Raw genomic sequence first — 57,118 nt, 5'->3', positions numbered from 1 at the left:
CGCGCCTCCGGGTCGGCGTCCATGATCAGGCGCGTGGCCTCGATGCCGTTTAATTCCGGCATGGTGATGTCCATGGCCACCATGTCCGGCGCAACCGTGGGGTAGTCGGCGACCGCCTGCCGCCCCGTTGTGGCCACGGCGGCCACCTCGTGTCCGAGCTCCTCGAGGAGCTTGACCATTTTTTTCACGGTAAGGCCGGAGTCGTCCACTACCATGACGCGAAGACGTCTCATGGTCTACTCCTTCACATACTCTAACGAATCATTGAACAGTTCGCCCGGCCCGATCAGGTGGATGCTCATATGTCCCGCGTCGGCGCGCAGTTCGGCCGAGGCGAATTTCGCCCCCCGGTGGCGCATGACGGACTTGGCTTCGGTGAGGATGATGGGCGGCGACAGGGCGATGGTCGGCCCGTTTGCGGCAAGGTCGGCCAGAGCGTTGCCGACGATGATGTTGATGATGTCCCCGGCGGTTTCCTGGACGGCGTCCTCGCGTTCGTCCTCGGCGATGTCGAGGTCGGCCGTATAGGCGGCGAAGGCGGCGTCGATGAGCGGCGCGTCGAAGCTGTAGGCCAGATAGAGCTTGAGCGCGCCGGTGGCGCTCATGATGGCCGTTACGGACTTGAGGTCGAGCTTTTGCACGTCGTCGATCTGGGAGCCCCGTCCGGTGAAGACGATGCCGAGTTCATCGTTGAAAAACGCTTCGGTGCGCCGGGTCAGGGCCCCAAGGAATTCCTGGATGTCGAGTGGATCGGTCATAGGGAGTCCTCGCGCGAGGTTCGGCTTTCGCGAGGCAGGGTCACGACAAGACGCGTCCCCCGCCCCGGATGGTTGATGAGCGCGACCGTTCCGCCCAGGCGCTCGGCCTCGGCCCGCACGGCGGCAAGTCCCACGCCGCGACCGGACAGCTCCCCGGCCACCCGGCGCGAGGTGAAGCCATCCCGGAAAAGCAGCGTCAAAATGGCGGCGTCATCCATGGCGGCCAGTTCCTCGGCCCCGACAAGGCCGAGTTCATAGGCCCTGGCCCGTATAGCCGCGATGTCCACGCCGCAGCCATCGTCCTCGAACTCGATGCGGATGGCCGCGTCGTCGGCCGCGACCCGGCAGGACAGACGTCCCGTCGGAGCCTTGCCGGCGGCCTCGCGCACGGCCGGGGACTCGATACCGTGGTCCACGGCATTGCGGATGACGTGTATCAGACTCTTGGCCACGGGGGCAAAGCGTTTGGGATCGACCAGGACCGTGTCGCCCGTGACGGCGAAGGGCTCGATGGACTTGCCCCGGGACTCGGCCAGCCGGCCGGCCGTGCGGGGATAGGCGGACAAAAGCTCTTTGAGATCGATGTAGCGCAACGTCCGGGCGGCGCGCAGCACCTGTTCGGCCTCGGAATCGAGCTCCAGCGTGTCCAGGCGGTCCAGCAGGCGTCCGGCCAGGGTGGCCAGGGCATCGGCGAATTCGCTGCCGAGGCGGACTTCGCCACGCCGCTCGAAAAACTCCGCGCCGAGGGTTTCGCGCACCACGCTCAGATCCCGGGCCAATGCCTTGTCCACCGCATCGTCGGCGAGCAGGGCCTCCATGTCGGCGCGGCGCGGCGCTTCGGCCACGCGCAGATCGGACAGGCGCTCTTCCAGGTCGTCAAGCGCCTTGGCCACATGGGCGCATTCGAGTTGCAGGAAAAGCCCCTTGAAGGTGTGGACCTTGCGATAAAGGGCATCGAGGGCGCCGCGGTCGGACAGGCCCGCGCCCGAAAAACCGTCGCGGCGAAAGGCGGCGAAATCGTCGAGCACGGCGAAAAAGTCGCGCTGCTCGCGCACGGCCGCCACCACGCAGGCCAGCCTGTTGCGCTCCCTGGCCACGGCGTCCTTGAGCCGGACCTCGCCCGTGACGTCGGTGATGACGAACATGAGCCGCCCGTCGGCCATGGGCCGGTAGGCCAGGCGCAACGACGCGCCGTTTCGTTCGACGCGCCCCGGCATGAGCGACACGTAGAGGTCGCGCTTGTAGGCGTCGGTCTCGGCCACGACCCGGCGCACGTTGACGGCCATGTTGGCGCGCCCGGCCGGATCGTCCGGGAAAATGAGCTCCGCGACCGGCTTGCCCTCGATGTCGCCGCCGTCGCCGCCGAAGATATTGCGGCACTCGGCGCTGTACTGCGGCTCGACCAGCCCGTCCGCGCCCACGGACAAAAAGCCCTGGCCCGCGTTGTCGAGCAGGGCCGCCACGCGCCGCCCGGCCGCGTCGCGGGCCTCGTTGGCCTGGCGCAGGGCGCGGTTTAAGCGGGACAGCTTGCGGTTCCACCAAACCACCACGACCACAATGAAGGCGGCCCCGGCCGACACCTTCCAGACCAGGGAATAATCGAACCCCTGCTCGAAGGTGACGGCCAGCCATTTTTTCATGATGGCGTCGGTTTCTTCCTTGGTCAGCGTGTTGACCGCCTTTTGGAACAGCGAGGCCAGTTCGGGCTCGTCGTCGCGGCTGGCCACGGCCAGATCGAGGTGGGCGTCGAGGCGGCCGGCGATCTTGAGATCGGTGAAATGGCCCTTGGCTATGGCCTGGCTTATGGCCGGCACCGTGTCGATGCAGCCGTAGAGCCTGCCGTCGGCCACCAGCCGCAAGCCCTCGTTGAGGCTCGGCACTTCCATGAGGCGCAGGCCGGGATATTTGGCCCGCAGGATGTCGAGGCTGGCGTAGCCGTTGACCACGCCGAGGCTCTTGCCGGTAAGGCTCGCCGGGTCCTCGATGAAGGGCGCCTTGGCCTGGGTGACCACCACCATGGGAAAGCGCAGGTAGGGCGAGGTGAAGCGCAGGAAACGGCGTCGGTTGTTGGTGTCCCCGGCGGCCGGGAGAAAATCGCAACGCCGTTGCTTGACCGCGGCCAGGGACTGGCTCCAGGAGGCCGTGGGCACGAGCACCATGGGCACGCCCAGGCGCTTTTCCATGAGATGCAGGAAATCGGCCCCGATGCCGACATAGCGGCCGTTTTCATCGATGCGCTCCACCGGGGGCCAGTCGGGGTCCACGCAAAAGCGCAGCGCCTTTTTCCGTTCCAGATAGGCGCGCTCCTGGTCGGTCATGGCCACGGAGGCCTTGTCCCCGGGAGCCCCCGGAGCTTCGCTTCCGGATCCGGAACCGCCCGCGCCGGATTTGTACACGGGCAGCCATTTGGCAATGAGCGCCGCCTTTTCCTTTTCGGTAACCAGCCGCTGGGCCTTTTCCAAAATGGAGGCCAAAAGCGGCCAGTCCTTGCGCACCAGGGTGTAAATCTCGAAGTTGTAATCGAGCTTGCCCGATATCTTGACGTTGGAGAGTCCCGAAGCGCGGATGGCGTAGGCGGCCACGGCCAGGTTCTCCACGGCCGCGTCGGCCTTGCCCAGCGCCACCAGGGTGAGGGCTTCGGACTGGTCGTGGGCCGGGATGAGTTCGAGGTTCTTGCCGTGGGCCCGCAGGTACTCGTCGGCCGTGCCGCCCCGGCCGACGGCCACTTTCTTGCCGGCCAGACTCTCCAGGGAATAGGCGGTGGCGTCGTCGCGCGACATGACGGCCAGGGGAAAGCGCAAAAAAGGCCCCACAAAAAGGGCGTAGGAGGCACGATCCGGCGTCTTGCCCGTGCCGTCGATCATGTCGATGCGTTTTTCGCGCAACGCATCAAGGACCTGCTGGAAATCGCGGCCGTCGCCGATGGTCTCGAACTGGAAGGCCAACCCGGTCTTCTGGGATATCAGGCGGTAATAGTCGCGGAAAAGGCCCTCCTGGCGTCCGTCCTCGAAGATGGAAAGCGGCCGCCAATCGGTGTCGCTGTAGCGGATGACGGGATGGGCCTCGATGAAGGCCTTTTCCGCGTCGGTCAATTCCAGGGCGGACGTGGCGGCCCGGGCGGCGGACTGTCCCGAAAAAAGAATAAGCGCCCAGACCAGCAGCCACAGCGCCAACCTCCGGCCCCCAAGCCCCTCGTGTATCATGTGCATGCGCATGTCATCCGTCATCAAGGGATACAGTAGCCCAACCGGTCCCGATTCCCAACAAAAATCATACACCCGGCACAAGTCAGCACATTTCCAGACGGATGGCATGTCGCAGCCGGGCCTGGCCGGGATCTCCGCGATATGTCCCGAAAACCGGAGCCGCGTCTTCGGGATCGGGCGCGGCGGCCACGGCCACGTGCCGGTCGGCCACGGCCAGGCCCAGGGAAGGATCGAAGCCGCGCCAGCCGCCGCCCGGCAGCCAGATCTCGGCCCAGGCGTGCAGGTCGCGGTCCTCGCGCCCCGGATCGCCTTCGTGGTAGCCGCTGACGAACCGGGCCGGGATGCCGACATGGCGGCAGGCGGCCATGTAAAACACGGCCAGATCGCGGCAGGCGCCCTCCCCCCGCGCGTAAAGCGCGTCCGGGGACAGGATGCCCGGCTCTTCCCGGGTGACGACGGCCAGCCGGTCGGTCATCGCCCCGAGCAGCGCCAGGGCGAAGGCCTGGGGAGTGTCGGCGCCATCCCGGCGCAGGCGTTCGGCCATCCTCTCCGCCTCCTCCCCGGGCATGGGCAAGGGGGCAAGGCAGGACGCCGCCTCCCGGGCCTCGGCCGGGGTCAGCGGCAGGGGCAGGACGCCGCGCCGGGCGTCGATCAGGTAATCGAACGGGTTTGTGCGGCACAGTTCCACACGCGCCTCGACCGTCACGTCAAGGTGGCCGGTCAGGCCGGAAAACCAGACGGACAGCACGGTGTTGCCGCTGAGGTCGGTGATCAGGCCGCGGCCGTCCGGGACGGGATCGACGTCGATGCGCAAGGGCCCGAGCCGTTGCCCGGCGTCGCCGCGGGGCACGAGCCGTATGAGGTGTGGCTCAAGGAAAACGGGGCGGTCGAAGTCGTATCGGGTGTGGTGCGTATAGCGGCAATGCACGGGCTACTTGGCGCCGGGAGTCTGGCATTGAAGCTTGTGGCAGACCTTGGTCAGCTTGGAGGCCACGTTGTCGATCCATTCCGAGGGCAATTCGTGCACCAGGCCGCGCAGATGCTCTTGCCACCAGGCCGATATCTCGGCCAGGTCCTCCTCCTCGTAGCGGTGCTGGGCCATTTCCAGCCCGTCCTTGCGATAGAGGACCACGTCGATGGGAAAATCCACGTCCGAGGCGCTGATGCGGGTGGAATCGAAGGCCAGGCAGCCGACCTTGAGCGCCATGCGCAGGGTGTCGGAGTACTTGAGCGTGCGGTCGAGCACGGGCTTGCCGTAGCCGCCCTCGCCGATGATGTGGTACGGCGTGCCGTGGCTGATCTCCACCCAGTTGCCCTCGGGGTAGACCAGGTAGAGCTTGTGCACGGCGTCACCCGTCAGTTGGCCGCCGATGAGCGCATGCAGGTTGAAGTGCAGGCCGGAGGCGGTCAGATAGGCCTTGTCCTCCTCGGCCACCCTTCGCAGGGCCGCGGCAAAGGCGTTGACGGATTTGTACAGCTTGTCGAAGGGACTGGGGCAGGCTTCGAGGGCCTCGTCGAAATAGGTCAGGGCCTTGTCGCGCACCGAGCGCAGGCCCGAGGTCATGAGGAAAAAGGCCCCGTTGCCGTTCTGATAGGTGGTGACTTTCTGGGCGCTCGTCAGTTCGTTGCCCGATGTGATGCGCGTGTCGGCAATGCCGACCAAGCCCTCTTCGACCGCTATCCCCAGGCAAAAAGTCATGGCGTTCCCTACTCACTGTTGGCAGGGCACGTCAATAGCCGGAAACGCGGAGAAAAACGTGGCAAAGACGGCTTCGTCCACCCGGTTCATCCGGGTCTGCAAATCGTCCGTGAATTCGTGAAGCCCCTTGGCGAAAATCTCGTCCACGCCGCTGTAGGCCAGATCGCCGCACAGATGCCCCAGCCGCTTTTCCGCCGCATTGCAGAAGTAGCCCATGGGCGTGCCCGTGATGGCGTGCAGGCATTCCTGGGCCGCGACCAGGCTGCACAGCACCGATCGGGGGAAATGGTGGTCCAGGAGCAAGAACTCCACGATGCGGTCGGGCTGGATGCGGCCGTGGCGACGGCGGTAGGCCTCCAGGGCGCTTATGGCCTTAAGGAGCGCCGCCCACTGGACATAGTCGAGGTTGCTGCCGACGTCCGTCAGGTCCGGCAGCAGGATGAAATATTTGACGTCGAGCATGCGCGAAGTCTTGTCGGCCCGCTCGAGAAGCCGTCCCAGGCGGAAAAAATCCCAGGCCTCGTCGTGGGACATGGCGTCGCCGGCGATGCCGCTTATGGTCAGCTCGCGCAGCTTGACCTCGTCGCAGAAACGGTAGGGGTTGTGCAGGATGGCCTCGCCGTTTTTGGCCGCCTCGCGCGCCATGTGGTAGAAGGTGTTGGTCTGCTCCCACATTTCGGAGGGAATGATCTCGCGGATGGTGCGGGCGTTGTCCCGGGCCCGGGACAGACAGTTCACGATGGAGTTGGGATAGTCCGCGTCGAAGGCCAGAAAGCGGATGACGTCGCTGCGGCGCGGGAAAAAGCCCCGCCCCAGAAACAGGTCCCAGTCGCCCATGGCGCGCACGAGCGGCGTCCACTGTTCGGCCCGCACCCCCGGGGTGTCCAGGGTGAGGTGCCAGTTGACGTCCAGGAACCGGGCGATGTTGGCGGCCCGTTCCAGATAGCGGCTCATCCAATAGATGGCGTCGGCCACGCGGCTGAGCATGAAGGCTTCCCCCTTGTATCGCGTTCCCTAAACGAGGGCCTGTTGCGGCGTTACGCCCGTCCGAGCACCCAGGTGTCCTTGCTGCCGCCGCCCTGGGAGGAATTGACCACGAGCGAGCCCTTTTTGAGCGCCACCCGGGTGAGCCCGCCGGGAATGACCCGGATGTCCTCGCCGTAAAGGACGTAGGGGCGCAGATCCACATGGCGGCCCTCGAAATGGTCGTCCACGATGACCGGCGTGCGGGACAGCCCCACCGTCGGCTGGGCGATGTAGTTGCGGGGGTTGGCTTCGATCTTGGCCGCGAAGGCCTCCCGCTCCCCGGGCGTGGCCGCCGGGCCGACCAGCATGCCGTAGCCGCCGGACTCGGCCGCCGCCTTGACCACCATGGTGTCGAGATTGGCAAGCACGTGGCGGCGCTGCTTCTCCTCCCAGCACAAAAACGTCTCCACGTTGTGGAGGATCGGCTCCTCGCCGAGATAGTAGCGGATCATCTCCGGCACATAGGCGTAGACGACCTTGTCGTCGGCCACGCCCGTGCCCGGGGCGTTGGCCATGGCCACGCGCCCGGCCTTGTAGACCTCCATGATGCCGGGCACGCCCAGAAGCGAATCCGGCCGGAAGACCGTGGGGTCGAGAAAGTCCTCGCCCACCCGCCGGTAGAGCACGTCCACGCGCTTTAAGCCCCTGGTGGTGCGCATGTGCACGTAGCCGTCGGCCACGACCAGATCGCGCCCCTCGACCAGCTCGATGCCGGCCTGCTGGGCCAGGAAGGTGTGCTCGAAGTAGGCGGAGTTGAACACCCCGGGGGTCAAAAGCGCGGCCGTGGGCCGCGACGCGCCGGACGGGACGATGGAATGGAGCATGTCGAGCAGAAGCGGCGGGTAGTCGTCCACGGAGCGGATGTCGATGGTCTCGAAGAGCTGGGGAAAGGCGCGCTTGAGGATGCGCCGGTTGGCCAGAACGTAGGACACGCCCGAGGGGCAGCGCAGGTTGTCCTCAAGGACCAGGAATCGGCCCGAGGTGTCGCGCACAAGATCGGTGCCGGTGATGTGGCACCATACGCCGCGCGGCGGGGCGAGCCCCTGGCATTCCTTGAAATACCCCGACGAGGATTCGACCACGGACCGGGGAACGACCCCGTCGGCCATGATCCGGCCCTTGCCGTAGACGTCGCCGATAAACAGGTTCAGCGCCCGGATGCGCTGGGCCAGCCCGCGTTCCAGGGAGTCCCATTCGGCGGCCGCGATAATGCGCGGCACGATGTCGAAGGGAAAGATCTTCTCCGTGCCGTCCTCGTGGCCGTAGACGGTAAAGGTGATGCCCATGTCGTAGAGCGCCTGCTCGGCCGCCGCCTGCCGGGCCAGGATCTCCCGGGGCGGCAGGGAGATGATCTTTTCATACAGCATGCGGCAGCCGGGTCGCGGCAGGCCCGGGGCCTCGAACATCTCGTCGTAAAACGGACCTGGATCGTAGCCGGAAAAGTCCATGGTATGCGGCATGGCGCCCCCCACTGCCCTCCCGGAAGCGGCTTCCGGGCGGTTGCATCACGCGCCGAAAAGGTTCCCGTGAACGGAAATCCCCTGGCCTGATTGACTTTTTTGTTAATTCAGGCAGGCGAAAATTGTCAATCGAAATACCCTGACGCCAGCTGATCGGTGGACAGGCGGACATCCCCGGCATACCAAGGAGGCATGGAAGCCTCCCCCGAAAAGGCCCTGGCCGGGGCCATCGCCGGCCAGCTCGCCGCCGGCCTGTCCCAGGACGAGACGGTGGCGCATTTCATCCGCTCCACCTACGGCGCGCTGGACGCGGGCGAGCTTGCCGCCCTGGTCGCCGACCGGGACGATCCGCAGGCCGCAAGCCTCGTGGAGCTGCTGCTTTTCCCGGGAGAGGCCGTGGCCCGGGCCCTGGAACCCGGGCTTGCCGCCGCCGGGCTCGACACGGCCGGACAGGAGCGCCTGACCGAGGCGCTTTGCGCCTCCGTGAGCCGGGCCGTGGCCGTGTTGCCGGACGGAACGCGTCTGGCCCTGCCCCTCGAGGCCGACGACGTGGCCCGCTTCGTGGCCCGGCTGGCCCCGACCCGCACCCTGCCCCGGCAAGCGTCGGCCGTCATCAACGAACGCTTCGGCGCGGCGGCGGCTCTCGATCTGGCCGTGGCCGCCCGCCAGACCGGCCCGGACTGGACGCCCGGGAAAACATCCTTTCTGACGACCCTGGCCGGCCGGCTGCCGACGGAGACGCCGCAAAGCGTCGCCGCCCTGGCCTATGCCCTGCGCTTTCTGGCCGGGCTCGGCCCGCGCGCCCTGCCCGTACCGGCGCTGATCGCCCGCCACGGCCGGCTCGTCGCCCAGCTGCGCCGGGCCCGCCAGCAGGAACAAGCGCTTTCCGAGAGCAATTTCGAGACCCTGGCCATGACCGGAAACCGCCTGCCCTACCTGCATGCCCCGGACATCGCCCGGGAACTGGCCCTGGCCGAAGCCGTCATCGTGGCCGCCACGGGCCGGCCGGCCCCGGATACCGCCGCCAGTTGCCTGGATATGGGCGCGGTGGAAGATATGGACGAGCTTTTGGCCGCGTTCGGCGAACAGCCGGCCTAGGCCGCGCAGACGCCGGCCGCCAGCGGCAGACGCACGGTGATGCGGGTACCGGTCGCCGCATCGGATTCCCAATCGATATCGCCGCCGTGGAGCCTGGCCACGGCCATGGCATTGTAGGCGCCGAGGCCGGTGCCGTTGCGTTTGCCGCTGGTGGCGTATTTCTTGAAAAAACGCGGCCGGATATCTTCCGGCACCACGCCCTGGTTGTGGATCACGGTTTCGGCCCGCGCCGACACGGTCTTCAGCGTGAGGCGCACCGCGGTCCCGGGCGGGGCCGCTTCCAGGGCGTTGGTGACGAGATTGGAAAAAAGGATGGCGAGCAGGTCCGGCTCGCCCGCGACCGAGGGCCCCCTGCCGCCGTCGTCGAAACCTTCCCCGGCGAGGATCAGACGCACATGGCGCGCCTGGGCCAACGTGGCCACTTCCCGAGCCATGCCCGCCAAAAACGGCGCCATGGGCACGGGCTCGGGCCGCAACGTGTAGCTCCCTTGCTCGATTTTATGCAGGTCCAGGTTGCGCCCGACCAGCGTGTACAGACGCGTGGCCGTCTCGCGGATCACTTCGGCCATCTCCCGGTGTTCGGCGCTGAGCCCGCCCCCGACCAGATGGTTGGCCAGACCGGCGATGCCGGCCAACGGCGAGCGCAGGTCGTGGCGCAGCACCTGCTCCGCCCGCTCCCGGGCCTGCTCGGCCCGCACCCGGTTCGTGACGTCGTGAACGATGGAAAAAAGCAGCGTTTGTCCGGCATACTCCACAGGTCCCGAATAGACCTCCACCTCCCGCAGTTCGCCTCCGGCCAGCCGGTGGGTGAAATGGAAAATGCCCTGCCGCCCCTCCCGCGCCGCGCGCATGTGCTCGAGCGCCTCCTCGGGCCGGCAGGTGTTGATATCCCAGATGGACAACCGGCGCAGCACCTCGAGAGGATAGCCGTAAAAGGCGCTGGCCGCCTGGTTGGCGTCCTCGATGCGGCCCGAAACCGGATCGACCAGAAGCTTGACGGCAATGTTGGTGAAAAAGACGGCCCGGTAGAGCGCCTGGGCCTCGACCAGGGCCTGCTGCGTCTCCTGGCGGGCCAGCAGCACGGCCACGCCTTCGGCCAGCCGCTCCAGGGCGGCCACGGCCTCCGCGTCCAGGCAATCGGGCCGCCGGTCATTGACCTGGAGCAGCCCGAGCGTGCGGCCGCCGGCGCGAAGCGGGACAAGGACGACGGTTTCGTAACCGGCCGTGTTGCAGCGGTTGCGCGTTGTCGGCGGCAGGTCCTCGGCCTCGGCCTCGGCCAAAAGACGGCTGGTCGAACCGACGAAAAAGGAGCCATGGGAAGTGAAAAAGGGAAGGGAAGGATCGACGCGCCCTTCGATGACCGCGCCGCAGATGCATTCCAGCACGGCCCGGCCGGCCGGGGTGCGCGCCAGGCTGCCGTCGGCATTTTTGGCGCACAGCCGCGTCTCGGCCAGGACGAACGCCTCGGAAAAGCCCGAGGTGGTGTAATAGGGAAAGTCCTCGCCCCTGGCCAGCCGCACGCCCACGGCGTCGCACCCCGTCCAGCGGCGCAACAGCCCGAGCAGCACCCGCAACAACGCCTCCCGGTCGGACATGGCCCCAAGCAAGGCCACGGCCTCGTCCAGCCCCGTCATAAACGAGCGATCCGGCTCCGGTTCGGCGGTCATATTCCTCTGTTAGCATCATCCGCCGGCCGTGCACAAGCCGTTACCAGCCTGACGCGCTCATTTTCACGGGAAAACCCGGTCAGTTCTGCTCCGCCGCCGCTTCCGGAGCGGCGGTTTCCAGGGAAGCCGGATGCTCGGGGATGCGCACGCAAAAGCGCGTGCCCAGACCCGGCTCGGAGGTCAGGTCGATCACGCCGCCGTGCTTGGCCACCATGTCGTTGGCGATAAAAAGCCCAAGCCCCGTGCCCTTGAGCCCCTTGGACGAGAAAAAAAGCGTGAAGGCCTTCTCCCGCGTCTCCTGGTCCATGCCCATGCCGTTGTCCTCGATGTCGAAGACGAGCGTGGCCCCTTCGCGGCGCACCCGATAGCGGATATGGTGTTCGGGCTTGTCGGTGTCGGCCAGGCAGGCGTCCACGGCGTTTTCCAGGATATTGACCAGGGCGGCCTGCAAATTGGCGGCGTCCACGGCCATCACGCCGAGATTCTCGCCGATTTCGGACGTCAGCGTCACGCCTTCGCGGTCGGCCTTGGGCGCGACGGTCTGGGCGACGCCGGCCGCGAATTCGGCCACGTCCACGGTTTCCGGGTCCAGCTCCCGGGACTTGGCGTAGTAAAGGACGTTGAGCACGAGGTTTCGCACCCGGCCGACCAGGGTCTTGACCGCCTCGGCCGCGGCCTGGGTCTTTTCCGCCTCCCCGCGCCGCAAGCCCGATTCCACGCGGTAGACCGCGCCTTCAAGCGCCGTAAGCATGCCCTTGACCCCGTGGGAAATGGACCCGAGCATGAGCCCGAGCGAGGTGAGATGGCTTTGCAGCTGGCGGATGCTCGTGATGTCGGCCGACATCTCCATGACCTCGACCACCTTGCCGGCGGCGTTGCGGATGGCGGCCGTGGAAATGAGCACGTTGCGCTGGCGGCCGTCGCGGGTGGTGACCACCGACTCCTGGTAATGGGGCTCGCCGTCGGCGAAGGTGCCCATGGCCGGACAGTCCGGGCAGGACTCGGCCCGGTGCTTGAAGACGTCGTAGCAAGCCCGGCCCACGCCCTCGCCGAAGTCCTCCACGAAGCGGCGGTTGTTGGCCACCACCTTGCCCGACGGATCGCGCACCGCGATATAGCAGGGCGTGGCGTCGAAGAGGTCCATGTACTTCTGCTGGGTGACGCGCAGCTCTTCCTGCAGGCGCTTTATTTCGCTGACGTCCACGGCCATTTCCAAGACCAGCTCCACCTTGCCGTCGGTCGTTGCGATGGGCGAGGTGTGGACCATGACCGGCAGCTCGTTGCCGTTTTTGCACAGCATGGTTTCCCGCGAGCGCTGGCCCTTGCCCGTCTCGAAGGTCTTCCAGACCGGGCCGTCGAACCCCTTGAGCGCCTGGCCGACGTAGACCTCCCAGCTGTGGTGGCCGACCATGTCGCCGAGGCGTTCCTTGTAGAGCTGGTTGGTGACCACGACCTCGAGGGAGGCGTTGTGCACGGCCACGAAACACGGCATCTCGTTGAAATAGCCCGCGCCCTCGCCGAGATCGGCCGACAGCCCGGAGATGGCCTGGCACATGGTTTCGGCCATCTGGCCGGCGGCCAGCTGCCGCTCCAGCTCCACCACCCGGGACGACTTCTCGCGCACGAGCTTTTCGAGGTTCTGGGTGTACTGGCGCAGTTCGCGCCGCAACGCCAGCTTCTCGTCGATGCGCTTTAAGGCCGCGTCCAGGATGTCGTGGTTGATGGGCTTGGTGACGAAATCGGCGGCTTCGTACTGCAGGCAGCTGATGGCCAGGTCCATGTCGCCGTGCCCGGAGATCATGACGACCTCGGTGTCCGGGCTCATGGCCTTGATGCGCTTTAAAAGCTCAAGCCCGTCCATGACCGGCATCTTGATGTCGGTCAACACGATGGAGGGGGCCACTTCGTCGAACATGGCCAGCGCCTCTTCGCCGTTGGCGGCGGCGTGCACGGCGTATCCCAGATCCGACAGGAACAGGCCTAAAAACCTTCGGATGTCTTCCTCGTCGTCGACAAGGAGCAGGGTTTCGCTCATGAGGCTTCTCCGTCGCGGTGCAGGCGTCCGGCCCGGTTGCGGAGGCGGGGCCGTCTCTCGGCGGCCCCGCGCCCGATGTTATGCCCCTATGGCCTGGGCGACCACGCGCAGCACCTCGTCGGCGTCGAAAGGCTTGCCGATGAAGGCCGCCGCCTTGGGAATGATGTAGGTCAGTTCCGTATGCCCGGTGATGACGACAATGGGGATGGCGGCCAGGGACGGGTCCTTGCCGATGGCCCGGCTGACCCAGGGGCCGGTCTTGTCGGGCATCTCCACGTCCAGGGTGATAAGGTCCGGGCGGAGATCCTTCAGGAGCTCCATGGCCCGCTCACCGCTTTCGGCGGTGACGACCTCGTAGCCGTTGTCGCTGAAAAGCGCGTCCAGGTAGTCGCGGATATTGGGATCGTCGTCGACCGTCAGTATGGTTTTCTTGCTCATGGCTCCACTTCTCCTTGTGCTTGCAAGGTCGGGTCCCGTCACGCCTCGGACGCTTCCGGCAGCTTGTCCGGCCGGTTGACGCTGATGACGGGACAGGTGGCGCGCACCAGGACCTGCTCCAAGGTGCTGCCGAAGGGACGCTCGTCGGGCCCCTCGTCGGGATCGACGTTCCGGGTGTGGTGGGCCATGACGATGAGGTCGGCCTGCCGTTCCCGGGCGAACTTGACGATCTCCACATAGGGCGATCCTTCCCAGACCTCAATGCTGGCGCGCTTGGCCAGGTCGCCGAGTTTCGCGGCGTATTCGACCTGGATCCTGCGCCGGGCATCGGCCAGCCGGCCCTCGATGCCCTCCTGGGTCAGGGCGATGGGCGACTGGAGCCGGTCGAGGTCCAGGCAGTGGAACAGATGCAGTTCGCCGTCGACATCGCGGGTGATGCTCTGGGCGAGCTTGAAGGCCGACTGCGAGGCCTTGGAGAAGTCGGTGGCGAACACGATGTTGGAAAACCCGCCCCAGAACGAGGCGGCCGGGCGGGAGACGGTCAGGACCGGACAGCGGGCGGCCTTGGCCACCTTGCGGTGGGTGCCGCCGATGACGCCCCGGCGGTAGAAGCCGCCGACCTCGACGCCGGCGCGCCGGGCGCCCATGACGATGAGGTCCGCGTCCTCCTTGCGGGCCATGCGCAACACCTCGCGCGAGGGATTGCCCACGGCGATCTCGATGCGGGCGTTTTTGCAGGCCGAGAGCTGGATGGCGTAGGTGGTGCGCAGTTCCTCGCGCACGCCCTCCAGGTATTCCTCGTCGGCGTCCACTTCCTCGCCGGTGCGCACGTCGAGCACCAGGTTGCTGTCGCCCTTGCCCGGAATGCCCAGGCAATGGAAGACCACGATCTCCGAACCGTAGCGGCCCGCCATATCGAAGGCCACGCGGGCGGCGCTGTCGCAATCCGGCGCGCCCGAAGTCGCAAACACTATCTTGCCAAACATTCCCGACCCCCATTTCGCGTGAGAGGTGCGTTGTTCATTGCCGCGCCGTCGCCGGTGTTATGCATCGCCATCGTCGTCCTTGGGCTTTAAGTGCTCCGGCACGATGACCATCTTTATAAGCAGCGGCTTGAGGAACGACCAGTCGATGCCGATGCGGTACTCTTCTTCCAGGTCGCGGATGGCGTCCCAGCAGTTGTGGCAGGGCGAGATGACGAGCTTGGCCCCGGTGGCGAGGATCTGGTCGCGCTTGGTGAGAAGCGCCTTGTTGCGCTGGGGGCGGAACTTGCCGATGCCGTTGAAGCCGCCGCCGCCGCCGCAACAGTAGTTGTGTTCCTTGTTCGGCGTCATCTCGTGCAGGTAGCCGGGCTCGACGATGTAGGAGAGAATCTCGCGGGCGGTCTCGGCCAGGCCCCAGTTGCGCACGTAGTTGCAGGAGTCCTGGTAGGTGACGGGCACCTTGATGCGCTTGGTCGGGTCGATCTTGAGCTTGCCCGTGCGTAGCGCCTCGGCCACCCACTGCACGTAGTGGATGTAGGGACGCGGCGGCTGGCCGTCGGGACGGCCGGCCCAGTACGGGCCCTCGACGACGGTCGCCCGGTGGGCGTGGCCGCATTCCGTGCCGATGACCCGCTTGGGCCGCAGGCGCTCGATGGCGGCGTAGACGTTTTGGACCTGCAGCTTGCAGGCTTCCCAGTCGCCAGCGAACATAGCCAGGCTCGTCTGCTCCCAGCCTTCCGAGGGCACGGTCCAGTTCTCCCCGGCGATGTGGAAGAGGATGGCCGCCTCGGCCAGATCCTCGGGATAGTGCTTGGGCTCGCGGGCATTGCACGTGTACATGATGTCCGCGTCTTCCTTGTCGATGGGAATCTCGAGCCCGGGCCAGTCGTCCTGCTGCTCCTCGGCCATCCAGTCGCAGGTCTCGGTCCAGTCCTCGGTGGTGACGTCCATCTGGGCCCGGTAGACACGGTGCATGCCGGCCCCGATCTTGAGCTCCCAGGGCACGAATCCCTGGGAATAGAGCAGGCCGCGCAGATACCCCATCATGATGCCGATGTCGATGCCGTGGGGGCAGTACATGGCGCAACGGTTGCAGCAGGTGCACTGGGACCAGGCCACTTCCATGGCGTGGCGCATGAAGGCGTTGTCCACGTCGCCCTTGCGCTTGATGATTTCGCCAAGGGTCGAATGGATCTTGTAGGACGGCACCTGCTCGGGGTTGCGGTCGTTGACGAGGTACAGGAAGCAGGAATCGGCGCACAGCCCGCAGCGGGCGCAGACCGAAAGCCAGGTCTTCATGCGCGACTTCATGGTCTTCTGGATGGAGGACCACAGCTTTTCGCGGTCCACTTCCAGGGATTCCATCTCTTCGTAGTATTTCTTGCCGCGAGTATCCGAAAGAAGCGCTTTTAAGGCCTCATCGGTCGTGATCGGCTGCTTGTTGCAGTAAATACCTTCAGGCATGGCTATTCTCTCCTTGGCGACGTGGCGTCGGCCTTTTTACCAGACGATGCCGCGGCCGCGCTGGCCGCCGCGCTTGACGCCGAAGTCCACCCCGATCTGGGCCCGGGAACAGAAGAACAACACCACATGGGAGAGCTTGGTGAACGGGATGGCGACAAGCCAGATCTCGCCCGTGACGATATGGGCGAGCAGCCAGCCGGAATGGTCCCCGGACTGGTGGGCGGCGACGAACCCGGTCAGAAGCGGCGCAAGGCTTATGGCCATGACCCACAAATCGTGGGCGGTGGTGATGATGCGCACCTCGGGCAGGGCGAAACGGCGCAGCAGGATGAAGACGCCGGCCGCCATGGCGAGGACGGTCAGGGCATCGGCCAGCCCCGCCGGGAGCGTGGGCCAGGAGAGGCCGAAGCGCTCGGACACCAGCATCACGTGGGCGAAGAGAAAAAGCGGCACAATGACCAGTCCCACATGCAGCAGGAAAAAGGCGGCCGTGTAAAGCGGCTTGAGCCGCCAGCTGCGCGAGCCATACGGGGTCAGCCAGTGGAAGATGGATTTGAGCGCGCCCTTGACGGCCAGCTCGCGGTAGTAGCCGTAGGGCACGCGGTCGAGCTGCCAGTCGAGGCCCCTCACGTATTTGACGACGCGCCAGGCGCAGCCGATGACGAAGATGGCAAACGACAGCCACAGCATCGGACCCGTCAGGAATGCAAACATGGTGATCTCCTTACCGTAAAGGTCCAGGCGGCCTAGTAGCGCCGATTGCGTTCTTCGCGGCCCGTCAGGAAGTGCCAGAAGCCGACAAAACAGATCAATAAGATGCCCATGAGCACATACGTAATGCTCTTGTTGTGCAGCATCAGGTCTTGCAAGGTGTTAAACATCGTATTGTTCTCCTCTCACCCTAGTGGGACGAGTCTTTGTCGGCCGGGTGGGCGTAAAAAATCGGCATGCGCGTGACGATGAAGCGGAAGGCCAGCACGCCGACGGTGACCACGAACAGCGAGATGATGATTTCGCTCACGCTCGGAAAGTAGCGAAGCGCGCTCGGCAGCTTCCAGTTGAAGGCGACCAGGCTCACGTCGAAGCGGTTCAAGATGATGCCGATGACGGTCCAGGGCGCGGCGACGCGCACGAGCCCGATGTTGCGGTCGCGGTAGCCCACGGCGTAGCAGTAGCACGGCAGCACCACGAAGCCGACGACCTCGAACAGCCACCAGGCACCGTAGCCGGTGAAGAGGTACTGCCAGCGGTTGTCCATGGCCAGGCCGATGAGCTTCATGGCCAGGTAGCCGGACATGATCCAGGCCGCCCCCTTGGCGAAAGCGAATTGCAAATCCATGTAGTTGGCGTTGTAGTCGTCGTCCATCTTGTCATGGAAGTACTTGTGGGACAGCGTCCCCTCGAAGACGACCATGGACAGGCCGGCGAACATGCTCGACATGAAAAACATCACCGGCAGATACGGCGTGTACCACAGGGGATGCAGCTTGGACGGGGCGATGAGGTAGAGCGCGCCGAGCGAGCTCTGGTGCAGGGTGGACAGGATGACGCCGAGGATGGTGAGCCCCATGGTCACCTTGACCAGCACGGCGCGCAGCTTGTCGTAGCCGCCCTTCCACTCCAGGGCGGCGGGCAGGTACTCCAGGAAAAGCACCGTCAGGTAGATGAACACGCAAAGGCCCACTTCGAACAGCACCGAGGTCGTCCCTTGCGAGTAGAAGATGGGGTACGGCAGGCGCCAGGGCCGGCCGACGTCGTAGTTGAGCGCGAAGACGACCAGGGCGTAGCCCAGAAAGGCCGTCAGGATGGCCGGGCGCACGGCGGCGTGGAAGCGCTTGAAGCCGAAGACGTAGCAGGCGGTCGAGGTGGTGTAGCCGCCGGCGGCCAGCGCGACGCCGCACAACAGGTCGAAGCCGATCCAGATGCCCCAGGGGTTGTTGTCCGACAGGTTGGTGACCGTGCCGAGGCCCATGGTGAAGCGCAGGATGGTCACCACGATGCCGGCTGCCAAAATGACGCCCGCGAGGATGTTGCCGGGCGTGAAAAGCGTTTTTTTGGTGTTTTCCGTCGACATTACGCGTCCTCCCCGCCATCGGATGTCTTGGCGGCGGCTTCCAGGGCCTTTTTGACCTCGACCTCGATGCGGCGCTTGCCGGCCACCTCGGCCTTGGCCAGTTCCTCGGCCAGCTTGGCCTCGGCCTCGGCGCTGGCTTTGGCGATGGCCGCGTCGACCGCCGCCTTCTTTTCTTCCCCGGCGATTTTGTCCTTGCGCTTGCTGACGGCGTAGAGCCCGGTCAGAAGCACCGGCCAGATGCCGGCCACGGCCGGCACGGCGGCAAGCGCCCCGCTGGTGAGTTCCGGCGCGGAAGCCGTGCCCAGGTGCTCGTCCATGCCGAGGGCGGCGAAGGACGGCCTCGGCGCGACGTACAGCCAGCTCGTGCCGCCCATCTCGTGCTCGCCGTAGACGTGCTGCACGTACTTGTCGGGGTTGTCCGAGATGCGGTCCCAGGCGATGTTGAGCAGGTCGCGGCGCCTGCCGAACTGGAGGGCCTCCTTGGGGCAGGCCTCGACGCAGCCCGGAAGCTTGCCTTCCTTGATGCGCGGGTAGCACATGGTGCACTTCATGACCCGCGGCGAAATGACCTTGTCGTATTCGTAGGTCGGGATGTTGAACGGACAGGCAACCATGCAGTACCGGCAGCCGACGCACAGCGAGGCGTCGTAGACCACCGCCCCGGTCTCGGTCTTCTTGAAGGCCTTGACGAAGCAGGCCGAGGCGCAGGCCGGCTCCATGCAGTGGTTGCACTGGATCTTGCGGAAGACCGGATTCTCGCCGGGCTTCGGCACGTATTTGTTGACCACGGTGTAGGCCTTGGCCGTGGTGCGGCGCTCGGTATCGAGCACCTTCAGATCGTCAAAGGGCTTGTCCGGCTTGGGCAGTTCGTTGACCGTGTTGCAGGCGGCCTCGCATTTGCGGCAGCCGATGCACCGGGAGGCGTCGAAGAGAACCCCGAACGCATTGGGCAGGCCCGCCACATCCGCGGCGTCGGAAGCCTTGGCCTTGGTCCCTGTGGTCAGGGTCACCCCGGCCGCTCCCAAAAGGCCCAGAAAGTGTCTTCGTTTCATCGTATCGCGACCTCGTCTGGTTGGCGTGCTAGTTCTTCTTTGCCGCGTGACAGCCGGTGCAGTCCGTGGATTTGGGCACGGGCTTGGCCCCGGGAGCCTTGTCCGCAACCTTGCCGCTTATGCCCATGGCCGTGTGACAGCCCATGCACTGGTTGTGGTAGGCGGCCTTGAGCGCCGGACGCGGCGTGGCGGCTGTTCCTTCCACGGCCGGGTGGCAGTTGCCGCAGCGCGGCGGCGTCTTGGAGGCGGGGCTCATGTGGTGGCAGCCCTGGCACACGGCGGTGTCCGTGGCGTGGAAGGCGCCGGCGAGCTTGTCGCCTTTCATGCCCGCGACCAGGGAGAGCACGATCTTGCGGTGGGGCAGGACCGAAGGCTGGTAGTCCTTGGCCAGCGATCCGAGGGTCACGGTTTCGGGGATGTCCTCGGTCGGGATGGTGGCCGTCTCGGCGCGCGTACCGGCAAGGAGCTTCTCGGCCAGGCCCGGGGCCATGGCGGCGGCGTCCTTGTCGCGGCGCTCCATGAACTCGGCCACGGACTGTTCCAGCGCGCCCTGGGGGGGCACGTGGCAGGAGGCGCACTGCGAGACGTCGGTCACGCCCTTTTTCATGGAGGCGTGGCAGCCGGCGCACTCGGGCTTTTGCTGCCGCGCGGCATGACAGCCGGCGCAGCTTTGCAGCGCCGCGACCTTGTGCATGGCCGCCTCGAGGGTCACGGAGCCGCCCTTCTTGTCGCCGGCCGGGGTGTGGCAGGCGGCGCAGGACGTCAGCGCGGCATGGTGGCAGGAGACGCAGGTCTCGTTTTTGGATTCGTGATATTTGTGGTCGAAGGGCACCGGCGGCATGCCGTAGTCCTTGACCGGCTTGCCGTCCGCGCCGACCAGCGGTTTTTCCGCCTTGACCGGGCGGATCAGGGCGAAATCGGGCTGGCCGCGCTTGATGCGCAGGTCGGCGTCGGCCGGGACATTCTTGCGCGAGGTCTCGGCAATGGCCTTCTGGTCCAGCGGGCCGTGGCAGCCGGCGCAGGTGGTGGGTCCGGTCGCCACGTCCTTGCCGCCGGCAGCGGCGATGGAACGGTGGCAGGTCACGCATTCGCCGTGGGCGGCCAGGCGCAGGGACCGGATCTTCTCGGGCTTGCGGCCCTTGACCTCGGTGCCGGACTCGGTGTGGCAGTAGACGCAGGCTCCGGGCACCTTCTCGGGGGCCGGCGCGGCGATGGTCTTGCCGGCGGCCTCGTCGTAGATGTGGTGGCAGGCGCCGCACTTGTTCTCGGATTTGGCCTGGGTGGCGGCGTGGCGGTAATGGAGCTTCTTGTCGACGACAAGGGGCTGCCAGTTGGAGGCCACGTCCGGGTTACCGTTGTGGCAGCCCTTGCACTGCACGTCCGTGGGACCGGCCTTCATGCCGTCCTCGGCCATCTTCTTGTGGCAGCCGATGCAGTTGGCGTGAAAGGTTTCCTTGATCCTGTCGGCGTCCATGGGCTTGTCGTCGCGTTGATAGGCCAGGAACATGGTGCCGTCCTTGTCGGACAGGTGGCAGGTGCCGCATTCCTTCTTGTAGAACTGTTTCTGCTTGCCCAAGGCGGCCGTGTGCTTGTCGTGCAGGAAGACGACCGGGGGCTGGGTGAGCGGACCGAACTTTTTCAGTTCGTCGAGGGAGAGGATGTCGGCTCGCAGCTTGTCGTCGCCCTGGGCCCTGGCCGCGCCCCCTCCAGCCATGAGTGAAAGCAGGCCGCCGGCCCCGAGCAGGACCAGGGCGACAAGCAGCAAACCCGTGCGCTGTTTTGCGTTTTTCATACCTTCTTCGACCTTCTGCTTGACATGTTCACGTGTCCCGTCTCCCTTGGCCTCGGTCTTGCGGCGCGCTGTGGGTCGATTTTCGGGGGTCGTCCTTGGAGTCGGGCGGCCGGGTGAAAAATGGCCTTGACAGCGCCGCAAAAAATTATCACGATTTGCCTGCAATACGTGAGTTACGTCATTAGCGGCTTTCGTGAAATTTGTCACCTGCTTTTTTGATTTCTGACACGAAACGTCGGGACTTAGCCCCCCGACACAACGTCGGCCCAGGCCGCGGAGGCGCTCACAAGATGGGAATAGTCCCAAAAAACAAGGTAGATAGGAAAGGAACCGCTGCCAAGGCCACGGACGGTGCGGCGGCAGCTGTCCGGTTCCTGAGCACGGAACAGCTCATTTTGCTTGAGCAGGCCTTTGTTGCCTGGGTGGCCAAGGCGCGGGGGAAGCGCTCGAGTTTATCACGAAACCGTTGCAGACTCGTGTTCTTGCTCCTGCGCCATACTGGCGCCAAGCTCGGCGAGGTCCTGGCCATAAACGATGCCGAGGATTTCGATCTCGTGGCCCGCAAGGTCACCCTTGGCGGACGCGGCGAGGAGGACAGGCCCTCCCGCGAAGTCTATCTGCCCCACGAGCTCCACGCCGAGCTGGCCGCCATCCTGCGCGATCCGGACTACGAGCCCTATCGCGGCGGGCTCCTCGCCCTGGACCAGGGCTACGTGCGGCGCGTGCTCTACGAGCGGGCCGACGACTGCGGCCTGCCCAGGCAGCTGGCCAACCCCAACACCCTGCGCCGCTCGCGCGGCATCGAACTCTTTCGCGGCGGCGTGCCGCTCGGAGCCATCCAGCGCAGCCTCGGCCATCTGACCGCCAATTCCACCGCCGCCTTTCTGGAGATTTCCGAGGGAGACCCCTCCTCACCGGACATGGCCCTGCTCGACAGCGAAAAGGCCGCCGCCGAGGACAACTGCAACACCTTCACCGGCCGGGTCACGGCCATCACCCCGGGAGACCTGCAATCCCTGCTCGAGGTGGAGACCCCGGGCGGACACCGGCTGGTGTCCGTGCTCTCCAACGACCACGTGAAGGCCATGGAGCTGCACCGGGGAAGCCCGGTCACGGCCCGCATCCGCCCGCCCCGCCTGTCCCGAAACGCCGAAACGGCCGCGCCCGGCCCCAACCGCTTTCGCGGCGTGGTGGAACGCATCATGACCGGCGCGGACACGGCCGAGGTGGTGGTGCTTCTGGAGGACGGGGCCAGGGTCAGCTCCGTGGTCACCCCGGAGACCCTGGCCAACCTGCGCCTGGAAGTGGGCGAGACGGTCTGGGCCATGACCGGGGCTTTTTCCATCACGGTCAGCGCGGCGTAGGAAAGGAGAAGGCGGGGATGGACATGGACAAGGAACACGAAACCGGCGACGCCGCACAGCCGCAAAAGCCACGCCCCGACAAGGGAACCGGCGCGGCGCTGGCCCGTTTCGCCGCAAGCGCCGGCCGGGTCTTCCTGCAGATCCGCTGCTCGCTTATCACCAAGCTGGCCATCATCTCCGGCGCGGCGCTCATGTTCTTTTTCTTTCTCTGGTCCCATCTCAACATCGGGGCCATGGAAAGGCTGTCCATGGAGAACACCGTCTCGGACATCAACCGCCTGGGCACCACCATCATCCTCGGGCTGCACGACTCCATGCTGACCTACGCCCCGGACGCCACCCAGGAGATCGTGCGCAACATCGGCTCCCAGGCGGCCATCAAATCCATCCGCATCTACAACAAGCGCGGGGAGATCAAGTATTCCAAGGACGCGTCGGAAATCGGCACCGACACCGATATCAAGCAGGAAGCCTGCTATGTCTGCCACCGCAAGGAGCCGCCGCTTTTCGACGTCGGCATCAAGGCGCGCACCCGCTTTTTCACCGACGCCCAGGACCAGAAGTGCATCGGCATCATCTTTCCCATCGTCAATGACCCGTCCTGCTCGGGCGACCCCTGCCACGTCCATCCGCCGGGCAAGAAGATTCTCGGCCTGCTCGACATGGCGGTTTCGCTCGCCGGCACGGAGACGACGCTTTCGCGCTTCACCGGCATCAATTTCCTCATGGCCCTGGCCATCGCGGGCGCGCTTTTCCTCATCCTTTTTTTGTGCATGCACCTGCTTGTCAACGCCCCGGTGCGCAAGATGATGCGGGCCACCCGGGCCATTGCCGCGGGCGGCGAATTCACCGGAGTGGACCTGCGCCAGTGTGACGAGATGGGGGAACTCGGCCGGGCGATCACCACCATGGGCCGCGAGGTACTGGCCAAGCAGGCGGAGCTGGCCCGGCAGATGAAGCGCTACCAGGACCTTTTCGAGCACGTGCCCTGCGTCATCACCGTCCAGGACAAGGACCTGCGGCTTGTCAGCTACAACCAGTTTTTCGCCGGCGAGTTCCACGCCAGCCCCGGCCAGTACTGCTACAAGGCCTACAAGGGCCTCGACGCGCCCTGCCCGGGCTGCCCGGTCATGCGCACCTTTAAGGACGGGCTGCCCCACGCCACCGAGGAAATCACCCTGGACAAGGACGGCAATCCCCGCTCTTTTTTCGTCAGCACCGCCCCCATGCCCGACGCCGACGGCAACATCGCCACCGTCATGGAGATGAGCCTCGACATCACGGCCAGCAAGTACCTGGAGGCCGAGCTCGAACGCTCGCGCAAGAAGTACCTGGCGATTTTCAGCTGCATTCCCACCGCCCTTTTCGTGCTGGACCGCGAGGACCTCACCATCCTCGAATGCAACGCCACGGCCGAGGAGGTCTACGGCTACACCCAGGCGGAACTTATCGGCCAGAATTTCCTGGATCTTTTCTACAACCGCGACCGCAGCGGCCACGAGCGCAGCATCCGGGAACGCCACGCCATCGACCGGGCCCGCCACTGCAGGAAATCCGGGGCGATCATATACGTCTCCATCCGCGTCTCCACCACCACCTTCCCGGACAGCCAGGTCTACCTGGTTTCGGCCACGGACATCACGAGGCGCCTCGAAACCGAGCAGCAGCTCATCCAGGCGAGCAAGATGGCGACCCTCGGCGAAATGGCCACCAGCGTGGCCCACGAGCTCAACCAGCCCATGACCGTGATCCAGACCATCTCCGAGTATCTCATGCGCAAGACGCGGCGCGGGGAACCCGTTTCGCCCGAACTGTTCCAGGAGATGGCGGAAGGCATCGGCAAGCACATCGCCCGGGCCACCCGGATCATCACCCACATGCGCGAGTTCGGCCGCAAATCCGATCTCACCGTCGGGCCGGTGAACCTTGGCGACGTGCTCATGCACACCATGGAGTTCTTCAACCAGCAGCTCAAGGTGCGCAACATCGAGGTCGCAACCGACATCGCCCCGGACCTGCCCCCGGTCTCGGCCGATGCCGGCCGGCTGGAACAGGTGTTCATGAACCTGCTTTTAAACGCCCGCGACGCCATCGAGGAGCGGGGGCCGGCCGCCGGCGGCAAGACGGAAAAGCGCATCACCCTGCGCGTGTACCGGGACGGGGACCAGGTGGCCGCCGCCATCGCCGACACCGGCCCCGGCATCGCCCCGGACATCCAGGACAAAATCTTCGAGCCCTTTTTCACCACCAAACCCGTGGGCAAGGGGACGGGGCTCGGCCTTTCCATCAGTTACGGCATCATCAAGGATTACGGGGGCACCATCGAAATGGCCTCGGAACCGGGTCAGGGAGCCCGGTGCATCGTCCGGCTGCCGATCCGCAAGCCGGATACGGGACAGACGGCGTAACCGGGCGCTTCGCGCCCGTCAGCGTCCGCCGCCCGGGGCTGGCGGACAGGAACAGGCATCAACCGGGACTTTCCGGACGGCTAAGGCGTTACGGCAGAAAACCGCGATCGGGACCGGCTCCACAAGGAAAGCCGTCCCAATGAGGAGACGAAAAATGGCCAAGAAAATCATGGTGGTGGACGACGATCCGCAGATCGTCTCCTATCTCGTCACGTTGCTTGGGGACAACGGCTACGACACCTGCAGCGCTTGCGACGGCGACGCCGCCATGGACGTGCTGGAGCGCGAAAAGCCGGACTGCATCACCCTGGACCTGGAGATGCCCCACGAGTGGGGGCCCCGGTTCTACCGCAAGTTCTCCCAGAAAGAGGAATTCAAGAACCTGCCCGTGGTGGTGATAAGCGGGCTGACCGGGCATGATATGGCCATCCGCAAGGCCGTGGCCGCCATTCACAAGCCTTTCGAGCCCGAAGCCGTGCTGACGGCCGTGAAAAAGGCCTGCGGCGACTGATCGCCCGGACCGGCGCGTGGAGAACTCCGCGAGGGTTCGTTTTTTTTGAAGCAATGCGGCAATCGGGCCTTTATCGGCCCTCTGGCGGGGCCGGCGCGAAAGCGCCGGCCCCTTTTTTCTCGGGCGGCCAAACCTCCCCTGCTGACGTTTCGCCCGCGATCCCCTATCCTCGCCCCAAATGCGGCGGCTTTCATGATCCCTCTTTTACGCCGCGCCACGACGGAGAAGGAGACACCATGCCGGAAAGCGACATTGCCGGGCGCATTGCCGCCTGGATGGACGACCGCGCCCACAACGCCCTGTTCCCGGGCTCGGATATGCCCGCCTTCGCCACCCCGCTCATCGGCTATGCCGACGGCGCGGACCCGCTTTTTACACGCATCAAGGAGGACATCGGCCCGGAGTTCTACTGGACGCCGCGTCAAGCCTTCGCCCTGGCCTTCCCGGACGACGCCCCGCCCCCCGCTGACGCTTTGACCGTCATCGCCTGGATACTTCCCCAGACCGCCGCCACCCGCGCCGCCCACCGGGCCTGCCGGGATCTGCCGGACATCGCCTGGAGCCGGGCCCGCCACTTCGGCGAAATGGTCAACGAACGCCTGCGCGCCTTCGTGGTCGAAACCCTGTCCCGGGAGGGCATCCGGGCCGTGGCCCCCACGTTGCTTCCACAGTGGGGACGGCGGCTGTCCCCGCGCTTGCGAATCGCGCAATCCTATGGAGAAGAAGAGAGAAGAGAATGCGAGAGGGGAAACCCTTTAAAAAGGGTTCTCCCCTCTCGCGCTCTCCCCTTCCTAAATTTTCTAATTATCGGGATGTTCCATTTCCATTTTCCTATCAGGAAAGAAGCGTGGCAAGAAAGCGTCCCGAACCAAGCCGTCGGTGTCCCCGCAAAAAAAGAAACGGGCGGCCCTTTCGGACCGCCCGCCATATATCCAAGAGGTTGCCGCGCCTAGCCGTGCGCGCCGGGGAAAAATTCGGCGCTCACGAAGTACAGCACGAAGAGCAAAACCGCTCCCAGACTGATGCTCCAGGCGATCAGCTTCTTTTCGATGGGCAGAAGCGGTTCCCATTCCATCTGGGAGAGTTCTTCGGAAAAAGACGCGTCTTTGACTTCAGGTTCCATGCATGCCTCCTTGCTTGATCAGGTGTGGTCAGGACGCCAGCGGCGGTTTGACCCCGTGGAAGAAGAGCCACGAGATGAAAAGGCCGATCCAGATGATGAAGCCGAAGAGGCTCACGATGTAGACCAGCGCCAGCCTGCCGATGCCCTCGTCCCACAGCTTCTTGAAGTTGGAGACCACCCCGATGGTGAAAAACGTCAGCACGAAGAAGATGGCCCGGAAAGGACCGGTGTCGCCGATGGCCGTCTTGCCCATCTTGAGCAGGTCGCCGCCCTTGGCGCACAAAAGCAACATGATGATGAAGGTGATGACGTAGCCGAGCACGAAACGCGGAAAACGGTCGAGGATCGCGCCGAGTTTCATGCGCTGGCCGGGCTTGCACTCGATCATGGTGCACCAGATGGCGGCCAGGACGAAGGCCCACACGCCGATGAACACGTCGATGAAGATCTTGATGGTGGTGGCCGCCATGGTGATCCAGCCCGGCTGGTAGTTCACCCCGTCCACGGCCATGGCCTGGGCGCGAACGAGCGCGTCGGTGATGACGCCCGAGGCGATGGCGCCGCCGTCGGACTTGACGGCCAGGCCCATCCAAGCGCCGGCCACCATGGGCTCGTTGTACATCCAATGCTGGGCCACGAAAGGCAGGATCAACATTTCCACGCAGGTAAAGACCACGACCAGCGAGGAAACCATGATGGGGACGATGGGCCGGGCGCGGATGGCGCCGCCGGTGGCGATGGCGGCGGACACGCCGCAGATCGAGATGCCGGAGGCGAGCGGCGCGGCCCATTCACGGCTGAACTTGAAGTATTTCCGGGAGATGTAATACACCAGGGCCCAGTAGATGAGATAGGCCTCGACGATGGCGCAAAGGCCCCGGAAGATGACCGCCGAAGCAAGGCCCAAAGCGTCGACCGACTTGACGCCGAGCTCCGCGCCCAGGATGACGATGGCGATCTTGACGAACATTTCCGGGCGGAGCGCCGGCTTCAGCTTCTCGGCCAGACCCGGCATGAAGTTGCCGATAAAGATGCCGACCAGAAGCGCCACGATAAAGCCCGCCTCGCCGGTCAGCCCCATGGCCCATTTGAGGTTGTACTTCGCCAGCTGGTTGGGCGTGGCCGCGACGACGGCGTAGTGCCCGATGGCGAAGCAGAAAAAGCCGATGAAGAAGACCAGCGTGAAGCTGACCATGAAGCGTTTGGCGTCGCCGCCGAGCGCCCGGATGCCGAAAGCCAGCATGACCGTGACGAAAATCCAGGTCAAAATCAGCGACAGCACGCCGGACATGCCCTTATAGGCGCCCGTCGCCGCCGAGAACATCTGCCCCGGCTCCAGCCACACGTTGGACTTGACGGCCCAGCCCAGCGGATCGACGCCGCCGAAGTTGAAAAGCGACAAGCCGAACAGGACGAGCCCCAGGATCAGGGCCAGCTTGTCTTCCGTAAGCCATTTTTTTTCCGCCATAACTCCCTCCTCTTGCATTGACGATGACGCAGCGCGACGCGCAACCGACCGCGATAAGGCCATCCCGTCGTATCCCTCCCGGAACCCCTCCGGGTGGCCGACCTCGCCGCGCCGATCGCTCCCGCAAGCCGGCGGACATCCGGCGGCCCGCGATTGCTCCGTCCTCCCCTGCCGCCCCCGGGCGAATCCGCCGCCGGAGCGTCTCCCAAACGCCCCGCGGCAAACATCGCGCCGGACCGGGTCCGAGAGACCCGTCAGTTGCCCTAAGCAAGTCCGGGACCAATTCCTTTTTTTTCGCAACATTTTGTATTTACAAGATTTTTAAAACCTGCTCCAATCAAGGTGCCAACTCAGGTTAGCACCCCGCAGCCGGGCGGTTGCATTGCCTTTTTCCCCCAGCCGCCCCAAAAGAGGATCAAGGGGGATCTCATGGCCAAGCAGCACCCCAAAACCATTAAACATCGCTTCGTGGTCGGTCTTTCCGTCATCATGGCCGTGCTCGGCATGTTCTTTGCCGTGGTCATTTCCATGAACCTGCGCAACCAGCTCGTCACCGACACCGAGCACAAGGCCTCGCTGGTGCTCTCCCAGGCCGAGGCGGTCCAGACCTACATCCGCCACGTCCTGCGGCCGTCCATGTACGAGCTTCTGCCGCCGGACGGATTCCTGCTCGAGGCCATGTCCACCTCGTTCGTCACGCGCCGGGTGATGAGCGACCTAAACGCCCAGGGCGACCAGTTCCGCTACCGCCGGGTGGCGGTGCGGGCGCGAAACCCCGATTACGAGGCCGACGCCTTCGAGCGGGCGCTCATGGACCGGTTCGCCAAGGACCCGGAACTGACACGGGTGGAGGAAATCACCGAACGCGACGGGGAAGAGGTGTTCGTGGCCGCCCGGCCGGTGCGCCTGGAAGCCTCGTGCCTGCACTGCCACGGCGACCCGGCAAGCGCGCCCAAGGCGCTCATCGCCCGCTACGGCGACAAGCGGGGCTTCTGGCGGCACGACGGCGAACTTGTGGGCGTGGACGCCGTGACCATGCCCGTGGCCGGGGCGCTGGGGCAGATCAAGGGAGCGACCTTCAGCTTCGTGGCCCTTTTCGCCCTGGGGCTCGGCGTCTTTTACCTGACGGTGCAGCTTTTCTTCGACCGGCTGGTGGTGGTCAATCTGCGCCGGGTCACGGACGTGATGCGCCGCTATTTCCCCAAGGAGGCCGGCGAGGAACCGAACGCCCCTCCGGGCGAGGGCGAGATCGAGGAAATATACGCCGGCATCGAGGCCTTCGCCTCGCGGCTCAAGGAGGCGCGCGGCAAGATCGAGGACCACGCCCAGGACCTGGAGCGCACGGTCACGGCCAGGACAAGGGAACTCGCCCACGAGGCCGACGAACGCCGCTCGGACGTGGCGCTTTTCGTGGAGCTTTTAAGCATCCTCAACATGTCCCAGACCAGGGCCGAGCTTTTGACCGGCGCCCTGGCCCGCATCGCCGAACGCTTCGGCGCCCGGGCCGTGGCCTACGAGTGCGAATTTTCCGGCGGCGGCTCGGTTTCCTGGCCGCCCGGCGATTCCCCGCCGCCTCCCCCCGCCGAGTGGCGCAAGCTGGTGGCCGAGGACCGCCTGCGCCTGACCGGCGATGCGGCCTTTATCCCGGTGCGCACGACAGACGTCAGCCGGGGGCTTTTGCGCCTTTACTTTCTGCCCGACGGGCCGGGCCCCGACAGCGATGCCACCGAGCTGTACCGGGCCATCGGCCAGCAGCTCGGCATCGCCCTGGAAAACCTGGACGCCATCAACTCACTTTTGGGCCAAAACGCCCTGCTCGCCTCCATCTTCGACGGCATCTCCGACCCGCTGGCCCTGGTCGACAGTTCCTTCGGCATCATCCTGGCCAACGAACCGGCCCGGGAGCTGGCCAGGGCGCTGCGGCGGGAGCTTGGCGGCGCGGTCGCCCCGCCGCCCGTGGCCATCCCCGGTGCCCCCCTGCGCCTGCCGCCGGAAGTCTTCGGCCCCGCCCCGGGCGACGACGCGGCCAGTCCCGCCGCGATGGCGCGCATCGACCCGACCATTTCCACCATCGACCTGCCCGACGGCCGCTCCTTCGCCGTGACCCGCTACCCCCTGGCCTCTCCCAACGGCCAGGACGGGCGCATGGTGGTCTACGCCCGGGAAAACACGGCCGAACGGCGCATGCGGGAACAGATGCGCCAGACCGAAAAGCTCGTGGCCGTGGGCAAGCTGGCCGCCGGACTGGCCCACGAGATCAACAACCCCCTTGGCGTCATCGCCTGCTACGCGGAACTGTTGCGCCAAAACGAGACCGATCCCCAGGCCCTGGACGACCTGGCCGTCATCGAACGCCACGCGATCATGGCCAAAAAAGTCCTGCGCGACCTGCTCGACTTCGCCCGGCCCCGGCAAGCCTCCACCGGCCCCTGCGACATCGCCGCGCTCTTAAAAAGCCTCTCGCGCCTGTTCGAGGTCCAGGCCCAGGCGCGCAAGGTCCGCCTCGAGACCACCATCGACGACAACCTGCCCGTGGCCAGGGCCGACGCCTCGGCCCTGGAACAGGTGTTGTCCAACCTGCTTTTAAACGCCCTGGACGCGGTCTCTCCGGAAACGGGCGAGGTCCGCATCGCCGCCCGCCCCGGCCCGGACGACGACAGCGTCAGCATCCTGGTCTCGGACAACGGCCCGGGTATCCCCCCGCAAGACCTGACGCGCATCTTCGACCCGTTTTTCACCACCAAGGAAGCCGGACGCGGCTCGGGCCTGGGCTTGGCCGTGGTGTTCGGCCTGCTGCGCGACATGGGCGGCCGGGTGGAAGTGGAAAACGCCGACGGCGCGGTCTTCACCGTCATCCTGCCGGCCTGCGGGCCCGCCTGTCAGGAGGAAGCCTCATGAACGGCACACCGCGTGTGCTCATCGTCGACGACCAGCCGGATTTCGCCCGGGGGCTCGTGCGGCTGCTGGCCAAGAAACTGCCGGGCGCGTCCCTGGGCTGCGTGCTCTCGGGCGAGGAAGCCCTGGCCGACCTCGCCCGCGCCCCCTGCGCCGTGCTGGTGACCGACCTGCGCATGCCCGGCATCTCGGGCCTGGACCTGCTGGGGGCCGCCCTTAAGCGCGACGCCAACCTGGGCGTGGTGCTTTTAACCGCCCATGGTGACATCGACACCGCCGTGGCCGCGCTCAAGGCTGGCGCCTACGATTTCCTGACCAAACCCGTGGACTCCGAACACCTGACCCGGGTCATCGCCAAGGGCCTGGAACGGGCGGAACTGCTGGCCGAAAACATCCGCCTGCGGGCGGTTGTCGCGGCCTGCGGCGGCGATACCGGTCTGCTCGGCCAGTCGCCGGCCATGGAACAGGTCAAGGAGGCCATCACCGCCGTGGCCGGCTCGGACTACACCGTGCTCATCCGGGGCGAATCCGGCACCGGCAAGGAACTGGCCGCCCGGGCCGTGCACAGCCTGTCGCGGCGCGCCTCGGGACCGTTTCTCTCGGTCAACTGCCCGGCCATCCCGGACCAGCTCCTCGAAAGCGAACTCTTCGGCCACGTGCGCGGCGCGTTCACCGGGGCCGAACGCGACCGGCGCGGACTCTTCACCTCCGCCAACGGCGGCGTCATCGTGCTCGACGAAATCGGCGACATCCCCATGAGCGTCCAGACCAAGCTCCTGCGCGTGCTCCAGGAACGCGAGGTGCGCCCCGTCGGGTCCAACAAATCCCTGCCCGTGGACGTGCGCATCCTGGCCTCCACCAACCAGGACCTGGAAAGCAAAATCGCGGACAAGACCTTCCGCGAAGACCTCTACTACCGCTTGAACGTTTTGACCGTGCGCCTGCCGCCCCTGCGCGAACGCCGCGAGGACATCCCACTCCTGGCCACCGCCTTCCTGGCCCGGGCCTGCCGCGAAACCGGCATCGGCGAAAAGGAATTCTCCGCCGAAGGCCTTGCCGCCCTGTCCGGCCGGGAATGGCCCGGCAACGTGCGCGAACTGCTCAACTTCGTGCGCCGGCTTACCGTCTTCTGCCGGGGCGACGTCATCGGTCCCGCCGCCATCGCCGCCGCCGACCCCGGCCAGGGCGACCCGGCCGACATCGATAACGACGACGACACCCCCACGCCCTACCTCGAAGCCAAGGCCCGGGTCGTCGACGCCTTCACCCGGCGTTACGTCGAGCGCCTCCTCGGCCAGACCCGCGGCAACGTCTCCGAAGCGGCACGGGTTTCGGGCCTGGAACGCGTGTCGTTGCAGAAGATATTGCGCCGGTTAGGCATCGCGGCGGAGGGATATCGGTAGGCGAAGGACCGGGGCTCCGCCCCGGACCCCGCCGGGAGGCCACGGGCCCCCGGGCCCCCCTTCTCGGCTTTGGTCGGGCGGGAGGTGGGTTGGCTGCCGGGAAGGCGGAGGTGGAGAAGATGGAGGCTGAATTTGTCGGGACGATGCCGCCGCTGACGCGGCAGGCTCGCCCCGAGCAAATTCAGCCTCCACCACGCCGGTCGCCCCTTTGGGGCGACATGTAAAGACACTCTTGTTTCTTGAATGCGGCGCTTCGCCGCTGGCGCGGTTGTCGCCGCAATCGTGTCCGGCGTCGAGGCGCAAAGCGCCTCGTGTCGCCGGGCCGATTGCGGCGACAAGACCTACCGACCGAACTCCCGCCTCACCATCCCGACCCGGGAAAAGGGGGTCCGGGGGACATCAAGTCCCCCGGCGGTGGGGTCCAGGGGAGGCAGCGCCTCCCCTGGCCGCCGGAGGCACCTCCCCCTGCCGCTAGCGCTTCACCGCCACGGCCGTCAGCACCCCCGCGCCGATGAGCGACCCGCCGCCGACGCGGCGCAGCGTACCGACGAAACGGGGATCGCGGATGCGGCCGCCGATGGTGCCGGCGAGAAGCGCGTAGGCGGTGGTGTTGGCCGCGCCGAGCAGCACGAAGGTCGTGCCGAGGAGCGCCAGTTGCGGCAGGGCCGGTGCCTGCGGGCTCACGAACTGGGGCAGGAAGGCCACGAAAAAGAGGATGGTTTTGGGATTGAGCACGGTGACGGTGAAGGCGTGGACGAATTTCCGGCCGGCCGGGCATGGGGCCGGTGACGCGACCGCGTCGTTGCCCGAGCGCAGCATGCCGATGCCGAGCCAGACCAGGTAGACCGCGCCGACGACCTTTACCACGGTGAAGGCGGCGGCCGAGGCCGAGAGCAGCGCGCCGAGTCCGGCCAGGGAGCCGGCGCAGGCCACGGCGTCGCCAAGGCACACGCCGGTCACCAGGGACCAGACGGATTTGCGGCCCTCGGCCAGGCCGTAGCCGATGACCATGAGCACGGTGGGACCGGGGAAAACGAGCAGCACGGAGGCCGCCGCGATAAACGCCAGATACAATGGCAATGTCATACCCTCACCACGATGCCTTGCCTGAACATGTTGAGAAAACAGCGGACATGCGCCGGAAAAGGTGGTTCCGCGGCGCAATCATTCCGGGTCCTTCCGGGAGTTTCCCGGCCGCGCCCGGTCAGACCTGTCCGGGAGTGCCGTCTCCGAGCGCTCCTTCCAGCTCCGATTCCACGAATGCGGCCGGATCCGCGCAAAAGTCGCGAAGCAATCTGAAATGTTCGGTCCGCTCCACGCGTACCGGTTCGAGGCCGGACTTGGACAGGAGCAAGAGCCGGGCGTCGGGATAGGCCATGAGCAACGGAGAATGCGTCGCCATGATCACCTGACACCGCCCCATCCGCTCCATGCGACGCAGCAGCCTCAGAAACAGGACTTGCCGGGAGGGGGAAAGCGCCGATTCCGGTTCGTCAAAAATGAAGATGCCCTGGCGGTCGCAGCGTTCGTCGAAAAAACGCAGGAAACCTTCCCCATGCGAATGGGAGAGAAAATCCGGCGGCACCCCGGAGGCCTCGATCGCGGCCCGATCGAGATAGCGGGCGACCGTAAAGAAGCTCTCGGCCTTAAAGAACCAACCCGTGGTGATCTTCGGCAGCCAGCTCGCCCGCAGCGCGTCGGCAAGCCGTCCGCCGCTCACTTCGAGCGCCCCGGAATGGTCCACCGGCATGTAGCCCTTGCCGCCGCCGGCATCGTCGTACCCCGCCAGGGCCGCGATGCCTTCGAGGAGGGTTGATTTGCCGGCGCCGTTCTCTCCCACGACGATCGTGATCGCCTTGTCGAAGGACAGCTCGAATCCGGGCAAAAAAAGCGGCAAAGAAAACGGGTAGGCCTTCGGATCGGGGACCGAAGACTTGTCCAGACAGATCCGCTTGAGGTAGGGCGCCGGCAGGTTGGTGGGACGGTATCTCCGACTCATTTCGCACTTCCCCATTCTTGACGCCGGCGGCCATTCCGCGCCGGGGCGCCGGGAGACTGTCTCCCCGTCGAACCTTCTTAAAACAGAAAATCCAATATACCCGCAACCCCCCAAAAAACATACGCCTATCCGGGGTTGGCCAGGAGCTTCGTAAGGCAATCAGCTTTACTTGAATTTCTATTGCATCGAATAGAAATTTATCTTATGATTTAACACCAAACTTTATATATTATCAAATATATATTAACGTAAAAATGCCACTCTTATAAATAAAACTTATATACGACAAAAAACTACAATACGGCAGAAAGATGTGCTGCATCCCACATATATTGAGCTTTAAACTTTAAAGGAGGCCAATATGGAAGTGCCCAGCAAAAGCAATAAGACTTGGCATGACATTGTAACAGGCAAGAAAGTTTTTCAACTGAAGTTTCTTGCCGCCAAGATTCTCCTCGGCAGACTGACGCGATCGGCCAAGGACGACCCTTCACCAGGCAACATCAACACATGTATCGATCAACTTTACGATATTTTTGTCAACAACAAAAATATGCCAAGCGTACAGGATGATCTGAAAACAATTTTCGGCTAGGAGGGCAATATGAGACAGACTATTTCCACTGTAGCTGACGTCAAAAAAATGATCGAAGACAAACGCACGCTTCTCCTCGCCGGCGACGAAGATGCGTTACATCAACTGCCCAAAGGGAATTGGGTCGCGGGCACCATCCCCTATTTCATATCGAGCGACCAGGGCGGCATGGTCAGCCAGGACATGATCAGCGTTACGGACATCACGGATATCGTCACTTCGTTCAAAATAGCCACCTATGACCAAAACAGCCTGGCCAGGGTCTACAGCGAAGGCCCCAAACACGGCTTCAGCTTCATCGTCATTCCGGCCTCCAGCAAGACCCATCTGGCGTTTGCCTTAAACGCTCCGAACTACAAGGACTTCGGAGTGCGGCCGCTCATTGGTTGGATCGCCGGCGTCCACCTCTCCGACCTGGGCAAGAAAACGCCCAAGGTCGTCAACGGCATCACGGGAGAGGTGCTGGAAGAAGGGGCCTTGGTGCTTCAGGCGGAATTACCGCAAGGCAAGGTGGCGGAGATCGGCATCGTCAATCTCTTCGAGCAGGGCGACGGCGACGTCCTCACCTTCACCTCCGACGACTTTGCCGCCAAGGACGTCATCGTCAACGGGGAAAAGCAGAATTTCGCCGAGTACATCGTCAAGAACAAACTCGACACCAAGCTGCCGCTTGTGGCCGACTACTACGGGGCCATGGTCAACATCAGTTTCCAGGGCGTCGACGAAGCGGAAGGGTTGGTAAAATTCTATGCGCCGGTGTTTTCCGGAATCCGGTACAAGCACGCCAAGCCCGTGCTCGATTACGTCAAACAGTTCAACGAACGCCTTCGCAATGAAGGCTCCATCGAATCCCAGCGCATAGCCTTCTCGTGCAACTGCATTCTCAATTATCTTTATTCCGAATTGGAAGGAAAGAAGACGGAGCCCTTCACCGGCCCTGTCACCTTCGGCGAAATCGCCTACCAGTTGCTCAACCAGACTCTCGTCTACCTCGAGGTCCTGGACGTTTAAGGCAAAACGCCGGCAAGCGAGGGAGCGCCGCCAAGCGCTTTGGCCTCGCTTGCCGGCACCATGTGATCCGGGACCATTTGCCGTCCCCAGTATCCGCTGGGTGCCCACAGACCGTTAGACCGCCTTCCACCACAACCCCCGTCCCCGATATGTCCGAAGTCGGCGCTCGAAAAGCTACCGGCAGCGCTTGCAGACCGCGCAGCCGGCCGGCGGGCATTTGGCCGTGGGGACGCCTTGCTGGTAGCGTTCCCATTCGCGCCAAAGAAAGTCGCGGGAAACGCCGATATCGACGATGTCCCAGGGGAAGACTTCATCCTTGTCGCGTTCGCGGTCCAGATAGAAGGCTTCGTCGCCGTCCCATGTCTTGAGCGCCCGGCGGAAGCTGCCGGAGGCGGCCGCCGCCTCGATGAGCGGAAAGAGCCGCTCGTCGCCCCGGGCGAGCAGCCCCTGCATGCGGGCCATGGAGGCGTTCTCCACTTCCACGCGGAAGCCCGGCAGCGGCTTGGCGGCTTCGCGGACCCGGGCGTAAGCCGCCTCGATAGCCGCGACCGAGGCCATGGGGGCCCATTGCATGGGGGTGGCCGGTTTGGGAACCAGCGGATTGACGGACAGGGTGGCGTGGGCCACGCCGCGCTTGCCCTTGCCGATGGAGGCGGCCTCGGCCACTCGCGCCAAAAGCGGGGCCAGGTCGTCGAAGTCTTCGGGGCATTCCCCGGGCCAGCCGACGATCACGTAGAACTTCAAGTGGTTGATGCCGTACTTGCCGGCCAGGGCGACGGCGTTTTCAAGCGCGTCCAGGCTCAGGTGTTTGTTGGCGGCACGGCGCAGGCGCTCGCTCGGCGCTTCCAGGGCCAGCGTCAGGGTGCGAAGGCCGGCCTGGCGCAGGATGGTCAAAAGCTCGGGAGTGATGCCGTCGGCGCGCACGGACGAAAGCGAGAACTTGGTTCCCCGTTCCCGCAGCCAGGCGAGAAACGGCAGCAGGTCGGGCCAGTCGGTGAGCGCCGTGCCGACAAGGCCCACCTTGCGCGGCGAAACGTCCTCGATAAGCGTCTGCAACGCCGCCATGCGGGCCTGCCTGGGAGGCCGGTAGACATAGCCGGCGGCGCAGAACCGGCAGCCGTAGGGACAGCCGCGATTGACCTCGACCAGGAACATGTCGCGAAAGGCCGCGTGGCCGGAGACAAAGCAGGAATGGGCCGGATCGGCCAGCACCGTGGCCGCGTCGGCGTCCGTGGCGCAGGCCCGGGCGACCGGGGTGCGGGTGACGCCCGGGACGAGCACGCCCGGCATATGGGCCACGGCGGCAAGACAGGCGGCCTTGTCCGCGCCGGAGAGAACGGCCCGTCGCAACGCCGCCAGCACCTCCGGCAGCCCGGCCTCGGCCTCGCCCACGAAAAGCAGGTCCAACGCCGGCAGGAAGGGAGCGGGATTGAGAAAGGCAAGCGGCCCGCCTCCCATCACGATGGGAAAATCGGGCCGCTTGTCGCGCGTCAGGGGGATATCCGCGGCGGTCAGGGCAGCCGCCGCGGGCAGGTAGTCTTCCTCGTAGCACAGCGAAAAGGCGACGACCGGAAAATCGGCCAGGGGACGGCCGGAATCCTCGGCCATGGGGGCTTCGTCCGGCCGGCAGAAGACCCGTTCCACGGCAAGGGCCTGATCGTCCGTCAGGAGCCGCCAGACGGCCTGCCAGCCCAGGGCCGAGAGGGCGAGCCCCTCCGCGCCGGGCACGGCCAGGGCCACGGGCAGCCGCCCGCCGAAATCCCGCACCTCGGGCCTGTCCAGGCCGAAATGGACCCTTGCCCGACTCGTTTCGCTCAAACGTCACCTTTCCCCGTATCGGGGGCCGGGGATGCGTCCCCGGCAGGGAGCCCCGGGAGGAACCGCGTTCCTCCCGGCTCCTAGTCCGCCTGCATGCGGATGAAAGAAGGAATCTCGAATTCCTCCTCGTCGAAGATGAATTCTTCCTCGCCCACGGGCTGGGTCTTGATCGGGGCCTGGTTCAGGGCCGTCTCGGGGTTGCCCTTCTTGCCGCCTTTGCGCAGGTAGGCCGGGATATTGTAGTCGTTGGCCTGCTGGGTGGACAGCACGCGGACGCTGCGCGGGCTCTGGACGGTGCCGCCGCCCCCCCCGCCGGGCCCCGAGGGCGCTCCGCCGGCGGGCTTTTGCCGCGACAGGTGGGTGATGACCTCGGCGGGCTTTTGCTCCACGACCTTTTGTTGCGGCGCCGCGTCGCGCTGCATGGCCGACTCGATGCCGGTGGCGATGACGGTGATGCGCATCTCGTCGGTGGCGTCGGGATCGAAGACCGTGCCGAAGAAGACCTTGGCGTCCTCGTGGACGGCCTCGGTGATGGTGGAAGCGGCTTCGTCCACTTCCTCGATGGTCAGGTCCGGACCGCAGGTGATGTTCATGAGCACGCCGCGCGCGCCGTCGATGGTGACGTCTTCGAGCAGCGGGCTCGTGATGGCCTTGAGCGCCGCCTCGCGGGCGCGGGATTCGCCGCGCGCCGTGCCGAAGCCCATCATGGCCAAGCCCATTTCGCTCATGACGGCCTTGACGTCGGCGAAGTCGAGGTTGATCAGGCCGGGGACCATGATGAGGTCGGAAATGCCCTTGACCGCGAAATAGAGGATTTCGTCGGCCTTTTTGAGCATCTCGATGAAGGTGGCTTTTTTCGAAGCCAGCGACAGCAGGCGGTCGTTGGGGATGGTGATGATGGAGTCCACCACGTCCCGAAGCGCCTGCACGCCTTTCTCGGCCGAGAGCAGACGTTTCTTGCCTTCGAAATAAAACGGTTTGGTCACGACGGCGACGGTGAGCGCGCCGGCCTCCTTGGCCACCTGGGCCACGACCGGGGCCGCGCCGGTGCCGGTGCCGCCGCCCATGCCGGCGGTGACGAAGACCATGTCGCAATCGCCGATGGCCTCGCGGATGGCGTCGATGCTTTCCAGCGCCGCGTCACGGCCGACGTCGGGGTTGGCGCCGGCGCCAAGGCCCTTGGTCAGCTTTTCGCCCAGCTGGATGCGGTACTCCGCCTGGGACTTCTGCAGCGCCTGGATGTCGGTGTTGGCCGTGATGAAGGTCACGCCGGACATGGCCGAGCAGATCATGTTCTCGACGGCGTTTCCACCGCCGCCGCCGCATCCGACGACCTTGATACGGGCGTTCGAGCCTTGTTCGAGTTCCAAGTATTCCATATCGATCTCCCCTAGCGAACTCCCTGGTTATCCCCCAGAATTTCTTGCGTGGACGCGCCTACTTTACGTCCACGAACCATTTCCGCATCCTCCCCAGAATGCGGTTGAACACATTTTCGTCACGAATGCGGAAGCGCTGTTCCACGCCTTCCTTTTCCGCGCCGTACATGAGGAGCCCCACCGCCGTGGCGTACATGGGGCTGTTGACCACGTCCTTCAGGCCCCCGACCTTGTCGGGATAGCCGATACGCGTGGGCAGGTTGAAGATCTGTTCCCCAAGCTCCTGGATGCCTTCGATCAGCGCCGTGCCGCCGGTCAGGACCACGCCCGCGCCGACCTGGCTCTTCATGCCCGAGCGGATGAGCTCCTGGTCCACCAGGGCCAGCATCTCCTCCACGCGGGGCTCGCAGATTTCGGCCAATACCTGTCGCGAAAGCCGGCGGGGCTCCCTCCCCCCGACGCTCATGACTTCGATGACCTCGTCCTTGGGCACCATCTCGGCCAGGGCGCAGCCGTACTTGATCTTGATCTTCTCGGCCGAGGCCATGGGCGTGCGCAGGCCGAAGGCGATGTCGTTGGTCAGGTTGGTGCCGCCAAGGGCCAGCACGGCGGTGTGCTTGATGGAATCGCTGGCGAAGATGGCCAGGTCCGTGGTGCCGCCGCCAAGGTCGACCAGGGCGACGCCGATTTCGCGCTCCTCGTTGGTGAGGACCGCCTTGGACGAGGCCAGGGACTCGAGCACGATGTCCGAAACGTCGAGGCCGGCCCGGTGGCACGAGCGGATGATGTTCTGGGCGCTGGTGACGGCCCCGGTGACGATGTGCACCCGCACTTCCAGGCGCACGCCGGCCATGCCGAGCGGATCGGCGATGCCGCGCTGGTCGTCGACGATAAATTCCTGCGGCAGGATGTGGATGACCTCCCGGTCCAGCGGGATGGCCACGGCCTTGGCCGCGTCTATGACCCGTTCAATATCCCGGGGACCGACTTCACCGCCCTTGACGGCGATGACCCCGTGACTGTTGAACCCCTTGATGCGACTGCCGGCGATGCCGGCGTAAACCGAGCGGATTTCGCAACCCGCCATGAGTTCGGCCTCTTCCAGGGCCTTTTTGATGGACTGTACGGTCTGCTCGATATTGACCACCACGCCCTTGCGCAGCCCTGTGGACGGGCTCGTGCCGATACCCACCACATCCACGCCTTCGGGCGAGAGTTCGCCGACGACCACACAAATCTTGGTGGTGCCGATATCGAGCCCGACAATAAGTTCCGACCTGGCCATAAACCGCTCCCTGAACGTTTCCTTTCCTGACGTCGGCATGCCCAGAGGCTTTCTACGTCAAAAGCTCTTCAATTTCATGTCCAAAATCGCCTCTGACGCAATTTGGATTCCAACGCCGGAGTTGCCCGCCCCGCGCGCTCCTCATGCCGCATCCTCAAAACCGATTCGGCATGATTCCTTAAGAAATACAGCAGCATCTCCTAAGGGAGGCTCCCCTAGCCTTGCGGCGCATCCCCCGAATTGCCGCGTTTTTCCACCCAGACCTTGTCTCCCTCGGCCGTGATCTGTCCGACAGAGCCCAGCTCCCCCCGCCGGCGCAAGTCGGTCCAAACCAGATTCATCCGGGAAAGATTGCGGTCCCATTGCTTGGAACCCAGGCACAGAAGAATCCCCGGGTCCAACAAACGAATTTCCAGTCCCCTGCCCCAGCTCAGGCGCAACCAGGCGATCTGCCCGAAGTCGAACGGCACCTGATGCTCGGCCACGGCGTGGCGCAGGTCGGCCAGAAGCGGCAGATGCTTCTCCATACCGGCTTCGACCTCGATCTGGGGCAACGAAACGAATTGCCCCGGCTCAACCTTGTCGATGATGCGTCCACCTTCGTCGGCGTAATAGAGCGTTCCTTGATACTGCACAAGATAGGAAGGGCTTTTTTCCTTCACATCCACCAGAATCGTGCCGGGTAGCACCCGTTTCACACTCACGGCGTCGATCCAGGGCTCCCGGACCAGATCGGTCCGCATCCTGTCCATGGACAGCGACAGCACATTGACACCGGGGGTGAGCCCGGCCACATCGCGGATATGCTCCTCGGACAGGCGCGAACAACCAGTGACGGAGACGTGCTGCAGGGCGAAGTAGTTGACCGTGGTCAGCCAGCGGTAGCCGGCAAGCAGGCCGACGCTCACGGCCAAAACCAGCACCGCCATGACGGCCATGGAGACAAGCCGGGTGCAAAACCTGCCCATGCCGCCAAGACTCATCTTGGGCATGTGCAGCGAGCATTCGCCGCGCGAATAGTTGCGGTTGCGGTTACCCTTGGACTTCACCACGCGGCTTTTGACCGTCACCCGCGGCGCATAACCCGAATAACCGTTGCGGCGGCGCTTTGCCGACGAGCTTCCCCCAAGTCCCGACAGCGCTCCTACCCTGACGTTCATGGCACGATCCTCACTTCCGGTTCCAGTTCATAGCCGCTTTGCGCCAAAACGGCCTCCCGGGCCGCCTGGAGCAACGAAAGCGCTTCCCCCCCTGTTCCTTTGCCGCAATTAATCATAAAATTCGCGTGCTTTTCCGAAAAAGCCATATCGCCGAGCCGCTTTCCCTTAAACCCCGCTTCCGTCAAAAGCTTCCAGGCCGGGGCCCCGGGCGGATTCTTGAACACGCAGCCGGCCGTGGCGGCGGTGATGGGCTGGCTGGCCTTTTTCTTGGACAGGCAGGCCACCATCTCCTGGCGGATTGCGACGGGTTCGCGCGGCTCGCAGTCGATCTCCGCCGCCAGCACCAGGTAGAATCCGACCACGCCCTTGGGCGAAAACCGGCGGTAAGCCGTGGAAAAGGCCTCCCGATCCAGCCAGGCCGCGCCCGTCTCCGGCGTCCACAGGCACACCCGGGCCAGCACGCCGCCCATGGCGTCGCCGTAGGAACCGGCATTGCCGACCACGGCCCCGCCCACGGTGCCGGGCACGCCGATGAGCCCGCGAAGTCCCGAAAGCCCCTGCGTGGCCAGCCAAGCCACCAGACGCTGGAGCTTCACCCCGGCCAGGACCCGCACCCGGACCTTGCCCGCGAACCGCTCGCGCAAGGTTTCGGGCTCGCCGCGAAGGTTGGGCGAGACCACGGTCAACGGCAACTCGCCGTCGGCGGCCAAAATGTTGCTGCCGCCGCCAAGGACGAGCGGCCTGCCGCCCAGCCGGCCCAGCGTCTCGGACAGGTCCCGCGCGTCTTCCATATCGGTCAAAACGACCTCGGCCAGGGCGCGACCGCCCAGGCGCAATGTGGTGCGGGCCGCAAGCATCGGCCCGGGTTTCACCTCAAGCGCCACCACCCGCCTCCAGATAATGGACGCCCACCTGCCACACGCTGCCGGCCCCGAGCGTCAACAACAGGTCGCCGGGGCGCACGATGCCGGGCAGGGCTTCTTCCATGGCCGGAAAATCGCGGTAATACGAAACATTGGTCTTGCTCACCTGCCTTATGCCCTGGGCCAGGCTTTCGCCGCTCACTCCCGGGATGGGCGCTTCGGAGGCCGGATAAATCTCGGTCAAAAGCAGCTCGTCGGCCGCCTCGAAACAGGTGCAGAAATCGCCGAAGAGCGCCTTGGTGCGCGAAAACCGATGGGGCTGGAAGGCCACCACCAGCCGGCGGTCCGGATACACGGTCCTGGCCGTGGCCAGGGTGGCCCTGATCTCGGCCGGATGGTGGCCGTAGTCGTCCACCACCACCACGCCGTTCCGTTCGCCCTTGCGTTCGAAACGCCGCCCCACCCCGCCGAATTTGGCCAGGGCGGCGGCGATGACCGGCAATTCGATGCCGGCCTCCAGGGACAGGCCGATGGCCCCCAGGGCGTTGAGCACATTGTGGCGGCCGGGATGGGCCAGACGCATTTCGCCCAGGTCCTTGCCGTCCAAGGTCACGGAGAAGCGGCTGGCGGCCCCGGTTTCGAGAATCTTTCCCCGCAGCCGGGCCTGGGACGTGACGCCGTAGGTGAGGATGGGGCGATTGACCCGGGGCAACAGCCTGGCCACCCCCGGATCGTCGAGGCAAACCACGTTGACCCCGTAAAAGGGAATGCCGTTTAAAAAATCCACAAAGGCGTCGTCGATGGCGGCAAGGTCGGCGTAGTGGTCCAGGTGGTCGGCGTCGACATTGGTCACCACCGAGGCGATGGGCGACAGGCACAGAAACGAGCCGTCGGACTCGTCGGCCTCGGCGATGAGGTATTCGCCCTGTCCCAGACGCGCCCCGGCCCCGTAGGCGTTTAAGCGGCCGCCGATAATGACGGTGGGGTCGTAGCCGGCCTCGGTGAAGATGGTGGCCAAAAGCGAGGTGGTGGTGGTCTTGCCGTGGGTGCCGGCCACGGCGATGCCGTTTCGCAGCCGCATGAGTTCGGCCAGCATTTCGGCCCTGGGGATGACCGGGATGCCGCGTTCGCGGGCCGCGACCACCTCGGGGTTTTCATTGGTGACGGCCGTGGATTTGACCACCACGTCGGCGTCGCCGAGGTTTTCCCGGCCATGGCCGATGGCGATGTTGGCCCCGAGGCCGGCCAGGCGCTTGACTGTCGCGCCCATGGCCAGATCCGAGCCCGAGACCTCGTAGCCGAGGTTGATGAGCACTTCGGCGATGCCGCTCATGCCCGAGCCGCCGATGCCGATCATATGAATCTTGCGGACCTTGTTGCCCATGGCCCCGGCGCCGCAGTGGACGTGTTGCTGCATGTTCATTTGGCGCCTCCCTTGCGCCCGGCCAGTTCGAGGAGCACGCCGGCGATGCGTTCGGCCGCGTCCGGCATGGCGGCGGCCGAGGCGGCCGCGCCCATGCGGGCAAGCCGGTCCGGATCGCCGAGCAGCCCGGTCACCTCCGCCGCCAGGTCGTGGCCGGGGAGGTCCTTTTGGGCAAGGACCGCGGCCGCGCCGGCCTTGGCCAGAAACGCGGCGTTGACCGACTGGTGGTCATGGGTGGCAAAGGGAAAGGGAATGAGCAGGGACGGTTTTCCCGCTGCCGTGACCTCGGCCAGGGTGGTGGCCCCGGCCCGGGCCAGGACCAGATCGGCCCAGGCGTAGGCCTCGGCCATGTCCTCGATGAAATTTTCGATGACCACGCCGCCGCGCCCTTCCGCCTGGGAACGGTCGGCCAGGATGGCGGCCACGCGCGCGCCGATCCGGTCGAAGTCGGCCCGGCCGGCCTGCAGGCGCACGGATATGCCGGCGTCAAGCAAACGCGGCAGGATGTCGCACACGGCGTCGTTTACGGCCCTGGCCCCCTGGCTGCCGCCAAGGACCAGCAGATGCCGCCCTTCCCCGTCCCCCGGCGTTTTTCCGCCGGCGGCAATGCCGCCCCGGATGGGATTGCCGAGAAGCTTCGTCTTTTGCGGCGGAAACACCCGCCCTTCGTCCGGATAGGTGATGCAGACCGTGTCGACGAAGCGGCCGAGAATCTTGTTGGTCATGCCCGGGACGCTGTTTTGCTCGTGAATGACCGTGGGCAGGCCGAGCAGCTTCGCCGCCGCCACGGGCACGAACCCGGCGTAGCCGCCAAAGCCCGCCACCACGTCCGGCCGCCACTGGCGCAGCACCCGCATGGCCATGCAAAGCGCCCTGCCCATCCACACCGGCGCGGCCAGGGCGCGAAGCCCCCGGCCGAAAACGCCCTTGGCCGGCAGCCCGACAAACGAGAGCCCCGCCTGGGTGGCCAGCCGTCCTTCCGGGCCCGCGCCGCCGACAAAAAGAATATCGGCGTCGGGCCTTGCGGCCCGAAGAGCCTCGGCCACGGCCAGGGCCGGAAAAATATGGCCCCCGGTGCCGCCGGTAGTCAGCACGATGCGTGTCATGTCCGGGCGCTCCGGGAAAGGTTGAGCAGAATGCCGACGCATATGAAACAGGCCAGCAGGTTGCTGCCGCCGTAGCTCAAAAAGGGCATGGCCACGCCCTTGGGCGGCACGCAGCCAAGCACCACGGCCAGGTTGAGGACAAACCCCAGAGCCAGGACCAGGGTCATGCCGTAGGCCGTGAACCGGTCGCGCAGATCGTCCTGGGCCAGGGCCACCTTGAAGGCGCGCCAGAGCAGGATGCCGATGCAGATGAACACGATGGAGATGCCGATAAAGCCCAGCTCCTCGCCGAGCACGGCCATGATGAAGTCGTTGTGGGCCTCGGGCAGGTAGAAGAGCTTCTGCTTGCCGGCCCCGAAGCCCACGCCCGTGATGCCGCCCGAGCCGAAGGCGTAAAAGGACTGCACGAGCTGGTAGCCCACGTTTTGCGGGTCCTTGAAGGGATCGAGAAAGGCGAACCAGCGTTTGAAGCGGTAGGGCGAAGAGGCGATGAGCAGCCCCATGGCCCCGAGGCCGAACACCATGGACACGGCGAGATAGGTCAGGCGCGTGCCGCCGACGAGGCTCATGAGGAAAAAGAGCATGCCCAAAAAGACCGCGCCGCCGAAGTCGGGCTGGAGCAGCAGGATGAGCCCGAGAAAGCCGGTGACGATGACCGGCGGAATGAAGCCGACCGAGAAAGAGCGCACCATCTGCTGCTTCTGGCTGAAAAAGTAGGCCAGGTACATGACCAGGACCACCTTGGCCAGCTCCATGGGCTGCAAGGTGGCCGGCCCCAGGTGCATCCAGCGGCGCGCGCCGCCGGCCCGGACCGAAAAAGGCGGCACCAGCGTCAGGATGAGCAGAAAGATGATGGCAAAAAGCCAGAGGTAGACCGGGCCGTGGAGCACCTTGCGCGGCATGTAGGCGAAGATGCACATGAGCCCGAAGCTGACCAGGGCGAAAAGCGCCTGACGCTGGAAAAAGTAGTAGCGATTGCCGTTTAAGCGCTCGGCCATGACGCCGCTGGAGGAAAAGACCATGACCAGCCCCAGGCCCGCGAGCATGAGCGCCGCGCCCAGAAGCCACAGGTCGAAGGCGCCGGACTTGGGATTCGCGGCTGTCGCCACCCGCAGCTTGCTCATGCCTTCTCCTTTGCCGCGTCAGGCGTCATGGGCAGTCCGGCGAAGATGTCCTGGAAATCCCGGCCCCGGGCCTTGTAGCCGTCGTAGAGGTCGAAGCTCGCCGTGGCCGGGGAAAGCAGCACCACGTCGCCCGGTCTGGCCTCGGCGAAAAGGCGCGTGACGGCGGGCTTCAGGGTGGGTTCGTGAAAAAGCGGCACCTGCCCGGCCCAGGCGGCCTCGAACACCTCGCGTCCGGCCCCGAAGAGCCCGACGGCCGCGACGCGTTCCTTAAGCAGCGGCGAAAGCGCGGCCAGATCGCCGCCCTTGAACACGCCGCCGCAAAGAAGCCGCACCGGCCGGTCGAAGCTTCTAAGCGCCGCCTCCATGGCCGCCACGGTGGTGGCCTTGGAGTCGTCCACGAAAAGCACCCCGCCCTTCTCGCCGATGATCTGCAAGCGGTGCGGAGCCGGGGCGAAGCGCTCGAAGGCGACCTTGGCGATTTCCTCGGTCACGCCGAAGGGCTGGGTCGCCAGAAAGGCGGCTTCCATGTTCTGCCGGTTGTGCGCGCCGGCAAGACGCGGGCAGACGAAACGGCCGCTTGGTTCGAACCAGGTGACGTCGGCCCGGGTGAAGGAACGACCGGCCAGGGCGTCGCGCATGTCCCGGGGCAAAATCGCCGTATCGCCCGGGCGCTGGGCGGCGAAGATGTTGAGCTTGGCCGAGAGATATTCCTCGAGGTCGGCGTGCCAGTCCAGATGGTTTGGCGAAAAGTTGAGCAGCACCGCCACCTTGGGCCGGAAGGATTTGACGAGCTGGAGCTGGAAGCTCGAAACCTCGAGCACCACCACGTCGGCCGGGTCGCCGGCAAGCACGTATTCGGAGAGCGGCGTGCCGATGTTGCCGCCGGTAAAGACCTTGCGCCCGGCCGCCTCGAGCAGGTGGCTTACGAGCATGACGGTGGTGGTCTTGCCGTTGGAGCCGGTGACGGCGACGATGGGCTCGGTCACGAACCAGGAGGCCAGTTCCAGTTCGGAGAGCACCTGGGCGCCCGGACAGGCGGCCAGGCAGTCGGCCAAGCCCGCCGCCCGGATGCCGGGCGAGAGCACGACCATGTCCGCGCCGGCGAAATCGGCCGGCCCATGCGCCCCGACGCGCAGGTCGTAGCCGGCTTCCACGGCCTCGGCCCGGAAATCGTCCGCCACGGACTTGGGATTTTTCTCCAGAAAGCGCACGGACGCGCCCAGCCGGGCAAGCAGTTTCGCCGCGGCGCGGCCCGAGGAACCGGCGCCGACGACGACGGCCGTGTGCCCGCGCAGTTGATCGTTATGGAGCATGTCGCGCATCGAAAATCGCCTACCGCAGTTTAAGGGTGGATAGCCCCACCAGGGCGAGCAGGATGGAAAGAATCCAGAACCGGATGATGATCTTCGATTCCGGCACGCCCATCAGCTCGAAATGATGATGCAGCGGCGCCATGCGGAAAATCCGTTTGCCGCCCGTCATCTTGAAATAGCCCACCTGCAAAATGACCGAGACGGTCTCGGCCACGTACAACCCGCCGACCACCATGAGCAGCAGTTCCTGCTTGCACAAGACGGCGAGAAACCCGAGCGCCCCGCCAAGCGACAGCGACCCCACGTCGCCCATGAACACCTGGGCCGGATAGGCGTTGAACCACAAAAAACCGAGCCCCGCCCCGACCATGGCCCCGCAAAAAACCGTGACCTCGCCGACGCCGGAGACGGGCATGACCTGCAGGTAGCGCGCCATCTGGGCATGGCCGGCCACGTAGACGAAAAGGGCGAACATGGCCGCGTTGACGATCATGGGGCCGATGGCCAGGCCGTCCAGGCCGTCGGTCAGGTTGACGGCGTTGCTCGCCGCCACCATGACCAGCATGGCGAAGGGAAAATAAAAGAGGCCGAGGTCGGGGTTGATGTGCTTGAAAAAGGGCACGGCCAGCCGGGTGGAATATTCGGGATCGGACAGAAGCACGGCGGCGGCCAGTCCGGAAACGATGAGCTGCCCCAGAAGCTTGGCCCGGGGAGTCAGCCCCTTGTTGCGCTTTTTGACCACCTTGGCGTGGTCGTCGATAAAGCCCAGCACGCCGAATCCCAGGTACACGAAAATCGTCATCCAGACATAGGTGTTGGCCAGATCGCCCCAGAGCAGGACGCTGACCAGGATGCAAAAGGCGATGAGCAGCCCGCCCATGGTCGGGGTGCCGGCCTTGCGCTGGTGGGCGGCCACGTCCTCGTGGATGTACTGGCCGTACTTGAGGCGGGTCAGCCCGCGGATGAAGCGCGGACCGAACACGATGGAAAGGACCAGGGCAGTGAGAAGCGCCGCGATCGACCGGAACGTGATGTAGCGGAAGACGTTTAAGGCGCTCAAATGCGCCGCCAGCGGCACCAGCAGGTAATAGATCATGCCTTGGGGTCCTTTTGGATGCTCTGGGTGAAAGCGGCCAGATACTCCTCCATACGCATGGAACGCGACCCCTTGAACAGAAACACGCCGCCGCGAAGGTCCATGGCGGCCAGCATGTCGCAAAAGGCGGCCGGGGTGTCGACCACGGCGAACCGGCCGGCATAGCCGCCCCGGGTGAGTCCCTCGCCCACGGCCTCGGCATGGGCGCCCCGGTAGAAAACGGCCCTGGCGCCGCTTGCCGCCGCGGCCTCGCCGAGCTTGGCATGCTCCTCCTCGGCATGGGCCCCCATCTCGCGCATCTCGCCGAGCACCAGCACGAGCGGCTTGCCCTGGGCGGTTTCCACGGCGGCGGCGATAGCCCGGCGCATGGACAGCGGATTGGCGTTATACGTGTCGTCGATGATGGTGTAGCAGCCCTGACGGCGGCAGTAGAACCGCTGCTCGGGCATGACCGCCGTTTCGAGCCCGGCGGCGATCTGCTTCTCCCCGGCCCCGAGGATATGTGCCGAGGTGGCGGCGGCCAGGATGTTCTCGGCGAAATGGCCGCCGGTCAGCGGCGTTTCGACTTCCATCTCCAGCTCGCCGAGCTTGAGGAAAAACCGTCCCCGGCCCTCGGGAAGCGCGCCCAGGTACTTGGCCCGGTAGGGCGCGGATCGCCCCTTGCCCTGCCCCTTGGTGGAAAGTCCCCGCACGCGCGGGAAAACGGCCAGGGCCGCCTCCCACAGTTCGGGATAGTCCATGGAGGCCAGGGCCACGCCGCCGGGGCGCAGAAAGTTGAAAAGCTTGGTCTTCTCGGCCGCGACGCCGGCCACGTCGCCAAGCGCTTCCAGATGGGCCGGGCCGACGTTGTGGATCACGGCCACGTCGGGCTCGGCGATGGCGGCCAGGGGCTCCATCTCGCCGGGGCGGGAAATGCCGAGCTCCATGACCCAGTAGGCGTCCTTGTCGGAGGCTTCGAGCATGGACAGCGGCAGCCCGATGTGATTGTTGAAATTCTTGTAGTTTTTCGCCGTGGGACCAAGCTTGCCCAAAATGGCGGCGGTCAGTTCCTTGACCGTGGTCTTGCCGGCCGAGCCGGTCACGCCGACGAGCCTGGCCCCGACCTGCGTGCGCCAGGCCTTGGCGAGAAAGCCCAAGGCGGCCACGGTGTCGCGCACCAAAAGCACGGGCGTGCCGTCGGGAAGCCCGGTGAGCGGCCTGTCGGCCAACACGGCGGCCGCGCCCTTCCCCACCGCCTCGGCGGCGAAATTGTGGCCGTCGAAGCGTTCGCCGGGAATGCACACGAAAAGGCACCCCGGGGTCACCGCCCGACTGTCGATGCGCACGGCCTCAATGACGGGATTGCCGCGCTCGCCCACGTCGCCGACGGCCTTGGTGGCCGTGAGGATATCGGATAAGGTCATGCGCATCCGGTAAGCTCCCTGACCACGGCGGCGTCGGAAAACGGGTGCTTCACGTCGCCGATCTGCTGATAGCTTTCGTGTCCCTTGCCGGCGATCACCAGCACGTCCTCGGGCCGCATGGCGTCCAAAGCCAGAGCGATGGCCCGGCGCCTGTCGGGTTCGATGATGACCTTCCTCGCCTTGGCCAGTCCGGGCTTGGCATCCTCGATAATGGCCAGCGGGGCCTCGTGGCGGGGATTGTCCGAGGTGAGGACGGCCACGTCGGCCAGCCGGGACACGGCCTCGGCCATGCGCGGCCGCTTGGTGCGGTCGCGGTCGCCGCCGCAGCCGAAAACGGCGAAAAGCCGGCCAGCGGTGAATTCCCTGGCCGCGCCGAGCACGTTTTCCAAGGCATCCGGGGTGTGGGCGTAATCCACGAAAACGGTCAGCCCCGAGGCGTTGGGAATGCGTTCCAACCGCCCGGGCGCGCCGTGGCAGTCGGCCAGCGCGTCGAAGGTCTCGTAGGGCAGGCCGAGGGTCAGCGCCGCGCCCATGGCGGCCAGGATGTTCAGGGCATTGTGCCGGCCGGGCATGGGCGAGGCCACTTCGAAGGCCTCGTCGCCAAAGCCCGCGCCGAGATGCTGCCCGTCGCGGTCGTGGGACCGGATGCCGCCGACGAGCAGCCGGGCGAAGCCGGCCGGGGCCTTGGTGAGGCCATAGCCCACGGCGGCCGGAAATTCCTTGAGCAGGCGCAGGCCGAAGGGATCGTCGTAATTGAGCACCGCCGTGGCCGGATCGGGCAGATACTCGCGAAAAAGCTTGGCCTTGGCCGCGAAATACGTCTCCATGTCCTTGTGGTAGTCGAGGTGATCCTGGGTCAGGTTGGTGAACACCCCGGCGGCGAAGGAAAGCCCGGCCAGCCGGTCCTGGTCCAGGGCGTGGGACGAGGCCTCCATGACGGCCAGATCGCAACCGGCGGCGGCCATGGCGGCCAGGCTTTCGTGGATGGTCAGGCAGTCCGGGGTGGTCAGCGAAGCGTCCCGGGTCACGCCCGGCCAGCGGTAGGCCACCGTGCCGAGCACGCCGACCTTCTTGCCGGCGGCCGTGGCCAGCCGCTCGATCAGGTAGCTGACCGTGGTCTTGCCGTTGGTGCCGGTGACGCCCACCACGGGCATGGCCATGCGGTCGGTGCCGCAGCGCGCCGCCGCGAGCAGCCCCAGGGCCTTTCGCGGTTCGTCCACGGTGACGAGGGCGGCCTTGGCCCCTTCGGGCAGGGCGATCCCCGGACCGGCCACGATCACCGTCGCGCCCCGGGCCAGGGCGTCGGGAATGAAGCGCGCCCCGTCCTCGGCCGTTCCCGAGGCGGCCACGAACACGCCGCCGGAAACGACCTTGGCGGAATGCCCGGCCACGGGAAGCGCGCCCTCGCGGACGTTCGCCAACAGCGCGTTCAGGGTCGGATTGCCTGTATCTGCCATCATGCTCGCCTCGCCATCAGGAGGGCCTGGAAAGCCACAACACCACTTGGTTTTTCTTGTCCGTGGGCCAGGGCGCGCCCGGAGCCGGACTCTGCTTGGAGACCACGAGCCCCTGCCCTTCAAGCCTCGGCACGATGCCTTTGCCGACAAGGATCTCCACCGCCTGCCGTAGCGGCATGCCGGCGAAATCCGGCACGGACTGGATCGAAACCTGTTTGCCATTGCCGCCGGCCGCTCCGGCGATGGCCAAAATTTCCTTGTCCGCCTGGTTCGGCTCCTTCGCGGCCGGCGGGGCCTGCGCCTCCTTCCTGGAGGCGGGCTGGGCCGGAGCCGGAGCCTGGGCCAACTGCACGGTCTCGGGCATGCGGCCGAGATAGGACAGCATGCGCAGGGTCACGTTGCGCACGGCCGGCGCGGCGACGACCCCGCCGTAGTGGCTGGGCTCGGGTTCGTCAACCATGACGATGAGGATGTATTCCGGATGAATAGCCGGCACGAAGGAAACGTAGGATCCCAGGTACTTGTTGCCGTAGCCGCCGTGGGGTCCGGCCTTTTGGGCCGTGCCGGTCTTGCCGCCGGTCTCGAGGCCCGGAATGCGGGCCGTTTTGCCGGTGCCGTGCTCTTCCTGGACCACCTCGCGCATCATGGACTGGACGGTGCGGGCCACATCGGCGTCGAAGACGCGGTAGGGAGCGCGCTCGGGCCTGTCGTCGGGCGGGTCGGCCACGAGCTTGAGCGGCTTGTAGACGCCGTCGTTGGCCAAAATAAGGTAGGCCTGGGCCAGCTGGACCGGGGAAACGGCTACGCCCTGGCCGAAGGAGGCCGTGGCCACGTCGATGGGCGTCCAGGCCTTGAGCGGCCGCACGAGCCCCCTGGCCTCGCCGGTGATGCGAAGCCCCGTCGGACGGCCGAAACCGAGCAGCTCGAAATAGTGGTGCAGCCGCGTCGCGCCGAGTTGCAAGCCGATTTTGGCCGCGCCGATGTTGCTCGAAACGCGCACGATCATGTTGACCGGCAGCACGCCGTAGGAGTGGGTGTCGCGGATGGTGCGGCTGGCGAAGGAATAGCGGCCGTTTTCGCAGTTGAAGGTGGAGGTGGGTTTGATCACGTGTTCCTGGAGGGCGGCGGCCACGAGCAGGGGCTTCATGGTGGAGCCGGGCTCATAGACGTCCAGGGCGGCGTGGTCGCGGGCGATACGGGGGCTGATGCCGCGCGCCACGTTGGGATTGAAAAAGGGATAGTTGGCCATGGCCAGGATTTCGCCCGTGGGCACGTGGACCACCAGACAGCTGCCGCCCTTGGCGTGGTTGTCGGTGACGGCCTTTTCCAGCTCCTCTTCGGCGAAGAACTGGATTTGCGAATCGATGGTCAGGCGCACGTCGTGGCCGTTGATGTTGGCCAGCTCCTGGCCCTGGGCATCGAAAAAGAAGCGGCGACCGGAGGCGTCGCGTTGGACCACGTACTTGGCCTGCCGGCCGGTCAGGCGGCTGTCGAAGGCTTTTTCCACGCCCTCGAGGCCCACGTCGCCGACGCCCACGAAGCCCATCACCTGGCTGGCCAGATGCCCGTTGGGGTAAAACCTGCCGTATTCCTTGTTGAAATAGACGCCCGCGAGCTTAGCCTCACGGATGCGGGCGGCGGCGCGGTCTCCCACCCGCCAGGAGAGATAGACCATGTTGGAGGAACTGCGCAGTTTCTTGAGGATGCGCTGTTCCTTCATGTGGAGCACCTTGGCCAGAAAATCGGCGGTCTTTTCGGGCTCGGTCACTTCCCTCGGCCGCACGAACACGGCCTCGAACTCCACGCTTTTGGCCAGAAGCCGGCCGCCCCGGTCGTAAATCTCGCCCCGGGCCCCCTTGTCCACCTCCGAAGCCAGATGCTGGCGCACGGCCTTTTCGGCCAATTCCGGCCCGGCCACGATCTGGAGGTAGCCGGCCCGCGTCCACAAACCGAGCCAGGCCAACAGGAAGAAGACGCCCACGCACGTGAGCTTGACCCGGCTCCAGTCGCGGACGGTCTTCTGTTGGCGATCGACTTTCGGCTTGCTGCGCATGCCCGGCCCCGATCCTTACTGCCGTGTCCCCGACACGGACATAGACGGATTATGAAGGCAACCCATCAAATAAATTCTTTTAAAGGACGCCATACTACGGCTTGCGTCCGGACTTCCGGTTCTTGGCCCTGGACGGGGCGGCCTCGCCGCCGGACTTGGCCGGCGCCTTGGCCGTGCTGCGGCCGTTCTGGTCCTCGGCCGTGGCCAAAAGCGGCGACGTCTCGACGCTCCCGGACGGGGACACGCGCCTGATCTGGCCGGGTCGGGCCGGACCGAGGCCATATTGCCGGGAGACTTCGCGCAGGCGGGACGGCGTGATGAGCGTGTTGCGCTCCACTTCGAGCTTGGCCGTTAGGGTCTCGACCTCGTCGATCTGGCGCTGCATCCTGTTGAGTTCGTAGGCCAGGTCCACGCGTTCGATGTTGAGCCAGACCAGCCCCAGCCCGAAGACCAGGAGCAGGACGATGCTAAACGCCATGGATATCGCCCATTCTTTCGACAACGCTCCCATCTCCCCTCCTTATCTCTCCGCGTCGGTCGCCTCCGCCGCATCGGGCAGCCGCCGCGCCACCCGGAGCTTGGCGCTCCTGGCCCGCGGGTTGGCCGCGACCTCTTCCTCGCCGGCCATGACGGGCTTTTTGGTCAGGATGGCCAGGCGCGCCTTGTGCCCGCACACGCAAACGACCTGTTCGCGCGGGCACAGGCAATCCGTCGCCTCCAGGCGAAACGCCCGCTTGACCAGCCTGTCCTCGAGGGAGTGGAAGGAAATCACGGCCACCCGCCCTCCCGTGGCGAGATACTCGGGGACGGCCGCCAGAAACGCCTCCAACTCCTTCAGCTCGTCATTGACCGCCATGCGCAAGGCCTGAAAGGTGCGGGTGGCCGGATGCTGCCGGGCCATGGCGCGCCACTTGGCCGGGTAGGCCGCCGCCACCACCTCGGCCAGCCGGCCGGTGGTGGTGATGGCCGCTTTTTCCCGCGCGGCCACGATGGCCCGGGCTATACGCCCGGCCTGGGGGTCCTCGCCGTAGTTGCGGATGATCTCCCGTAGTCGTGCAAACGAGGCCAGATTCACCAGCCCCTCGGCGCTCTCCCCGCCGTCCTCGGCCCCCATGCGCATGTCCAGGGGGCCATCCGTCAAGAACCCGAAGCCGCGCTCCGGGTCGTCGAGCTGCAAGGAGGACATTCCGGCGTCCACCAATGCCGCGTCGACCTTCTCCCACCCCGCCTCGGCCAGGGCCGCCGGGAACCGGCTGTAACGGGTACGCACGAGCCGCACCCGGTCGCCGTAGGCGGCTAGTCTGCGCCCGGCCTCTTCCAGGGCCTCCCTGTCCCTGTCGAGTCCAAGCACTTCCGCCTGTCCCCCGGCCGCTTCGAGCATCCCCTTGATATGCCCGCCAAGCCCTGCCGTGGCGTCCAAAATTTTCATCCCCGGCCTGATGCCGAGGTATTCGACCACTTCCTTAAGAAGCACCGGGATGTGGGTCGGGACGTGTTGCACAAGACCTCCCTAGAGCTTGAGCGACACGCCGGAAGCGGCCAAATCGGCCAGGTCGGCGTCGAAACGCAGCCCCACTTGCCGGCGGCGTTCCTCGAAGGCGGCCTGGTTCCAGATTTCGAACTTCTCCCCCACTCCGGCCAGCACCAATTCCTTGTCCAGCTGGGCGAAAGTGCGCAAATACGGCGGAATGAGGATGCGTCCCTGCTTGTCCAGGCTCACTTCCATGGCCCCGGAAATATAAAAACGCTCCAAATCCCTGATTCTCGGGTCCAGCTTGTTGCCGGCCTGAAAACTCGCCTCCACCTCCTCCCAGGCGGGCATGGGGTACCCGGTGACGGCGCCGTCGAAGTTGTTGGTGAGCATGATCCGACCCTCGGGCACGAGGCGCAAGACCTCCTCCCGATACTCGGGAGGCAGCATCAGCCGGCCCTTGGGGTCCAGGCTGCGATAGGAATGCCCTCTGAACACGCTGCCTCGCAGTGGCGGTTCACCACTTCTTACCACCTTTTCCCACATTTTCTGGCTCAATCATCCCGGGGTGTCAAGAAGAAACCACCCGTCCCGCAAAAAGCCGCGCTCCCTGAGCGGCATCATTTCAGGGGCAAAGTGGGAAACAGGTGGGAAGAAAATCACTTTTGAGGCGAAGAGAACGGGATTTCAGGGGATTAGACGAAAAAGCGGACGGGGAGGCCATTCCCACGAAAAGACGGCCCGGAAACCGGCCGCGGCGCAGCCAACTCTTGCCAGAATGCCGGGCACGCCGTAAGGGAACAATAGTCTTGACGAAATCACCACGTGGCTGTTGTGGCGGATTCGAACAAAACGGCCGGCGACGGCACGAGCTATCTCTGGAAGGGCAGCATGGGCAGCAGTCCGAATATCGACGTGCCAGCGGGGCTGGAGGAAGAGTACTACCAGATAAACCCCGACATTCTCCAAAGCTTCAACAAGTTCCGCCCGCCGCTGTCCATCTACCGCTTCATGGAAGACGTCGGCCGCATCGCGTCCTATTACAAGGTCGGGGAGCGCCTTTCCAAAGAGCAGACCGAGGAACTGGCCGAGCTTGTGGCCGCGGGCGTCATCTTCGTTTCCCGCGACGACCATGCCATTTACGTCAAGCACATCAGTTACCAGCTCGATCTGGTGCTGCTCGACAAGCATCTGACGGAATCCGAGATCGCGGACATCTTTCAAATCGCCCTGACGCGGCGGATGGAATCGTTTTTCGACCAGCCGGTGCGGCTGGTGTACGATAAGGTGCGCGAGGACGTGCTGGTCCTGACCGAATACGTATGGGAGGATTTCCACCGGGCCAGGGCCCTGGCCAAGCGCATGCACGGCGTGCACACCCTGGCCAACCACGCGGTCAACTGCGGGCTGACGGGACTTTTCCTCTTTCTTTCCGGGAAGTCGGAATCCTTCAAGGAAGCCAAGAACGCCCGCGCGACCCTGGATCGGACCATCCTCGGCCTTTTCCTGCACGACCTGGGCATGAGCCGGGTGCCGGCGCTCATCCGCGACAAGAACAAGCCGCTTCTCCCCGACGAAATGCAGAAGATCCGGGGGCACACCATGGCCGGCTACGAGATGCTGGCGCGCCTCGACATCAAATTCCCCGAGATGGAGCGGTGCGTCTCCGAGCACCACGAACGGCTCGACGGATCGGGCTACCCGCAAAAGCTCGGCACGGGGGCCATTTCCGACACCGGGCTTCTGGCGGGCGTGGTGGATTCGTACTGCGCCATGCGCACCAAGCGGGTCTACGCCCCGGCCATGGAACCGCTGGCCGCGGCCAAAAAACTCCTCGACGACGGACGGCGCTACCCGACCGAGGTCGTCAAGCGCCTGCTCGGTCTTTTGGCTGCGGGGATTTAAAGAGACCGGGGAGAAACTTTGTCTTACGAAAAGCCCCCCAGGCCCCTTCTAAAGATTTTCAATAATAACAGTGAATTAGGTTCGCCACACGTCTCCAGCCATAAACTTTAGGAAGGGGAGAGCGCGAGAGGGGAGAACCCTTTTTAAAGGGTTTCCCCTCTCGCACTTCTTTTCCCTACCTAAAGCGGAGCGCATTCGCGGCGCATTTCCCGAAATATTTCGCCCAGGGGCACGAGTCCGAGCAGGCGTTCGCCCTCGATGACCACAGCGAAGCGGCTGTCGGCCTTGATCATGGCGTCGAGCACCAGATGCAGCGGATCGGCCGGGGCCACGACGGGGATATCGCGCCGGGCGGCCTCGGCGGCCTTGCGGGCCATGCAGTGGCGGCAGGCGTCGCGGTAGGTCTGCTCGAAATCGTCGTCGCCGAGGCTCGTGCGCAGGCTGGCTTCCAGGGCGCAGTCGTTTAGGTCCGCAAGCAGGGTGCGCAGGCTGACGATGCCGAGAAAACGGCCCTGGCGCAGGACCACGACGGCATCGAGGTCGGGGCACGTTTCCAGATGCGCCTGCAGTTTGTCGGCCACGGCGTCCAGGGACTCCCCGGCGTCGACGACAAGGACATCCGCGCGCAAGGCGTCAAAGGCGCGTTTGCGTATCATGGTGCTCTCCAATGGCGTGAAGTGCCTGGAAGTTAACCACGTTTGCGCGGGGTTGGCAAACCCGGGAACGCAGGGCC

The 57,118-nt window shown here is 65.4% G+C and carries 48 protein-coding genes (1 of these 48 only partly in view); 10 read left to right on the top strand and 38 right to left on the bottom strand.

All coding sequences use genetic code 11. The annotated features are described in order from the left end of the window. The 7 genes from DESFRDRAFT_RS05305 to DESFRDRAFT_RS05275 all read right to left on the bottom strand — a co-directional run. Positions 1-233, bottom strand: partial view of a response regulator gene (locus DESFRDRAFT_RS05305; protein WP_005991879.1) — the 5' portion only. It extends 145 nt beyond the left edge of the window; only the first 233 of its 378 coding nucleotides appear in the window; the start codon lies at positions 231-233; its stop codon lies off the left edge, out of view. Positions 234-236: 3 nt separating this feature from the next. Continuing rightward, positions 237-758, bottom strand: a complete 522-nt coding sequence (locus DESFRDRAFT_RS05300; RefSeq protein ID WP_005991878.1) for a chemotaxis protein CheX — start codon at positions 756-758, stop codon at positions 237-239. Next, on the bottom strand, positions 755-3,967 hold the full coding sequence (locus tag DESFRDRAFT_RS05295) for a transporter substrate-binding domain-containing protein (protein ID WP_005991877.1): 3,213 nt from the start codon (positions 3,965-3,967) through the stop codon (positions 755-757). Before DESFRDRAFT_RS05295 ends, DESFRDRAFT_RS05300 begins: the two co-directional genes overlap by 4 nt. A 79-nt stretch (positions 3,968-4,046) precedes the next feature. Further along, positions 4,047-4,892 (bottom strand): transglutaminase family protein, encoded by an 846-nt coding sequence (locus DESFRDRAFT_RS05290; protein WP_005991876.1) that lies wholly within the window; start codon positions 4,890-4,892, stop codon positions 4,047-4,049. A 3-nt stretch (positions 4,893-4,895) separates the two neighbouring features. Then, positions 4,896-5,663, bottom strand: a complete 768-nt coding sequence (locus DESFRDRAFT_RS05285) for a hypothetical protein (protein WP_005991875.1) — start codon at positions 5,661-5,663, stop codon at positions 4,896-4,898. Positions 5,664-5,675: 12 nt separating this feature from the next. Beyond that, entirely contained in the window at positions 5,676-6,650 is a 975-nt protein-coding gene (locus DESFRDRAFT_RS05280; protein ID WP_005991874.1) for an alpha-E domain-containing protein, read from the bottom strand. 50 nt (positions 6,651-6,700) lie between these two features. Then, the gene (locus DESFRDRAFT_RS05275; protein WP_005991873.1) at positions 6,701-8,149 is read right to left on the bottom strand and encodes a circularly permuted type 2 ATP-grasp protein; all 1,449 of its coding nucleotides are present in this window, start codon (positions 8,147-8,149) and stop codon (positions 6,701-6,703) included. 192 nt (positions 8,150-8,341) lie between these two features. On the opposite strand from DESFRDRAFT_RS05275, the gene DESFRDRAFT_RS05270 reads away from it, so the two are divergent. Then, positions 8,342-9,247 (top strand): hypothetical protein, encoded by a 906-nt coding sequence (locus DESFRDRAFT_RS05270; RefSeq protein WP_005991872.1) that lies wholly within the window; start codon positions 8,342-8,344, stop codon positions 9,245-9,247. Here DESFRDRAFT_RS05270 and DESFRDRAFT_RS05265 read toward each other — a convergent pair. From DESFRDRAFT_RS05265 to hmcA, 10 genes are all read right to left on the bottom strand, one after another. Next, complete coding sequence (locus DESFRDRAFT_RS05265; protein WP_144004941.1) at positions 9,244-10,914, bottom strand: sensor histidine kinase; 1,671 nt, start codon at positions 10,912-10,914, stop codon at positions 9,244-9,246. The genes DESFRDRAFT_RS05270 and DESFRDRAFT_RS05265 overlap by 4 nt on opposite strands. A 79-nt stretch (positions 10,915-10,993) precedes the next feature. Next, a complete protein-coding gene (locus tag DESFRDRAFT_RS05260) occupies positions 10,994-12,949 on the bottom strand; it encodes a hybrid sensor histidine kinase/response regulator (RefSeq protein ID WP_005991870.1) in 1,956 nt (651 codons plus the stop codon). Positions 12,950-13,027: 78 nt separating this feature from the next. After that, positions 13,028-13,387 (bottom strand): response regulator, encoded by a 360-nt coding sequence (locus tag DESFRDRAFT_RS05255; protein WP_005991869.1) that lies wholly within the window; start codon positions 13,385-13,387, stop codon positions 13,028-13,030. A gap of 38 nt (positions 13,388-13,425) precedes the next feature. After that, complete coding sequence (locus tag DESFRDRAFT_RS05250; protein WP_005991867.1) at positions 13,426-14,373, bottom strand: universal stress protein; 948 nt, start codon at positions 14,371-14,373, stop codon at positions 13,426-13,428. Between the two features lie 57 nt (positions 14,374-14,430). Then, positions 14,431-15,834, bottom strand: a complete 1,404-nt coding sequence (hmcF, locus tag DESFRDRAFT_RS05245) for a sulfate respiration complex iron-sulfur protein HmcF (RefSeq protein ID WP_005991866.1) — start codon at positions 15,832-15,834, stop codon at positions 14,431-14,433. Between the two features lie 36 nt (positions 15,835-15,870). Beyond that, entirely contained in the window at positions 15,871-16,548 is a 678-nt protein-coding gene (hmcE, locus tag DESFRDRAFT_RS05240; RefSeq protein ID WP_005991865.1) for a sulfate respiration complex protein HmcE, read from the bottom strand. Between the two features lie 32 nt (positions 16,549-16,580). Further along, positions 16,581-16,715, bottom strand: a complete 135-nt coding sequence (gene hmcD / locus DESFRDRAFT_RS23085) for a sulfate respiration complex protein HmcD (RefSeq protein WP_005991864.1) — start codon at positions 16,713-16,715, stop codon at positions 16,581-16,583. Between the two features lie 20 nt (positions 16,716-16,735). Beyond that, a complete protein-coding gene (gene hmcC, locus DESFRDRAFT_RS05235; RefSeq protein WP_005991863.1) occupies positions 16,736-17,908 on the bottom strand; it encodes a sulfate respiration complex protein HmcC in 1,173 nt (390 codons plus the stop codon). Further along, positions 17,908-18,960: a sulfate respiration complex iron-sulfur protein HmcB gene (gene hmcB / locus DESFRDRAFT_RS05230; RefSeq protein WP_005991861.1), complete on the bottom strand. Its 1,053-nt coding sequence runs from the start codon at positions 18,958-18,960 to the stop codon at positions 17,908-17,910. Before hmcB ends, hmcC begins: the two co-directional genes overlap by 1 nt. A 28-nt stretch (positions 18,961-18,988) precedes the next feature. Continuing rightward, entirely contained in the window at positions 18,989-20,752 is a 1,764-nt protein-coding gene (gene hmcA, locus DESFRDRAFT_RS05225) for a sulfate respiration complex hexadecaheme cytochrome HmcA (RefSeq protein WP_005991859.1), read from the bottom strand. 476 nt (positions 20,753-21,228) lie between these two features. On the opposite strand from hmcA, the gene DESFRDRAFT_RS05220 reads away from it, so the two are divergent. From DESFRDRAFT_RS05220 to DESFRDRAFT_RS22495, 4 genes are all read left to right on the top strand, one after another. After that, positions 21,229-22,116 (top strand): TOBE domain-containing protein, encoded by an 888-nt coding sequence (locus DESFRDRAFT_RS05220; RefSeq protein WP_233489560.1) that lies wholly within the window; start codon positions 21,229-21,231, stop codon positions 22,114-22,116. 17 nt (positions 22,117-22,133) lie between these two features. Next, on the top strand, positions 22,134-24,524 hold the full coding sequence (locus DESFRDRAFT_RS05215) for a PAS domain-containing sensor histidine kinase (protein WP_005991855.1): 2,391 nt from the start codon (positions 22,134-22,136) through the stop codon (positions 24,522-24,524). Between the two features lie 154 nt (positions 24,525-24,678). Then, entirely contained in the window at positions 24,679-25,035 is a 357-nt protein-coding gene (gene divK, locus DESFRDRAFT_RS05210) for a DVU0259 family response regulator domain-containing protein (protein WP_005991853.1), read from the top strand. A 236-nt stretch (positions 25,036-25,271) separates the two neighbouring features. Further along, positions 25,272-25,988, top strand: coding sequence for a hypothetical protein (locus tag DESFRDRAFT_RS22495; RefSeq protein ID WP_005991851.1), 717 nt, complete (start codon positions 25,272-25,274; stop codon positions 25,986-25,988). Here DESFRDRAFT_RS22495 and DESFRDRAFT_RS22655 read toward each other — a convergent pair. Continuing rightward, positions 25,985-26,158: a hypothetical protein gene (locus DESFRDRAFT_RS22655; RefSeq protein WP_005991849.1), complete on the bottom strand. Its 174-nt coding sequence runs from the start codon at positions 26,156-26,158 to the stop codon at positions 25,985-25,987. The two genes, DESFRDRAFT_RS22495 and DESFRDRAFT_RS22655, sit on opposite strands and share 4 nt — an antisense overlap. A gap of 28 nt (positions 26,159-26,186) precedes the next feature. Beyond that, entirely contained in the window at positions 26,187-27,626 is a 1,440-nt protein-coding gene (locus DESFRDRAFT_RS05200) for a putative sulfate exporter family transporter (RefSeq protein ID WP_005991847.1), read from the bottom strand. Between the two features lie 429 nt (positions 27,627-28,055). Here DESFRDRAFT_RS05200 and DESFRDRAFT_RS05195 point away from each other — a divergent pair, with 429 nt between their 5' ends. Continuing rightward, a complete protein-coding gene (locus DESFRDRAFT_RS05195) occupies positions 28,056-30,524 on the top strand; it encodes a c-type heme family protein (RefSeq protein WP_005991845.1) in 2,469 nt (822 codons plus the stop codon). Beyond that, entirely contained in the window at positions 30,521-31,924 is a 1,404-nt protein-coding gene (locus DESFRDRAFT_RS05190; RefSeq protein ID WP_005991843.1) for a sigma-54-dependent transcriptional regulator, read from the top strand. The genes DESFRDRAFT_RS05195 and DESFRDRAFT_RS05190 overlap by 4 nt, the downstream gene beginning before the upstream one ends. 471 nt (positions 31,925-32,395) lie before the next feature. On the opposite strand, the gene DESFRDRAFT_RS05185 is transcribed toward DESFRDRAFT_RS05190, so the two are convergent. Beyond that, a complete protein-coding gene (locus tag DESFRDRAFT_RS05185) occupies positions 32,396-33,010 on the bottom strand; it encodes a LysE family translocator (RefSeq protein ID WP_005991841.1) in 615 nt (204 codons plus the stop codon). A 118-nt stretch (positions 33,011-33,128) separates the two neighbouring features. Beyond that, complete coding sequence (locus tag DESFRDRAFT_RS05180; protein ID WP_005991839.1) at positions 33,129-33,923, bottom strand: AAA family ATPase; 795 nt, start codon at positions 33,921-33,923, stop codon at positions 33,129-33,131. Positions 33,924-34,284: 361 nt separating this feature from the next. On the opposite strand from DESFRDRAFT_RS05180, the gene DESFRDRAFT_RS05175 reads away from it, so the two are divergent. Together DESFRDRAFT_RS05175 and DESFRDRAFT_RS05170 are read left to right on the top strand one after the other, a co-directional pair. Further along, positions 34,285-34,518: a hypothetical protein gene (locus DESFRDRAFT_RS05175; RefSeq protein WP_005991837.1), complete on the top strand. Its 234-nt coding sequence runs from the start codon at positions 34,285-34,287 to the stop codon at positions 34,516-34,518. Between the two features lie 9 nt (positions 34,519-34,527). Then, the gene (locus DESFRDRAFT_RS05170) at positions 34,528-35,529 is read left to right on the top strand and encodes a DUF6976 family protein (protein ID WP_005991835.1); all 1,002 of its coding nucleotides are present in this window, start codon (positions 34,528-34,530) and stop codon (positions 35,527-35,529) included. 174 nt (positions 35,530-35,703) lie between these two features. Here DESFRDRAFT_RS05170 and DESFRDRAFT_RS05165 read toward each other — a convergent pair whose 3' ends face one another. The 16 genes from DESFRDRAFT_RS05165 to mraZ all read right to left on the bottom strand — a co-directional run bounded on the left by DESFRDRAFT_RS05165 (position 35,704) and on the right by mraZ (position 54,978). After that, a complete protein-coding gene (locus tag DESFRDRAFT_RS05165; protein ID WP_043793891.1) occupies positions 35,704-37,347 on the bottom strand; it encodes a radical SAM protein in 1,644 nt (547 codons plus the stop codon). An 80-nt stretch (positions 37,348-37,427) separates the two neighbouring features. Beyond that, complete coding sequence (gene ftsZ, locus DESFRDRAFT_RS05160) at positions 37,428-38,726, bottom strand: cell division protein FtsZ (protein WP_005991831.1); 1,299 nt, start codon at positions 38,724-38,726, stop codon at positions 37,428-37,430. Positions 38,727-38,784: 58 nt separating this feature from the next. Beyond that, positions 38,785-40,011: a cell division protein FtsA gene (gene ftsA, locus DESFRDRAFT_RS05155; protein WP_005991829.1), complete on the bottom strand. Its 1,227-nt coding sequence runs from the start codon at positions 40,009-40,011 to the stop codon at positions 38,785-38,787. A gap of 215 nt (positions 40,012-40,226) precedes the next feature. After that, complete coding sequence (locus DESFRDRAFT_RS05150) at positions 40,227-41,171, bottom strand: cell division protein FtsQ/DivIB (RefSeq protein ID WP_005991828.1); 945 nt, start codon at positions 41,169-41,171, stop codon at positions 40,227-40,229. Beyond that, on the bottom strand, positions 41,168-42,028 hold the full coding sequence (locus DESFRDRAFT_RS05145) for a UDP-N-acetylmuramate dehydrogenase (RefSeq protein WP_081458419.1): 861 nt from the start codon (positions 42,026-42,028) through the stop codon (positions 41,168-41,170). Before DESFRDRAFT_RS05145 ends, DESFRDRAFT_RS05150 begins: the two co-directional genes overlap by 4 nt. 16 nt (positions 42,029-42,044) lie before the next feature. Beyond that, the gene (murC, locus tag DESFRDRAFT_RS05140; protein WP_043793944.1) at positions 42,045-43,418 is read right to left on the bottom strand and encodes a UDP-N-acetylmuramate--L-alanine ligase; all 1,374 of its coding nucleotides are present in this window, start codon (positions 43,416-43,418) and stop codon (positions 42,045-42,047) included. Positions 43,419-43,453: 35 nt separating this feature from the next. Next, on the bottom strand, positions 43,454-44,563 hold the full coding sequence (gene murG, locus DESFRDRAFT_RS05135) for an undecaprenyldiphospho-muramoylpentapeptide beta-N-acetylglucosaminyltransferase (protein WP_005991825.1): 1,110 nt from the start codon (positions 44,561-44,563) through the stop codon (positions 43,454-43,456). Then, positions 44,560-45,687: a putative lipid II flippase FtsW gene (gene ftsW / locus DESFRDRAFT_RS05130; RefSeq protein ID WP_005991823.1), complete on the bottom strand. Its 1,128-nt coding sequence runs from the start codon at positions 45,685-45,687 to the stop codon at positions 44,560-44,562. Before ftsW ends, murG begins: the two co-directional genes overlap by 4 nt. Continuing rightward, the gene (gene murD, locus DESFRDRAFT_RS05125) at positions 45,684-47,009 is read right to left on the bottom strand and encodes a UDP-N-acetylmuramoyl-L-alanine--D-glutamate ligase (protein WP_005991821.1); all 1,326 of its coding nucleotides are present in this window, start codon (positions 47,007-47,009) and stop codon (positions 45,684-45,686) included. The genes ftsW and murD overlap by 4 nt, the downstream gene beginning before the upstream one ends. Before the next feature lie 10 nt (positions 47,010-47,019). Continuing rightward, positions 47,020-48,096 carry a phospho-N-acetylmuramoyl-pentapeptide-transferase gene (mraY, locus tag DESFRDRAFT_RS05120; protein ID WP_005991819.1) on the bottom strand — a complete coding sequence of 359 codons (1,077 nt, stop codon included), beginning with the start codon at positions 48,094-48,096 and terminating at the stop codon, positions 47,020-47,022. After that, the gene (locus tag DESFRDRAFT_RS05115; protein WP_005991817.1) at positions 48,093-49,505 is read right to left on the bottom strand and encodes a UDP-N-acetylmuramoyl-tripeptide--D-alanyl-D-alanine ligase; all 1,413 of its coding nucleotides are present in this window, start codon (positions 49,503-49,505) and stop codon (positions 48,093-48,095) included. The genes mraY and DESFRDRAFT_RS05115 overlap by 4 nt, the downstream gene beginning before the upstream one ends. After that, positions 49,496-50,959: a UDP-N-acetylmuramoyl-L-alanyl-D-glutamate--2,6-diaminopimelate ligase gene (locus tag DESFRDRAFT_RS05110; protein ID WP_005991815.1), complete on the bottom strand. Its 1,464-nt coding sequence runs from the start codon at positions 50,957-50,959 to the stop codon at positions 49,496-49,498. The genes DESFRDRAFT_RS05115 and DESFRDRAFT_RS05110 overlap by 10 nt, the downstream gene beginning before the upstream one ends. A gap of 13 nt (positions 50,960-50,972) precedes the next feature. Next, a complete protein-coding gene (locus DESFRDRAFT_RS05105; protein ID WP_005991813.1) occupies positions 50,973-53,009 on the bottom strand; it encodes a penicillin-binding transpeptidase domain-containing protein in 2,037 nt (678 codons plus the stop codon). Between the two features lie 94 nt (positions 53,010-53,103). Next, positions 53,104-53,487, bottom strand: a complete 384-nt coding sequence (locus DESFRDRAFT_RS05100) for an FtsB/FtsL family cell division protein (protein ID WP_233489558.1) — start codon at positions 53,485-53,487, stop codon at positions 53,104-53,106. 42 nt (positions 53,488-53,529) lie between these two features. Then, positions 53,530-54,510: a 16S rRNA (cytosine(1402)-N(4))-methyltransferase RsmH gene (gene rsmH, locus DESFRDRAFT_RS05095; RefSeq protein ID WP_005991809.1), complete on the bottom strand. Its 981-nt coding sequence runs from the start codon at positions 54,508-54,510 to the stop codon at positions 53,530-53,532. Between the two features lie 9 nt (positions 54,511-54,519). Beyond that, positions 54,520-54,978 (bottom strand): division/cell wall cluster transcriptional repressor MraZ, encoded by a 459-nt coding sequence (gene mraZ / locus DESFRDRAFT_RS05090; protein WP_043793885.1) that lies wholly within the window; start codon positions 54,976-54,978, stop codon positions 54,520-54,522. Positions 54,979-55,371: 393 nt separating this feature from the next. Between mraZ and DESFRDRAFT_RS05085 the strand changes: the two genes are divergently transcribed. Then, complete coding sequence (locus DESFRDRAFT_RS05085; protein WP_005991805.1) at positions 55,372-56,385, top strand: HD-GYP domain-containing protein; 1,014 nt, start codon at positions 55,372-55,374, stop codon at positions 56,383-56,385. Positions 56,386-56,564: 179 nt separating this feature from the next. Here the strand turns inward: DESFRDRAFT_RS05085 and DESFRDRAFT_RS05080 are convergent, their stop codons facing one another. Beyond that, a complete protein-coding gene (locus DESFRDRAFT_RS05080) occupies positions 56,565-57,041 on the bottom strand; it encodes a CBS domain-containing protein (protein ID WP_005991803.1) in 477 nt (158 codons plus the stop codon). Positions 57,042-57,118: the final 77 nt, after the last annotated feature.

Source organism: Solidesulfovibrio fructosivorans JJ] (genome assembly GCF_000179555.1).
GTDB lineage: Bacteria > Desulfobacterota > Desulfovibrionia > Desulfovibrionales > Desulfovibrionaceae > Solidesulfovibrio > Solidesulfovibrio fructosivorans.
This window is presented reverse-complemented; position numbering and strand designations above follow the sequence as displayed.

Bases quoted from the DNA above. Each gene is read 5' to 3' on its own strand.
- DESFRDRAFT_RS05255 (WP_005991869.1), bottom strand. From the start codon at position 13,387: ATGAGCAAGAAAACCATACTGACGGTCGACGACGATCCCAATATCCGC.
- divK (WP_005991853.1), top strand. From the start codon at position 24,679: ATGGCCAAGAAAATCATGGTGGTGGACGACGATCCGCAGATCGTCTCC.
- ftsA (WP_005991829.1), bottom strand. From the start codon at position 40,011: ATGGCCAGGTCGGAACTTATTGTCGGGCTCGATATCGGCACCACCAAG.
- DESFRDRAFT_RS05265 (WP_144004941.1), bottom strand. From the start codon at position 10,914: ATGACCGCCGAACCGGAGCCGGATCGCTCGTTTATGACGGGGCTGGAC.
- DESFRDRAFT_RS05285 (WP_005991875.1), bottom strand. From the start codon at position 5,663: ATGACTTTTTGCCTGGGGATAGCGGTCGAAGAGGGCTTGGTCGGCATT.
- DESFRDRAFT_RS05085 (WP_005991805.1), top strand. From the start codon at position 55,372: ATGGGCAGCAGTCCGAATATCGACGTGCCAGCGGGGCTGGAGGAAGAG.
- DESFRDRAFT_RS05190 (WP_005991843.1), top strand. From the start codon at position 30,521: ATGAACGGCACACCGCGTGTGCTCATCGTCGACGACCAGCCGGATTTC.
- ftsW (WP_005991823.1), bottom strand. From the start codon at position 45,687: ATGAGCAAGCTGCGGGTGGCGACAGCCGCGAATCCCAAGTCCGGCGCC.
- hmcC (WP_005991863.1), bottom strand. From the start codon at position 17,908: ATGTCGACGGAAAACACCAAAAAAACGCTTTTCACGCCCGGCAACATC.
- DESFRDRAFT_RS05215 (WP_005991855.1), top strand. From the start codon at position 22,134: ATGGACATGGACAAGGAACACGAAACCGGCGACGCCGCACAGCCGCAA.
- DESFRDRAFT_RS05115 (WP_005991817.1), bottom strand. From the start codon at position 49,505: ATGCGCATGACCTTATCCGATATCCTCACGGCCACCAAGGCCGTCGGC.
- DESFRDRAFT_RS05150 (WP_005991828.1), bottom strand. From the start codon at position 41,171: ATGAACGTCAGGGTAGGAGCGCTGTCGGGACTTGGGGGAAGCTCGTCG.
- hmcB (WP_005991861.1), bottom strand. From the start codon at position 18,960: ATGAAACGAAGACACTTTCTGGGCCTTTTGGGAGCGGCCGGGGTGACC.
- DESFRDRAFT_RS05280 (WP_005991874.1), bottom strand. From the start codon at position 6,650: ATGCTCAGCCGCGTGGCCGACGCCATCTATTGGATGAGCCGCTATCTG.
- DESFRDRAFT_RS05300 (WP_005991878.1), bottom strand. From the start codon at position 758: ATGACCGATCCACTCGACATCCAGGAATTCCTTGGGGCCCTGACCCGG.
- DESFRDRAFT_RS22655 (WP_005991849.1), bottom strand. From the start codon at position 26,158: ATGGAACCTGAAGTCAAAGACGCGTCTTTTTCCGAAGAACTCTCCCAG.
- ftsZ (WP_005991831.1), bottom strand. From the start codon at position 38,726: ATGGAATACTTGGAACTCGAACAAGGCTCGAACGCCCGTATCAAGGTC.
- hmcA (WP_005991859.1), bottom strand. From the start codon at position 20,752: ATGAAAAACGCAAAACAGCGCACGGGTTTGCTGCTTGTCGCCCTGGTC.
- DESFRDRAFT_RS05145 (WP_081458419.1), bottom strand. From the start codon at position 42,028: ATGCTTGCGGCCCGCACCACATTGCGCCTGGGCGGTCGCGCCCTGGCC.
- DESFRDRAFT_RS05200 (WP_005991847.1), bottom strand. From the start codon at position 27,626: ATGGCGGAAAAAAAATGGCTTACGGAAGACAAGCTGGCCCTGATCCTG.
- DESFRDRAFT_RS22495 (WP_005991851.1), top strand. From the start codon at position 25,272: ATGCCGGAAAGCGACATTGCCGGGCGCATTGCCGCCTGGATGGACGAC.
- DESFRDRAFT_RS05185 (WP_005991841.1), bottom strand. From the start codon at position 33,010: ATGACATTGCCATTGTATCTGGCGTTTATCGCGGCGGCCTCCGTGCTG.
- murC (WP_043793944.1), bottom strand. From the start codon at position 43,418: ATGGGCAACAAGGTCCGCAAGATTCATATGATCGGCATCGGCGGCTCG.
- DESFRDRAFT_RS05295 (WP_005991877.1), bottom strand. From the start codon at position 3,967: ATGCACATGATACACGAGGGGCTTGGGGGCCGGAGGTTGGCGCTGTGG.
- DESFRDRAFT_RS05170 (WP_005991835.1), top strand. From the start codon at position 34,528: ATGAGACAGACTATTTCCACTGTAGCTGACGTCAAAAAAATGATCGAA.
- DESFRDRAFT_RS05250 (WP_005991867.1), bottom strand. From the start codon at position 14,373: ATGTTTGGCAAGATAGTGTTTGCGACTTCGGGCGCGCCGGATTGCGAC.
- DESFRDRAFT_RS05100 (WP_233489558.1), bottom strand. From the start codon at position 53,487: ATGGCGTTTAGCATCGTCCTGCTCCTGGTCTTCGGGCTGGGGCTGGTC.
- hmcE (WP_005991865.1), bottom strand. From the start codon at position 16,548: ATGTTTGCATTCCTGACGGGTCCGATGCTGTGGCTGTCGTTTGCCATC.
- murG (WP_005991825.1), bottom strand. From the start codon at position 44,563: ATGACACGCATCGTGCTGACTACCGGCGGCACCGGGGGCCATATTTTT.
- DESFRDRAFT_RS05275 (WP_005991873.1), bottom strand. From the start codon at position 8,149: ATGCCGCATACCATGGACTTTTCCGGCTACGATCCAGGTCCGTTTTAC.
- DESFRDRAFT_RS05175 (WP_005991837.1), top strand. From the start codon at position 34,285: ATGGAAGTGCCCAGCAAAAGCAATAAGACTTGGCATGACATTGTAACA.
- murD (WP_005991821.1), bottom strand. From the start codon at position 47,009: ATGCGCGACATGCTCCATAACGATCAACTGCGCGGGCACACGGCCGTC.
- DESFRDRAFT_RS05260 (WP_005991870.1), bottom strand. From the start codon at position 12,949: ATGAGCGAAACCCTGCTCCTTGTCGACGACGAGGAAGACATCCGAAGG.
- mraY (WP_005991819.1), bottom strand. From the start codon at position 48,096: ATGATCTATTACCTGCTGGTGCCGCTGGCGGCGCATTTGAGCGCCTTA.
- hmcD (WP_005991864.1), bottom strand. From the start codon at position 16,715: ATGTTTAACACCTTGCAAGACCTGATGCTGCACAACAAGAGCATTACG.
- DESFRDRAFT_RS05110 (WP_005991815.1), bottom strand. From the start codon at position 50,959: ATGATGGCAGATACAGGCAATCCGACCCTGAACGCGCTGTTGGCGAAC.
- DESFRDRAFT_RS05270 (WP_005991872.1), top strand. From the start codon at position 8,342: ATGGAAGCCTCCCCCGAAAAGGCCCTGGCCGGGGCCATCGCCGGCCAG.
- DESFRDRAFT_RS05080 (WP_005991803.1), bottom strand. From the start codon at position 57,041: ATGATACGCAAACGCGCCTTTGACGCCTTGCGCGCGGATGTCCTTGTC.
- DESFRDRAFT_RS05180 (WP_005991839.1), bottom strand. From the start codon at position 33,923: ATGAGTCGGAGATACCGTCCCACCAACCTGCCGGCGCCCTACCTCAAG.
- DESFRDRAFT_RS05195 (WP_005991845.1), top strand. From the start codon at position 28,056: ATGGCCAAGCAGCACCCCAAAACCATTAAACATCGCTTCGTGGTCGGT.
- hmcF (WP_005991866.1), bottom strand. From the start codon at position 15,834: ATGCCTGAAGGTATTTACTGCAACAAGCAGCCGATCACGACCGATGAG.
- DESFRDRAFT_RS05105 (WP_005991813.1), bottom strand. From the start codon at position 53,009: ATGCGCAGCAAGCCGAAAGTCGATCGCCAACAGAAGACCGTCCGCGAC.